Annotated in this window: 52 protein-coding genes and 2 pseudogenes (1 of these 54 running past the window's edge); 25 read left to right on the top strand and 29 right to left on the bottom strand. The window is 46.0% G+C overall.

What is annotated here, in order from left to right; all coding sequences use genetic code 11:
• The first annotated feature begins 533 nt into the window (after positions 1–533).
• Positions 534–911, top strand: coding sequence for a DUF2237 family protein (locus ACLGGO_RS07945; RefSeq protein WP_446418894.1), 378 nt, complete (start codon positions 534–536; stop codon positions 909–911).
• 128 nt (positions 912–1,039) lie between these two features.
• Here ACLGGO_RS07945 and ACLGGO_RS07950 read toward each other — a convergent pair whose 3' ends face one another.
• From ACLGGO_RS07950 to ACLGGO_RS07980, 7 genes and pseudogenes are all read right to left on the bottom strand, one after another.
• Positions 1,040–1,618: a hypothetical protein gene (locus tag ACLGGO_RS07950; protein ID WP_446336347.1), complete on the bottom strand. Its 579-nt coding sequence runs from the start codon at positions 1,616–1,618 to the stop codon at positions 1,040–1,042.
• Between the two features lie 49 nt (positions 1,619–1,667).
• Positions 1,668–2,402: an NUDIX hydrolase gene (locus tag ACLGGO_RS07955; protein ID WP_446336346.1), complete on the bottom strand. Its 735-nt coding sequence runs from the start codon at positions 2,400–2,402 to the stop codon at positions 1,668–1,670.
• A gap of 93 nt (positions 2,403–2,495) precedes the next feature.
• Entirely contained in the window at positions 2,496–3,062 is a 567-nt protein-coding gene (locus ACLGGO_RS07960; protein ID WP_446418895.1) for a nicotinate-nucleotide adenylyltransferase, read from the bottom strand.
• Between the two features lie 124 nt (positions 3,063–3,186).
• Positions 3,187–3,468, bottom strand: a pseudogene (locus tag ACLGGO_RS07965) (type II toxin-antitoxin system RelE family toxin).
• Positions 3,455–3,724 carry a type II toxin-antitoxin system Phd/YefM family antitoxin gene (locus ACLGGO_RS07970; protein ID WP_446336343.1) on the bottom strand — a complete coding sequence of 90 codons (270 nt, stop codon included), beginning with the start codon at positions 3,722–3,724 and terminating at the stop codon, positions 3,455–3,457. Before ACLGGO_RS07970 ends, ACLGGO_RS07965 begins: the two are co-directional and overlap by 14 nt.
• Positions 3,725–3,833: 109 nt before the next feature.
• Positions 3,834–5,210 carry a nicotinate phosphoribosyltransferase gene (locus tag ACLGGO_RS07975; RefSeq protein ID WP_446418896.1) on the bottom strand — a complete coding sequence of 459 codons (1,377 nt, stop codon included), beginning with the start codon at positions 5,208–5,210 and terminating at the stop codon, positions 3,834–3,836.
• 25 nt (positions 5,211–5,235) lie between these two features.
• Entirely contained in the window at positions 5,236–6,498 is a 1,263-nt protein-coding gene (locus ACLGGO_RS07980; protein ID WP_446418897.1) for an RNA-guided endonuclease InsQ/TnpB family protein, read from the bottom strand.
• 521 nt (positions 6,499–7,019) lie between these two features.
• On the opposite strand from ACLGGO_RS07980, the gene ACLGGO_RS07985 reads away from it, so the two are divergent.
• Complete coding sequence (locus ACLGGO_RS07985) at positions 7,020–7,172, top strand: hypothetical protein (protein ID WP_446336340.1); 153 nt, start codon at positions 7,020–7,022, stop codon at positions 7,170–7,172.
• A 1,331-nt stretch (positions 7,173–8,503) separates the two neighbouring features.
• Here ACLGGO_RS07985 and ACLGGO_RS07990 read toward each other — a convergent pair.
• Both ACLGGO_RS07990 and ACLGGO_RS07995 read right to left on the bottom strand, forming a co-directional pair.
• On the bottom strand, positions 8,504–9,196 hold the full coding sequence (locus ACLGGO_RS07990; protein ID WP_446418898.1) for a hypothetical protein: 693 nt from the start codon (positions 9,194–9,196) through the stop codon (positions 8,504–8,506).
• Between the two features lie 111 nt (positions 9,197–9,307).
• On the bottom strand, positions 9,308–10,015 hold the full coding sequence (locus tag ACLGGO_RS07995; RefSeq protein WP_446418899.1) for a diacylglycerol/polyprenol kinase family protein: 708 nt from the start codon (positions 10,013–10,015) through the stop codon (positions 9,308–9,310).
• Positions 10,016–10,146: 131 nt separating this feature from the next.
• Here ACLGGO_RS07995 and yidD point away from each other — a divergent pair, with 131 nt between their 5' ends.
• From yidD to ACLGGO_RS08020, 5 genes are all read left to right on the top strand, one after another.
• The gene (yidD, locus tag ACLGGO_RS08000; RefSeq protein ID WP_446336353.1) at positions 10,147–10,401 is read left to right on the top strand and encodes a membrane protein insertion efficiency factor YidD; all 255 of its coding nucleotides are present in this window, start codon (positions 10,147–10,149) and stop codon (positions 10,399–10,401) included.
• Positions 10,402–11,033: 632 nt separating this feature from the next.
• Entirely contained in the window at positions 11,034–11,771 is a 738-nt protein-coding gene (locus ACLGGO_RS08005; RefSeq protein ID WP_446336352.1) for a M15 family metallopeptidase, read from the top strand.
• A 123-nt stretch (positions 11,772–11,894) separates the two neighbouring features.
• Complete coding sequence (locus tag ACLGGO_RS08010; protein WP_446336337.1) at positions 11,895–12,269, top strand: DUF3110 domain-containing protein; 375 nt, start codon at positions 11,895–11,897, stop codon at positions 12,267–12,269.
• Positions 12,270–12,289: 20 nt separating this feature from the next.
• Positions 12,290–13,213, top strand: coding sequence for an N-acetylmuramic acid 6-phosphate etherase (gene murQ, locus ACLGGO_RS08015; protein ID WP_446336335.1), 924 nt, complete (start codon positions 12,290–12,292; stop codon positions 13,211–13,213).
• 138 nt (positions 13,214–13,351) lie between these two features.
• Entirely contained in the window at positions 13,352–14,890 is a 1,539-nt protein-coding gene (locus tag ACLGGO_RS08020; protein WP_446418900.1) for a site-2 protease family protein, read from the top strand.
• A 39-nt stretch (positions 14,891–14,929) separates the two neighbouring features.
• Here the strand turns inward: ACLGGO_RS08020 and ACLGGO_RS08025 are convergent, their stop codons facing one another.
• Together ACLGGO_RS08025 and ACLGGO_RS08030 are read right to left on the bottom strand one after the other, a co-directional pair.
• Positions 14,930–15,226 carry a DUF2442 domain-containing protein gene (locus tag ACLGGO_RS08025; protein WP_446418901.1) on the bottom strand — a complete coding sequence of 99 codons (297 nt, stop codon included), beginning with the start codon at positions 15,224–15,226 and terminating at the stop codon, positions 14,930–14,932.
• Positions 15,227–15,238: 12 nt separating this feature from the next.
• Positions 15,239–15,487: a DUF4160 domain-containing protein gene (locus ACLGGO_RS08030; protein WP_446418902.1), complete on the bottom strand. Its 249-nt coding sequence runs from the start codon at positions 15,485–15,487 to the stop codon at positions 15,239–15,241.
• A 67-nt stretch (positions 15,488–15,554) separates the two neighbouring features.
• On the opposite strand from ACLGGO_RS08030, the gene ACLGGO_RS08035 reads away from it, so the two are divergent.
• Positions 15,555–16,022, top strand: coding sequence for a CYTH domain-containing protein (locus ACLGGO_RS08035; protein WP_446418903.1), 468 nt, complete (start codon positions 15,555–15,557; stop codon positions 16,020–16,022).
• A gap of 128 nt (positions 16,023–16,150) precedes the next feature.
• Here ACLGGO_RS08035 and ACLGGO_RS08040 read toward each other — a convergent pair whose 3' ends face one another.
• A complete protein-coding gene (locus tag ACLGGO_RS08040) occupies positions 16,151–16,279 on the bottom strand; it encodes a hypothetical protein (protein WP_446418904.1) in 129 nt (42 codons plus the stop codon).
• A 252-nt stretch (positions 16,280–16,531) separates the two neighbouring features.
• Positions 16,532–17,407, bottom strand: a complete 876-nt coding sequence (locus tag ACLGGO_RS08045; RefSeq protein WP_446418905.1) for an alpha/beta fold hydrolase — start codon at positions 17,405–17,407, stop codon at positions 16,532–16,534.
• A gap of 261 nt (positions 17,408–17,668) precedes the next feature.
• Between ACLGGO_RS08045 and ACLGGO_RS08050 the strand changes: the two genes are divergently transcribed.
• The 9 genes from ACLGGO_RS08050 to ACLGGO_RS08090 all read left to right on the top strand — a co-directional run bounded on the left by ACLGGO_RS08050 (position 17,669) and on the right by ACLGGO_RS08090 (position 34,109).
• A complete protein-coding gene (locus ACLGGO_RS08050; RefSeq protein WP_446418947.1) occupies positions 17,669–18,910 on the top strand; it encodes an SUMF1/EgtB/PvdO family nonheme iron enzyme in 1,242 nt (413 codons plus the stop codon).
• A 234-nt stretch (positions 18,911–19,144) separates the two neighbouring features.
• Positions 19,145–19,780 (top strand): hypothetical protein, encoded by a 636-nt coding sequence (locus ACLGGO_RS08055; protein ID WP_446418906.1) that lies wholly within the window; start codon positions 19,145–19,147, stop codon positions 19,778–19,780.
• A gap of 370 nt (positions 19,781–20,150) precedes the next feature.
• The gene (locus ACLGGO_RS08060) at positions 20,151–23,003 is read left to right on the top strand and encodes an NACHT domain-containing protein (protein WP_446418907.1); all 2,853 of its coding nucleotides are present in this window, start codon (positions 20,151–20,153) and stop codon (positions 23,001–23,003) included.
• Positions 23,004–23,210: 207 nt separating this feature from the next.
• The gene (locus tag ACLGGO_RS08065; protein WP_446338815.1) at positions 23,211–23,831 is read left to right on the top strand and encodes a restriction endonuclease subunit R; all 621 of its coding nucleotides are present in this window, start codon (positions 23,211–23,213) and stop codon (positions 23,829–23,831) included.
• A gap of 385 nt (positions 23,832–24,216) precedes the next feature.
• Positions 24,217–24,438, top strand: coding sequence for a hypothetical protein (locus ACLGGO_RS08070; protein WP_446418908.1), 222 nt, complete (start codon positions 24,217–24,219; stop codon positions 24,436–24,438).
• A 740-nt stretch (positions 24,439–25,178) separates the two neighbouring features.
• Positions 25,179–28,709 (top strand): COR domain-containing protein, encoded by a 3,531-nt coding sequence (locus ACLGGO_RS08075; protein ID WP_446418909.1) that lies wholly within the window; start codon positions 25,179–25,181, stop codon positions 28,707–28,709.
• 359 nt (positions 28,710–29,068) lie between these two features.
• Positions 29,069–30,148 carry a glycosyltransferase family 4 protein gene (locus ACLGGO_RS08080; protein ID WP_446418948.1) on the top strand — a complete coding sequence of 360 codons (1,080 nt, stop codon included), beginning with the start codon at positions 29,069–29,071 and terminating at the stop codon, positions 30,146–30,148.
• Positions 30,149–30,249: 101 nt separating this feature from the next.
• A complete protein-coding gene (locus tag ACLGGO_RS08085; RefSeq protein WP_446418910.1) occupies positions 30,250–31,536 on the top strand; it encodes a glycosyltransferase in 1,287 nt (428 codons plus the stop codon).
• 287 nt (positions 31,537–31,823) lie between these two features.
• A complete protein-coding gene (locus ACLGGO_RS08090) occupies positions 31,824–34,109 on the top strand; it encodes an amylo-alpha-1,6-glucosidase (protein WP_446418911.1) in 2,286 nt (761 codons plus the stop codon).
• A gap of 267 nt (positions 34,110–34,376) precedes the next feature.
• Here ACLGGO_RS08090 and recD2 read toward each other — a convergent pair whose 3' ends face one another.
• From recD2 to ACLGGO_RS08110, 4 genes are all read right to left on the bottom strand, one after another.
• Entirely contained in the window at positions 34,377–36,710 is a 2,334-nt protein-coding gene (recD2, locus tag ACLGGO_RS08095) for an SF1B family DNA helicase RecD2 (protein WP_446418912.1), read from the bottom strand.
• Between the two features lie 347 nt (positions 36,711–37,057).
• Positions 37,058–38,050, bottom strand: a complete 993-nt coding sequence (locus ACLGGO_RS08100; protein WP_446418913.1) for a hypothetical protein — start codon at positions 38,048–38,050, stop codon at positions 37,058–37,060.
• Positions 38,051–38,329: 279 nt separating this feature from the next.
• A complete protein-coding gene (locus ACLGGO_RS08105) occupies positions 38,330–38,500 on the bottom strand; it encodes a hypothetical protein (protein ID WP_446418914.1) in 171 nt (56 codons plus the stop codon).
• Positions 38,491–40,527 (bottom strand): FAD-dependent oxidoreductase, encoded by a 2,037-nt coding sequence (locus ACLGGO_RS08110; RefSeq protein ID WP_446418915.1) that lies wholly within the window; start codon positions 40,525–40,527, stop codon positions 38,491–38,493. The genes ACLGGO_RS08105 and ACLGGO_RS08110 overlap by 10 nt, the downstream gene beginning before the upstream one ends.
• Before the next feature lie 143 nt (positions 40,528–40,670).
• Here ACLGGO_RS08110 and ACLGGO_RS08115 point away from each other — a divergent pair, with 143 nt between their 5' ends.
• Entirely contained in the window at positions 40,671–41,852 is a 1,182-nt protein-coding gene (locus ACLGGO_RS08115) for an RtcB family protein (protein ID WP_446418916.1), read from the top strand.
• A gap of 170 nt (positions 41,853–42,022) precedes the next feature.
• Positions 42,023–43,099 carry a DNA-methyltransferase gene (locus ACLGGO_RS08120; RefSeq protein WP_446418917.1) on the top strand — a complete coding sequence of 359 codons (1,077 nt, stop codon included), beginning with the start codon at positions 42,023–42,025 and terminating at the stop codon, positions 43,097–43,099.
• A gap of 15 nt (positions 43,100–43,114) precedes the next feature.
• Here ACLGGO_RS08120 and ACLGGO_RS08125 read toward each other — a convergent pair whose 3' ends face one another.
• From ACLGGO_RS08125 to ACLGGO_RS08140, 4 genes are all read right to left on the bottom strand, one after another.
• Positions 43,115–44,041 (bottom strand): BstXI family restriction endonuclease, encoded by a 927-nt coding sequence (locus ACLGGO_RS08125; RefSeq protein WP_446418918.1) that lies wholly within the window; start codon positions 44,039–44,041, stop codon positions 43,115–43,117.
• A 53-nt stretch (positions 44,042–44,094) separates the two neighbouring features.
• A complete protein-coding gene (locus ACLGGO_RS08130) occupies positions 44,095–44,340 on the bottom strand; it encodes a helix-turn-helix domain-containing protein (RefSeq protein ID WP_446360532.1) in 246 nt (81 codons plus the stop codon).
• A gap of 105 nt (positions 44,341–44,445) precedes the next feature.
• Positions 44,446–44,685, bottom strand: a complete 240-nt coding sequence (locus ACLGGO_RS08135) for a helix-turn-helix domain-containing protein (RefSeq protein ID WP_446377654.1) — start codon at positions 44,683–44,685, stop codon at positions 44,446–44,448.
• 49 nt (positions 44,686–44,734) lie between these two features.
• Entirely contained in the window at positions 44,735–44,977 is a 243-nt protein-coding gene (locus ACLGGO_RS08140; protein WP_446342568.1) for a helix-turn-helix domain-containing protein, read from the bottom strand.
• Between the two features lie 116 nt (positions 44,978–45,093).
• Between ACLGGO_RS08140 and ACLGGO_RS08145 the strand changes: the two genes are divergently transcribed.
• Positions 45,094–45,345 carry a hypothetical protein gene (locus ACLGGO_RS08145; RefSeq protein WP_446418919.1) on the top strand — a complete coding sequence of 84 codons (252 nt, stop codon included), beginning with the start codon at positions 45,094–45,096 and terminating at the stop codon, positions 45,343–45,345.
• 79 nt (positions 45,346–45,424) lie between these two features.
• The gene (locus ACLGGO_RS08150; protein ID WP_446418920.1) at positions 45,425–45,772 is read left to right on the top strand and encodes a hypothetical protein; all 348 of its coding nucleotides are present in this window, start codon (positions 45,425–45,427) and stop codon (positions 45,770–45,772) included.
• A 170-nt stretch (positions 45,773–45,942) separates the two neighbouring features.
• On the opposite strand, the gene ACLGGO_RS08155 is transcribed toward ACLGGO_RS08150, so the two are convergent.
• The 5 genes and pseudogenes from ACLGGO_RS08155 to ACLGGO_RS08175 form a co-directional block, all read right to left on the bottom strand.
• Positions 45,943–46,473: a WD40 repeat domain-containing protein gene (locus ACLGGO_RS08155; RefSeq protein WP_446418949.1), complete on the bottom strand. Its 531-nt coding sequence runs from the start codon at positions 46,471–46,473 to the stop codon at positions 45,943–45,945.
• Positions 46,447–47,178, bottom strand: a pseudogene (locus ACLGGO_RS08160) (WD40 repeat domain-containing protein); the annotation flags it as partial. The pseudogene ACLGGO_RS08160 and the gene ACLGGO_RS08155, both read right to left, overlap by 27 nt.
• A gap of 276 nt (positions 47,179–47,454) precedes the next feature.
• Complete coding sequence (locus tag ACLGGO_RS08165) at positions 47,455–48,996, bottom strand: toll/interleukin-1 receptor domain-containing protein (RefSeq protein WP_446418921.1); 1,542 nt, start codon at positions 48,994–48,996, stop codon at positions 47,455–47,457.
• A gap of 73 nt (positions 48,997–49,069) precedes the next feature.
• Positions 49,070–51,427, bottom strand: coding sequence for a WD40 domain-containing protein (locus ACLGGO_RS08170; RefSeq protein WP_446418922.1), 2,358 nt, complete (start codon positions 51,425–51,427; stop codon positions 49,070–49,072).
• 54 nt (positions 51,428–51,481) lie between these two features.
• Positions 51,482–52,015 (bottom strand): DUF928 domain-containing protein, encoded by a 534-nt coding sequence (locus tag ACLGGO_RS08175; protein ID WP_446418923.1) that lies wholly within the window; start codon positions 52,013–52,015, stop codon positions 51,482–51,484.
• Positions 52,016–52,276: 261 nt separating this feature from the next.
• Here ACLGGO_RS08175 and ACLGGO_RS08180 point away from each other — a divergent pair, with 261 nt between their 5' ends.
• Positions 52,277–52,900 (top strand): hypothetical protein, encoded by a 624-nt coding sequence (locus ACLGGO_RS08180; RefSeq protein ID WP_446418924.1) that lies wholly within the window; start codon positions 52,277–52,279, stop codon positions 52,898–52,900.
• 77 nt (positions 52,901–52,977) lie between these two features.
• Here the strand turns inward: ACLGGO_RS08180 and ACLGGO_RS08185 are convergent, their stop codons facing one another.
• Complete coding sequence (locus ACLGGO_RS08185; protein ID WP_446418925.1) at positions 52,978–54,021, bottom strand: pentapeptide repeat-containing protein; 1,044 nt, start codon at positions 54,019–54,021, stop codon at positions 52,978–52,980.
• A gap of 166 nt (positions 54,022–54,187) precedes the next feature.
• A complete protein-coding gene (locus ACLGGO_RS08190) occupies positions 54,188–55,309 on the bottom strand; it encodes a site-2 protease family protein (protein ID WP_446338793.1) in 1,122 nt (373 codons plus the stop codon).
• Between the two features lie 270 nt (positions 55,310–55,579).
• Here ACLGGO_RS08190 and ACLGGO_RS08195 point away from each other — a divergent pair, with 270 nt between their 5' ends.
• From ACLGGO_RS08195 to ACLGGO_RS08205, 3 genes are all read left to right on the top strand, one after another.
• The gene (locus ACLGGO_RS08195; protein ID WP_446338792.1) at positions 55,580–56,083 is read left to right on the top strand and encodes a 2TM domain-containing protein; all 504 of its coding nucleotides are present in this window, start codon (positions 55,580–55,582) and stop codon (positions 56,081–56,083) included.
• A gap of 250 nt (positions 56,084–56,333) precedes the next feature.
• Positions 56,334–56,567, top strand: coding sequence for a hypothetical protein (locus ACLGGO_RS08200; protein ID WP_446418926.1), 234 nt, complete (start codon positions 56,334–56,336; stop codon positions 56,565–56,567).
• Positions 56,568–56,828: 261 nt separating this feature from the next.
• The gene (locus tag ACLGGO_RS08205) at positions 56,829–57,113 is read left to right on the top strand and encodes a YggT family protein (protein WP_446418927.1); all 285 of its coding nucleotides are present in this window, start codon (positions 56,829–56,831) and stop codon (positions 57,111–57,113) included.
• 12 nt (positions 57,114–57,125) lie between these two features.
• On the opposite strand, the gene accC is transcribed toward ACLGGO_RS08205, so the two are convergent.
• Positions 57,126–57,671: the final stretch of an acetyl-CoA carboxylase biotin carboxylase subunit gene (accC, locus tag ACLGGO_RS08210; protein ID WP_446335558.1), read on the bottom strand. 810 nt of this gene lie beyond the right edge of the window; the window shows 546 of its 1,356 coding nt (coding positions 811–1,356); its start codon lies off the right edge, out of view — the gene reads right to left on this strand; its stop codon occupies positions 57,126–57,128.

The raw sequence follows: 57,671 nt of genomic DNA on the forward strand, positions 1-57,671 counted from the left end.
GTCGCTTTGCTGAACGCAACGCGAAAGTTTCATCCTCTGGTTAAAACGCAGAGGTTTTCACCATCGCTACCCTATAACATTTTTGGGTTGATTACTCATAACACCCCTTCTGATTAAGTATTTCTTGGCTACCCGACTGAGTAGACGGCTGTCTTTATCTTACATGCCAAGTGGGTGATCAAGATGAGGGATGAGGCAATACTATTCCCAAGCGTGTATTGAACATTGGGAGATCCCCCTGCTCCCTCTGCTCCCTCTGCTCCCCCTGCTCCCTCTGCTCCCTCTGCTTCCCCTGCTCCCTCTGCTTCCCCTGCTTCCCCTGCTCCCTCTGCTCCCTCTGCTCCCCCTGCTTCCCCTGCTTTTAGCGCTTAAGTTGACACCAATGGTTTGACGGTTCACATTTGTTTCCCGCCCTGATGTGACTAAACCCGCCCCGATTCAGTACAAGGATTCTTTGACCAATAACCAATGACGAATGACGAATGACCAAGTATCCTATCTGATGGAAAGGTTTATCAATAAAAGGTGCTGTTATGGCTAGCGCGAGAAACGTCCTGGGTACAGAACTAGAAACCTGTTGCACATCTCCCATGACCGGATTTTACCGGGATGGCAAATGCAGTACTGGAGGCGGTGACTTTGGCGCTCATGTTGTTTGCGCTCAAGTTACCGAAGAGTTTCTGGAGTTTACTAAACAGCGTGGGAATGACTTGAGTACACCCGTTCCCGGATTTAACTTTCCCGGTTTAAAACCAGGCGATCGCTGGTGTCTATGTGCGTCTCGTTGGCAAGAAGCCCTCGAAGCGGGTGCTGCACCTCCTGTGGTTTTGTCTGCAACTCATGCATCGGCTCTAGAATATGTTTCCTTAAGTGAACTCCAGCAACATGCTCTTGATGCAAAAGGTGCATAAGGGCGGGTTTTGTTGCTCCATTATTGGTGAGCCTTTTGCTATATTAGGGCACGATACTATCGTGTCCCTACTCCATCAATTATCCCTTGTGGTAGGGGTACGGCAATGCCGTACCCTATGCCCTAATATCACTGTCCGTACTTATCAGTTTTAGAGTTTTGCACAGATGAAAGAACCGGATTAGAAGCAGTATCAACATTGTCTAAAGCGGGTTTTAGAATCTGCCAAGCTTGTTGCGCTTCGGGTAAAAATTGATCCCGTGCGGCTTTAGCTTCAGCAAACTTGATTAACGTTTTGGCAAAACTCTTATCTGTCGCCTGCTGCATTTGTTCGGGAGTCAGGGGTTCGGGGCTAAAGAGTGCCTCAATTACCGGACGTAACTCCAACGCCTGCTGCTGTACCTCTTCTAAGCTAACTCGTAAACTGGCTAAATTCGCGATCGCCTTCACCGCTTGAATGATTTCCGGTTCATCTTCTGGCGATTCCACCGCTGATGGGGGTCCAACGACAATTAAATCTTCACTGCTTAACCCATCAGCAAAACTATTCGCATCTAAGCTGGTATCCTCTGGGTCATCCATCCGGCGTTCAATTTCTTCCAGCGCCTTTTTGCGACTGCGTTCACTGTCCGTTCTGCCGCTAACTTCAATAAATAAACCTAGTTCTTTTAAATGTTTGGTTGTGTACTGAATCGTCGATTTAGTCATAATCCTTTCGATGAACAATAATTATAAAATACGACAAATTGCTGTATCTTTAAAGAAAAACCAATGGCTTATCCTTAAACGGCGCAAACGCCTCAGCATCAAAGCGGTATAAAGACGCTGGACGACCGGCTCCCCGTGAGGCTTTTAGACCTGTATCGGCTAAAAAACCCAACTTCAATAAACGAGTGCGGAAATTAGAATAATCCGAGAAGTTTTCGCCTAAAACAGTGGTATAGAGTTGATAGAGATCACTGAGCGTAAAAACATCAGGTAAGACATCAAACGCTACGGGGCTATACTCCAACTTATTCCGCAAACGCTGATATCCATACTCGATAATTTTGCCATGATCGAAGGCTAGGGGAGGTATCTGCTTAACTGGATACCAAGCAATACCACTAACCCCCTCAGCAATAAACTGTGCTTCTTCAAACCGAACTAAGGCAAAGTAGCTAACCGATAGGTAACGAACACCAAAGCTTTTTGGGGATTCTCTGGGGTCGCGATTCGGACCGCCAAAGGTGTAGAGTTGTTCCAAGTAGAGATTATTGACCCGAATTTTCTCAACTAGAACCCGATGGGCGGCATCTTCTAGGGATTCTCCCCGACGTACCAGAGTTCCTGGCAAACTCCACTGACTGGAAAAAGGTTCATCCTGGCGCATGATTAATAGCACCAAGACGCGGTTTTGTTGAGTATCGACAGAGAAAATAACATTGTCAACACCGACTTTGAAGTCAGCTAATGCTGATTGGTTTATCGGTTTGATGCCGCGTTCTGACATGGTTATCCAAAACTGTGACGTTTTGAACTTAAAAATGTGATAGTCTCCATAAAAGTATAGCCAAGAACGCCCCTATACCTGAATAATTTGTGTTCATCTGTACAATTGTTCTCGATTAATGTAGTTTTCCACGGGAGGTGTGACCACTTCTGGGTCTTTTTTTTCACGATAGGCTGTGGAGGAAACTCCAGGTACATCGAGATCCGCGATCGCAACGTGAGTGTTAAGCTGCCTCAATCTCTCTAAACCTGCCTTGTCTATTTCATAACCGGGACGCGGTACAATCAGTAACTGTACCTGGCGGAGTAATTCTTCGATCCGATACCAACGGGGTATCTGATTGACTAAATCCGAACCCACCACTAGAGTATAGTCCACCCCATCCCCCCAAGTTTCCTTAGCTTTGGCTAACGTTTCTACAGTTCGGCTACAACTAAACTCCTCATGTACACCAATATTATTACGCGGTGTTTCAATTTCTGAAATTAACACCTCTAACATCCGCTTACGGTGTTCCAGGGAAGTTTGGTGAGACTTAAATGGATTATCTGACGCCCAGACAGCGACTTGGTCGTAGTGGTTTGACAACCATCTGAGAATGGTTTTATGAGCTGCAGTGGGTGGATCAGCACTCGTTCCGAATAAGGCAATAGTGGTCATGTCAAGTCCGGTAGCATCATCATTATATAGTGATACGGGGGGATACAGATAAAGGCTGGGTGTAATTGCTTCATCCTGATAATGGCAGCTATTAACCTGGCATTCCCTAAACGTTTAAGTCGCACTATTTCAAGAGGCGTTTTAGTCGTTTATATACATCATCATCGTTACGCTTACCAACCAAGATTACTTCAACCAAATCCTGATTCGGATTGAACCGATATACGATTCGGTACTCACCGCTATCAACCCGATAATAATCTGGATAACCGGATAGCTATTTGCTATCAGTAGGCAGGGGGTCAACATTCAGTGCCAAGACTTTCTTAGCAATTTGAGCCGCAATTTTGGGTTGTAACCCCTTGAGAAAATCCAGAACAGTTTCTAGTCCATCAAGCTTCGCCATTTGCCAAACCCTGGAGAGTTGATGTGAATGTTTCTGTTCCCACCATCTGAGAGTTCTTCAGTGCGGCTACTGCTGTTTGACCTAAAAGCATATCTTCTAATTCTTCGAGGCGCTTGAGTAGTCGCTGGTAGGTCTGTGCGGACATAATCACATGGCTAGGTTGAGATTGCTGCGTCACCACAACAGGCTCAATAGCGGCTTGCTCAAACACTTCACTGTGGCGATCGCGGGCATCTATGAGAGTATAACTATGCATAGCTAGATTTAAGGTTCACGACTATTGGCATTCTGTCTTAATTGTAGATGACTATCGTCACCGTTCTATTCGGCTCAAGGAAGCAGACAGCTAGGAAGGATGTCAAGAATTAGACATCAGCGGCTTCTTGCTCTAATCGTTTTTCCGTTTGTTGAGTAAGCTGTTTTAATTCATCAGAAATTTCTACTTGTAGAGGCTGGGGATCGTCAAGTTGACGGATTGAATCAGGAATCATTGCCACAGTCGCCGCTGTGCGTTTTTTGATGTCCGCTAACGGTTCCGGTGGATTTAAGCGTTTACCCTCTTTAACCATCAGTTGCAGCACAGAATGTTCATGTTCTTGAGGGGATTCGGATGCAGTTGCTAGCCGATCTTTGATAATTTTTCCTTCAACGCAATGGCGAAAAACTTGTTTGCGCCCAGGATAGGTTTCCTTACTACTCGACTGCTTCATTGTGGGAATGCCATCCATTTCCACAAGTTTGTACACCCCATTAACCGGCTTACCTGTGACCAGTCGCGTACCGACACCATAGCCGTCAATAATACCACCCGCCTGTTTAATCTTGGCAATCTCCCATTCATCCATGTCACCACTGGCAAAGATTTTCGCCTCCGGTAGCAGCGAGTTCACTTGTTTAGACAGATCAGCAATATCTCCAGAATCTAAGCGCACACCTGCAACCTTCGTCTGATTCGCTTTGACCTGTTTTGCCAGACGTTGAGCCGCCGCAACTGTATCATAAGTATCAATTAATAGAGGCGCACTGGGAAAATAGCGTTGAAATGCACTAAATGCCTCATCCTCACTCCCAGATACAGCAGCAATTGCCATAACCAGCGAATGTGCCATTGTGCCACTCGGTTTTTGGTTCAACCTCAGTGCCGCGACCACATTTGAGGTAGAATCAAATCCTGCGGCTAATGCTGCCCGTGCTGCCCAGATTGAAGCCTGAGGACTAAACGCACGGCGGGCACCAAATTCCAACAGCTTGGCATCCTCTCCAGCAACATCTCGCATCCGTGCAGCCCGAGTCGCAATTAGGGTTTGGTAGTTAATTGTATTCAGAATATAAGTTTCTACCAGTTGAGCTTGCCACAGGGGGGCTTCCACCCGCAGCAAGGGTTCATTGGCAAATACGGCGGTTCCTTCGGGTACAGCCCAAACATCCCCAGAGAATCGTCCTGACTTGAGTACTGACCAAAAGCGTTCTGGGACTTGCTCAAACAGCCCTGTTGCCTGCAATGCCTCTATTTGAGATTCATCGAATTGAAGCTTCTCTAGATAATCTAACGCCTGTGCTAAGCCCATGGCAATTAAATAGCCAAAGCCGTTAGGTAAACGTCGCACGAATAACTCAAAGCTAGCGCGTCGATTCTCTAAACCTTCACCAACATAGCAAGCTACCATGGTCAGTTCATACAGATCAGTCAATAGACTGTAATCGGCTGGAGTCAGAGTGAGTTGTTGGTCTTCCTGTAGCATAGGTTTGCTGAAGATTATTAATGAACTACAGCGACTTCAACGAAGTAAGTCGCTGTTTCTGGCGCTTCCTTGCTCCTAGTTGCCGCATACTTCCGCATTTGGTAGCGCTAGGCAGCTCGGCGTCTTGAGAGGCTCGTTCCAAACCCCTTGCCCAAATCTCATTAACTTGGGCAGCATTAACGTCTCTATCCTCAACATGATTACACTCACGATTAGAGCAAATATGAACTCTATCAGCCAAGGTCTTAGGTGTTACTTCCCAACATTTAGCGCATCTTTGAGTCGGTTTGAGTTTCTGAGTCGGGGACTCAACATAGAATCCGCCAGCCTCAGCCGCTTTGTAATCCAACAATTGACCTATAATTCCAAATCCAACATCAAGGATAGAGCGATTTAAACCCGCTTTTTGCTTTTTACGCTTACCTTTTTTGGCTCGGCGAGTCATCCCTTTAACGTTTAACTGCTCATTAGCGATTAGGCTATTACCGCTGACTATATCGCTAGTTGTTTTATGGAGCCAATCTTCTCTTTGACACCCTACTTTGCTTTGGAGTTTAGAAACCCTCTTGCGTTCCTTTTTCCATCGGCTTGAACCTTTTATCTTTTTCTTCCTGTTGGGCGCTCTCTTACGTCTTAAACGCTTTGATGCCGCCTTGACCTTTCTGTGTCCCTCCTTAATAAAGTCAGGTTTAGCAATCTTTTCGCCTGTCGATAGCGTTATTGCGTCTTTACAGCCTAGGTCAATACCGATAGAGCCTGTACTTGTCTTGCGGACTGGCTCACACTGGAGTGTAATAGATGCGTACGATTTGCCATTTCTCAAGCAAATCGTACATGTTGTTGCTCTCCCCCAAGTTCTAGCTCGACCTCTCATCTGAATCTTCAAGCCCAAGTCTCGCAGCTCTAAGTGACCGTTTTTGCCATTAGAAGAAACTTTCCAGCTTGCTTTATCTGGATAAGTCCAACCTGCATATCTACCCTTGGCTTTGAACTTGGGATATTTCCCTAAACCTTTAAAAAACCTCTGATAGGCGAAATCAACACGCTTTAACGTAGCTTGTAACGTGTGAGAACCTAATTCAGCGTACTCAATCCAAACTTTCTTGAACTCAGGTAAACAATTCTGTTGCTCAAAATAATCTACAGAATGACCAAAGTGTTTGTATTGCGTCCGGCGATTTGCGATAGCCGCATTATAGAGTTCGCCATGCATTTTTCTAGCCCAATGTAACTTGTCACACTGAGATTTGTTGGGATATAATCTGTAGGTTACTCGACGTGTTTTCATGCTACTATTCTATCAAAAGTCTAGCAATTTGACAGGCTTCGGGATGTTGAATCCCTCGCCTGTCCGCTATCCTTCTCCGGCTTACTTCGTTGAAGCCGGAGATTGCCGCGAGCCGCGTTCACAAAGGGAAAGCAGGGAAGCCATGCTGTACTATAAGGAATTAGTACTCTGACCGCGACCTGGTACAGGAATCAGTTCAGTTGCCCCAATTATAGTAGAAATCACCAAAAATAGTTATCTAACAGGTACTGGACTTGGGACAAACTTCGTAGGGGATGTCGGGCTTTTCCGGAAAGGGTGCAACAAATTATTACAGAATGTCAAGGATGTCAAAGAAAATTTATACAAATAGCGAATAATCGGGCGTTTGACTGAACCTTAGGAAAAGTATTGCAAACATAATCAAATAAATGTTGCAAAATACTGTTTTTATGTGGCGCATCCCTCATAATTAACAAGTGAATTGCATACGAATACATCAATTTAAATCTGACTGAGCTTTACTCTATTAGGAGGATGTTATGAATATTTCCAAGCTGTTTGCAGACATGACCCAATATATATCGGAAGCGGTTGTCAGAATTTTTGGTCCCAGCGACGATGCTTATCCGTCTACAGGCGTACAACCCTTCAGTGGTGAACCCTTCCACAAACCCAGAGGAGCGGATTGGTAACCTAGAAAAGAAAATCGGTAAAAAGTTGGTTTGGTAACTATTCATGGGTTCATTTAAAAAAGTTAAGTTGGTGAAGATACGTTCAGTTTCTTCACCAACTTTTATTTAGGTATTTATTAAAAGGAAATTTATTTGAGAAGCTGACCACTAGGTTTCTACTACCTTCGACCGCTCTGATGGAGAGTTTAGTCTCCCGTTGGTAGTAACAAAGTGAAGGAAGCGACAAAAACTTCACACCACCTTTGTTCAGCAATTTGGTTGCACCGTTTGCACATCTGACGTCGCTCTCCTTCGATGTACAACAAATGGATCACTGCGGCAAAACTTCCAATCCGGTGCAATTCCTTTGTTATTTCCTATAGTAGCGGCTAAACCCTTTCAGGTTATCGATCGTTAGGTATAAAAGACAACAATTTGCTATCCATCTAAAAGAATAGAAGTTTTGGGTTTACAAGGAGAGTTGACGCAATTGATGTTGCTGTTGATTGATACCAAGTTGCAGTCTAAGGTAGAATCTGTCATGCTGAGCAAAACCCTTCACGACCTTCGAGGGCAGGCTCCGTGAAACGGAGTGACGCGAAGCATCTGCCCAGATTCTGACGCTCGTTCCGACGCTCGTTCCGACGCTCGTTCCTCGCTACCGCAACGCTTTCGCTACCGCAACGCTTTCGCTATCGCGCAAGCGTCACGCTTCGCTCTTCCTAGACATGATAGAACGCAACTTGGTATGAACTGTCGTTGTTCTAAGCTGTCATGCATTTAAATTGGGAATGGGTAGCGAGCTTGCTGGCTCGCACTACAAGGATTTCGCCATTATTGACATGAAGGTTTAAATGGCGAACAGGTTAGGGTTAACAACTTGTACTTAATGGGCGGATTGGTAATCTAGAAAAGAAAATCGGTAAAAAATTGGTTTGGTAACTATTCATGGGTTCATTTAAAAAAGTTAAGTTGGTGAAGAATGTTAAGTTTCTTCACCAACTTTTATTTAGGTATTTATTAAAAGGAAATTTATTTGAGAAGCTGACCACTAGGTTTCTACTACCTTCGACCGCTCTGATGGAGAGTTTAGTCTCCCGTTGGTAGTAACAAAGTGAAGGAAGCGACAAAAACTTCACACCACCTTTGTTCAGCAATTTGGTTGCACCGTTTGCACATCTGACGTCGCTCTCCTTCGATGTACAACAAATGGATCACTGCGGCAAAACTTCCAATCCGGTGCAATTCCTTTGTTATTTCCTATAGTAGCGGCTAAACCCTTTCAGGTTATCGCTCGTCAGGTATAAAGGACAACAATTTGCTATCCATCTAAAAGAGTAGAATTCTTGGGTTTATAAGGAGAGTTGACGCAATTGATGTTGTTTTTGATTGAACTGTCGTTGTTCTAGGGATAACAACTTGTACTCAATGGGAGGACGCATATCCCACTGAGTTTCGGCAAACATCAGTAGAGAGGCGGTCATTACGATACCCGTGGTGAGAAACTGCCATCCACCTACATAGTTTAAAAGAGCAATACCCAGTAAATGAATGATACCTGCTAGAGTAAAAGCACGCGATCGCATCCCTATTCCTGTCCCTAGGTAACCCACGGCGCACAATCCCAACCATAGAGGACAAAGGCGAATCAACAGATGTCCCCAACCCAGGAAGATGCTCAAATCGGTGAGAATGACACCACCAACCATAAGGAGTCCCCAAAAATAAAGTAACCAGTTGAGGCGTTCGACTTTTACCCAAAAGTTAGTGAGTACCACCATCGCTGCGATGCCCATTAGGGTGAGTCCTGACCAAAGTCCCGCTTGGAGTTTCCAGCTAATCGGCAAAAATTGGGCGGTGATGAAAATCATGGCACAAATTAGACCCCAGAACAGGAATACCTGGTCGATACGGGTATAAAAGGCAGATAGCAGTGTCTTGTGTCCGAGTTGCCAATGCAGGCGTAACAATCCTTGACGGTCTTGGTAGTCGAGTTCGTGCTGTTTGATACGAATAATTGGCTCTGTGGGATTGAAGAAGTTCATGCTATATCTACGTTTGGCAAGAAAGTGTTGTAAAACGTGATCTGTCTAGAGGATGATTTTTTAACTATATTAACAATATATTACAAAATGTGTAGATTATGATCATCAAACTCAAACTAGAGGAAACAGTTGATGAAGGTAAAACGCCAAAGCCGCACTGGCTACAGGTACGGTAAGATTATCCAAGCCCCACTTCGAGAACATTTCCAAAGCGGTAGCCCCTAACGCGACAACTATAGGCACTAACCAGGTTTGCCAAACATTACCCTGGACGCCAAATAGAATTAAACAACTGACCCCATAGCTGATGAGAGTCATCGTCACAGAACCTTCCCAGCTTTTTGTCATCCCCCAGATTTGGTACTTATGCTGCCCAAATCGCTGACCAATCAATCCCGCTAGTCCATCTCCCCAGGTCATGACTAAAATTCCAATGGCAGCATAGGGGAATTGATTGGGCGACCAAAACCAGGCGATGAGGATACCAATACTCACAGCATAGAAGAACGTGCCAAAACTTCTACGTCCTACACTGTTGATACCGGGCAGAAATGGCACATAATACGACAACAGTGCGATCGCGCTAGCGATGATGGATGCGGCTATACCAACCCAGGCGGGAATTTGTAACCACCAAGCCACTAAAATAACATTGCCTGTACCGATGTGAACCACTTTGCGTGCTAATTCTGAACTGGTCGAAGTGTGACGATGGAGTGTCTCAGCGGATAGCACAATCACACCTAGCCCCAGTGCCACAATACTAATCTGGAGCCATAACGCCGGAATTGATTCAAACCAAGGTATTGAGTCAAGCAAGAGTTAACACGAATAACACAGGAGTGCCTTATCTGAGCGATCCGCCAGAAGACCCTCCCTTGAGCGCGACGGGATGAATGGCGAGTTGTGAAGATTTAGGCAATACATTATCATAGTATCAAGTTGTAATGATGAAAATTTTATTAATTTGGCTAATTCGAGGCTATAAAACCTTTATTTCCCCTATCTTTGGGCCAACCTGTCGATTTCACCCAACCTGTTCAACCTATGCCCTACAAGCCATTGAACGCTTTGGAGTGTGGCGTGGGAGTATCCTCGCACTGCGGCGCATCTTACGCTGTCATCCATTTCATCCGGGGGGTTACGATCCGATTCCGGAAGCGACTTGCAACAATAAGAGGGGAGACGGGAAGCGGGGTAAGTAGCTGTGCAGATAGAGAAGTAGCAGAGGGAACAGCCGATCTGTAGGGGCGGGTTTTACAGATAACGTTTTGGCACTGTCGGTGAAACTTAACTAAACCCGCCCTGACTAAGTGTGAGAGTTTTGACGCTTCTTGCCGAGAGAGATAAATCCGCTAAATCGCGTATTAAGAATCATAACTATTGCGGAGGAAATTACCTAAGTAGAAATACACAATAGTAGTTAAGCACATACGACTTATTAAGGGCTTACGCCATTGAGTTATCTAAGCAGTATCTCCGTGTCTCAGCGTAAGTCCTTTTTCTTTATGCTTTCTCAAACTTGATCTTAGTTAACCATAGCTGAGCTGATCGTACTCTGACAGTCCGCATTCTTTAATAAATCTAACATTTCTTTACAAAGAGACACAAACTTCTCCGTGATTCTACGGTGATACAAAGGAACTAGCTGCCAAATTTCCGGAAATATACTGATTATTTTGCTCTTTGATTTGGATATGTTCTAAAAGGAAACACTGTATTCTTTAGCCCCTGAACGCTTGTTCTGACGGTCAGGGGATTTTTTGTACCTGTCTTGAGTTATTAGTCTGATGGCGGTGCTAGAAAATAAAGGACTAATGACCAAAGACAAATCATGATGAAACCCTATTACCAGATTCTGATTCGAGACTGTGGAGAACCCCTCGTTCCCATACCCTTGGAGCAGTTCGCGGTGGAATCCCCTCATCCTTATGAAAAACTGGGCGCTCCTTATGGGAAAACGTCTCCCTATCATTTGCGCCAGACGGTGTTAGAGGCATTAATTGCAGCTCAAAATGACCTGCAACAGCGATGTCCGGGTTGGCGTATCCTAATTTTTGATGCCTATCGTCCTGTAGCGGTTCAGCAATTTATGGTCAACCATACTTTCGCTGAAGTTGTGCGATCGCACAACCTAAACCCAGCGACTCTATCGGAAACACAACGCCAGATGATCTGGCAGCAAGTTTATCAGATTTGGGCATTACCGAGTCCTGACCCCTTAACCCCACCGCCTCATAGTACCGGTGCAGCCGTGGATATTACTCTAGTTAATCACCAGGGTGAGACGATTGACATGGGTTCGGAGATTGACGAACTCTCACCCCGATCTCATCCAGATTACTACGCCCAGGAGTGGCAACTCCCCTATCATGCCCATCGGCAACTGTTACGGGATATCATGCAAAAGGCAGGATTTCAGCGCCATCCGGGGGAGTGGTGGCACTTCTGCTGCGGCGATCAGATGTGGGCGTGGTTGTGCCATCAACAGAACCCAAGCCAGAGATTTATCGCTCGTTATGGTCGAGTGGCTGGTGTTCCTCCCTGCTCTGAAGAGCCAGGGCTTCCCCCATAGGAAAAGGCTCCAAGGCAGAAGGTTTAAAGATAAAGGGGACAATAAAAGCAGATTGGGTATTAAACCGATATTCTGGGTAAAGACGATTTTTTTGTCTGTCGATCACTCCCATCTGAACAGGTTATGATTGCACCAAAACAAGTCTATGTTCTCTTATTCAATGCTCGTACAGAAAACGAGGGGATTCACACCCTGCAAATCGGCGATCGCAATGTGGTGTTAATGTTTGAGTCAGAGGACGACGCGATCCGTTTTGGCGGGATGCTAGAAGCCCAGGATTTCCCTAGCTCCTCTGTGGAAGCGCTGGAGGTTGAGGAAATTGAAGAATTCTGCCAAAGTGCCGGTTATGATTGCCAGCTAGTTGAAAGCGGGATGTTGGCATTACCGCCGGAAAAAAATGTGGAAAAAACGGACTGGCAAGCCGATGCTGCGCCAACTCAAGAACCAGAGATCTCGGATCTGGATCGAATTCGCCGTCAGCTAGAGGGATTGTTGTAAGCGCAATTATAGTGAAATAAATGAAAAAGTTGGAGGAGCGGGGTTATCTGCTAACGGAACAGGTGAACCCTCAGAGTCAGAATCTAGACCAACTCACCTCGCTAGAGTTAGTGGATTTGTTTAATCGCGAGGATGAAAAAACAATTCGTGCGATCGCCGCCGTTCGGACTCAACTGGCACAAGCGATTGATCGCACGGCGCAAGCTCTGAAACAAGGGGGGCGTCTGTTTTATGTTGGTGCAGGTACGAGCGGACGCTTAGGGGTATTGGATGCGGCTGAATGTCCTCCCACCTTTTGTACCCCACCCGAACTGGTGCAAGGGATTATCGCCGGTGGTGCAGGGGCGTTAATCCGGAGTTCGGAAAACTTGGAAGATCAAGAAGAAGACGGCAGCGAAGCGATCGCGCATCGTCAGGTGACGGAACTGGATGTCGTAGTTGGCATTACCGCAGGTGGGACAACACCCTATGTGCGCGGGGCGCTGCAAGCCTCACGACAGCGAGGCGCCACGACAATTTTGCTCGCCTGTGTCCCCGCCGAACAAGTTAGTTATGAGGTGGATTTAGATATTCGCTTACTCGTCGGGCCAGAAATTCTCGCCGGTTCAACGCGCTTAAAAGCCGGAACTGTGACCAAAATGGTATTGAATATCCTGTCTACGGGTGTGATGGTGCAACTGGGCAAAGTCTACGGCAATCGCATGGTCGATGTCGCGGTCACCAATAAAAAACTCCATGACCGTGCTTTAAGAATGCTACAAGACCTGACTGATCTTAGCCGAGACGAAGCCGGGTTTTTGCTCGAGAGCAGTGGGCGGCGGGTTAAACTGGCACTACTGATGCACTGGACAGGAGAGGATGCCACAGTCTGCGATCGCCTGTTGAGTCAACAGCAAGGCAATCTTAGACAAGCATTACTCACGTATCAGAACAGTGGTGAGTAACCTTCCGCACACTAAATCAAAGATTAGACCGTGAGCCTCCTTGCGGCAATAGGTGATTCATCAAGGGCGACTTCCCGCAGCTTCCCTACTCAGCTACAGTAGAACTATTGCCTCTAGCTGCTACAAGTTTCATTAAACATGTTCAACGGATCAGAGACGACTGCAACAGTTTTACTTCTCCTTGTCGCACTTGGTGTCATCGTTTGGGGATATAGGCGTGCCCTATCTTACGGCAGACTCGGCATCCTCGCCTGGTTGCAGTCCCTCGTGTTGACGGTTCCTTGGCTGATATTTTTTGTCCTATTGGCTGCCGGAATTTATCTGAATATTGTTGGTATCTTATTTTTATTGGTGGTTTCAACCGGGATCTATATTTTCCTAGGCAAACGTTTGCGGGAGGAAGGTGAAGATGCCATCTTGCACAAGCGTGCCAACCAGTTACTCCATGAGAAATCAGATACCAGCGACAGCCAAAATTTGCCGTCGCCAGGAGACAGTGCCGCAACAACCTCTCCATCACCCGACAGTAGTGGTGCCGCAGGGACTGATGTTATACCCATTTCGCCAGAAGATCTCAAAACTATCCAGGGGATTTTTGGTATCGATACATTCTTTGCCACAGAAACCATTCCCTATCAGGAAGGGGTGATATTTAAGGGAAATCTGCGCGGCGGTGAGCCTGAGGCGGTGCATTCCCGTTTATCTGCCAGTTTAGAACAACGGTTGGATGATCGCTACCGACTCTTTTTAGTCGAAGATCCTGAAGGGAAGCCGGTGGTGATTGTTTTACCCAGTAGCAACGATCCCCAACCGCTAACGATTCCACAGAAAATTTTGGCAGGGGTGTTGCTGGTGTCTACCCTCGCCACTAGCTTAGAAGCCGCTGGATTTTTGCTCAATTTTGATTTGTTTACCACGCCTGAACGGTTTAAGGAAACCTTACCTCTGGGTTTGGGGATTTGCATAGTTTTGGCAGTTCATGAATTGGGTCATTGGTGGGCAGCACGGCGTCATCAGGTTCGCCTAAGTTTCCCCTTTTTTATTCCCAGTTTACAAATCGGTTCCTTTGGGGCGATTACCCGCTTTGAATCCTTGGTGCCTAACCGTAAAGCTTTGTTTGACATTTCTTTAGCTGGACCTGCGGCGGGTGGTATTGCGTCTGTGTTACTGCTGCTGCTGGGCTTGGTTTTGTCTCATCAGGGCAGTACCTTTCAGGTTCCGGCTCAATTTTTCCAAGGTTCGGTTTTAGTTGGTGGGTTAGCCCGGATCATTTTGGGTTCGTCTATGCAAGCACCGATTGTTGATGTTCACCCCTTAACGATTACGGGTTGGTTGGGGTTAGTGATTAGCGCGTTGAATTTAATGCCCGCCGGACAGTTAGATGGGGGGCGGGTTGTTCAAGCTATCTACGGACGCAAAACGGCTCGAGGCACGACGATTGCTACGTTGATCATCTTGGGAATTGTGGCACTAGCGAATCCAGCTAATCCATTGATTTTGTATTGGGCAATTATCATTTTGTTTTTGCAACGTTCTTTGGAGCGTCCTAGTCTCAATGAAATTACGGAACCCGATGATACGAGAGCAATTTTAGGTTTGGTGGCGCTGTTTTTAATGGTGGCAACATTGATTCCCTTCACGCCCGCGTTGGCGGTGCGTTTGGGTATTGGTAGCTAAGAGGTGTACAGGTGCAGGGGAGCAGGAGAATTGTTTGATTTATTGACAGGAGTGCAATGGCGAAACACCCATGCTCTGGAGTTCGCCTTCTGCTACCGTCATGCCATTTTTCCAAAGCTCATACTCACTCAGATCGATATCTTCATTCCACACAATCCCGTAGCCCCCTTGCTCAACCTTAAAGTTCTTGAAAAATGCCGATTGACGAAGTGGAGCAAACTGGGGATTTTCTAAAAGATGAATAATATCGTATTTCTTAAATTCTTGATTGGTGAATTCAATCAGCAAGGTGTGATCGTTAATGGCTTTTGCTTGGCAAATTTTTGGGTACTTCATACTAGTTTTAGTTTACTTTAGAGGAGGTAGTTTACGAAACTCTTGAGTCTTCCACATCTTTAAAAGATCTTGCTGGTATAAATTTGCCCACTCTAGAACTAATTTCTGAGCGCGACTTGGTAAATCTCCTTCAATGATTTCCAATGATTCAATGCTCACTAAGGCATTGTACTCACCATAGATTGCATGAAAATGAGGCGGAGGGTGATCCCCAAAAAACACCTTAATCACAATTCCGTAGAACCGGGCAATCTCTGGCATAATTTATTCAATCACGACTATTGACTTACCCTAATTTTATCAAAGCCTGCGAGGTAACATTGCAGCCATGGCAATCGAAATTGAACGAAAATTTTTAGTTAAAGGCGATCAATGGCGCACCCTTGGTCAAGGAATGCTCTATCGTCAAGGTTATATTGCTACCCAAAACCTGACGACGGTTCGCGTGCGTTTAGTGGGAGATCAGGGCTATCTGACGATTAAAGGTAAAACTGAGAGTTTTTCTAGAGTCGAGTATGAGTATCCTATCCCCGGATCAGATGCTCAACAGATGCTAGAGACATTGTGCGATCGCCCCTTGATTGAAAAAACGCGCTATAGGATAGAGTTTAAGGGTTTGGTCTGGGAAGTGGATGAGTTTATCGGTGAAAATGAAGGATTGATTTTTGCAGAAGTCGAACTGAGTGATGAAAATCAAGAGTTAGACTTACCGGATTGGATTGGTCAAGACGTGACTGAAGATCCTAAATATTATAATGCTAATTTGGTTCGGCATCCCTTTAGTCAGTGGTCATAACTAATAATTGACATACTCCCGCACTCTAACATAGATTAGAGTGCGGGAGTCTCAATATAACTATTGATTCTCAATTCCCCGATTTGGATTAACCACTGGCTAGTCACGTTGAAATTGGATTTGATGGGTTAGGTTGGGATGATCGCACAGATGTCCCGCTCTAATCTGTTGGTGGAGAGCAAGCTAATGTACTCAACTGGAAACGCGGCAATTTGCATAGCAATATTTTTGACTAGTTCGGCAGTAATTCTTTCCATGAGGGTTTCCTCTACCTCACCTAACTACTATTTGCTTCCAATATACTACATATATACTACATTGACAACCCTAAAGTGAGGGCGAGGGATTGAGTCACGCCCCAAACAATGAATATGGGAAGGATGAATCACACCCAAAATCCCGCGATCGCTACCTCAATGCCATTGACATTGAAACCCCCTTGTGTACTGGAGCTTTCTGCCTTATCCCAACCTATGACTTATGACTTATTGCTTCTCATTGCCAGTAAATTACCGTATATATTCTGCCGTTATTTCCGGCTTTTCTAGGTGCGGGACATGACCACAGTCATCAATCCAGATTAGTTGAGAATTAGGAATGGCGGCTTCAAACTTGTGGGCATATTTTGTTCCCAAAATCCGGTCATCTTTTCCCCATAAAATCAACGTCGGCTGCTGAATTTGGCTAAGTTTTTGACCAAAGGGTGGATATCCCCCACTTTTGGTAAATGAAATTAATGCCCGATGCCATCCCGGCATTTCTAGATGCAGCGCTGCACACAGTAAGGCATCGGCAGAAACAAATGTCGGATCAAAATAGGCGTTTTTACTAATAGTTTCTCGCACCTTGGGACGCCGCAGAAACTCAACCGCCCAATTATCAAAGGGTGGAAACAGGAACTTGCCGATGGGTGGGGGACTGGTGAAACCTGCACTATCCAGCAATACCAGCTTTTTCACCGCTTGGGGATAGGTTAGGGTGAAATCAATCGCCGCCGCCCCTCCCATCGACGCCCCAACCAGAATGACGGGGACTTGGATTAGGGTTTTCCAGAAATAATAGAGATGAGTCGCGATCGCGCTGGCGCTAAACTTAATCCCAGATACCCGATCGGTAAAGCCAAATCCTAATAAATCGACCGCCCATGTTTCCTGGTGTTCCGCTAATAGGGGAAACAGGCGGCGAAATTCTAAGAGGGAACTATCAAAGCCATGCAATAACAGGATGGGTGTTCCCCCCTGTCCCTGCTGGATGTATGTTGTCGCAATGGGTTGGGGGGTAAGGGGTGTGAGAAGATCGTGGCGTGCGATCGCACGGGCGAGGGCAATTGATGTAGATTCCGTAAGCTGCTGGGTTGTGGCGGGAAGGAAATTGTCATTGGTCATTTGCTCTATGTCATTTGTTATTTGCTCTATGTCGTTGCGCTTACCATAATATTCTTACTTGAAAAGACACGATAGTGAAAGCCTTTGACTGAACACACGCCAGATGGTGAGAAATTTCCGCCGGGATGGACGAAATATCTTGCTTGTGAACCCAATTCGCCAGAAACTGGAAAAGTTGTGCCAAAACTAGTCTAGTTGGAGTGGGAGACTATTGTGACGTTTACATCAATTCATGCTTGCAAAAAAAGCATCTATCAAAAGATGGAAAAATGCCGCATGGGTACCTTAGTTATCATTGAAGGCATTGATGAGACCAGATTTTACCGACAAGCTCATCCGGAATTTAGTCCCGTGGGTTGGCATTTGGGTCACATTGCTTTTACGGAAGCCTATTGGATTCTAGAACGCTATGCTGGCAACAAACCCCTGTTTCCAGAGTATCATCGGCTCTTTGCGGCGGATGGTTTACCCAAGTGCGATCGCCAAAAATTACCGTCTCTGGCAGAAATTCAGGACTATCTGGATATTGTGAGAACTCAAGTCTTTGACTATCTAGAAATTGCGCCCCTGGATCACCAAGAACGTTTATGGCGGTGGTTACTTCAACATGAGAGTCAACATGCTGAAACTATTGCCTTTGTATTGCAATTACACCGCTTATCTGCTAATGATAATACCCTTTGCCAAACTGGGCGCACGCCTAGGTCATTAGTCCTGAATAATCCCTTTGAGCCTAAAGGTGATAAGACCCCAGATAAAGGACAGATGATAGAAATTCCGGCGGGTGAGTTTGAAATGGGAAGCGATGGGATTGATGCGATGGATAATGAAAGTCCGTGCGATCGCGTCTTTTTAAACACCTACTGGATTGATCGCTACCCGGTTACCTGTCAACAGTATCGCGCCTTTATTGAAGCTGGGGGATATCAAAATCATAATTGGTGGTCTGTGGAAGGATGGAAGTGGTTACAAGATAATCCTGTCGCCTATCCCCTCTATTGGTCTGATGAACCTTTTTGGGATAATCATCCGGTCTATGGTGTGAGTTGGTATGAAGCCGAGGCTTATGCTAATTTTGTTGGCAAGCGATTACCCAGTGAAGCTGAATGGGAAAAAGCAGCGAGTTGGGATTCACAAAAGGCTTGTCGGAGCATCTATCCCTGGGGTGATACGGAACCCACATCTTATGCTTGTAACTACGATAATAGGGTAGGACACACCACTCCCGTTAATGCCTATCCCCAAGGGCAAAGTCCATCAGGTTGCTATGACATGCTGGGGAATGTTTGGGAATGGACAGCGAGTTGGTTTGATGGATACAAAGGATTTGTCAGTTATCCCTATCGCGGCTATTCTCAAGCCTATTTTGATGGCAAACATCGGGTTTTGCGCGGCGGTAGTTGGACAACTCGTCCGTGGGCGATGCGGTGTAGTTTCCGTAATTGGTATTATCCCAGTGTGCGTCAAATTTTGGCTGGGTTTCGCTGTGCGGTGGATGGATAATTAGAAGAGATTTACCCTTGAAATATTGCATTATCCGTTATAGCAACCGCCATAGCAGTTAGGACACATCTTATGGTAGAGACGTTCCGGCGGAACGTCTCTACAACAGTTTGCTTGTCCTAATCGATGTGCCTACTGCTATACCAGATGAGTTGCCGTTTTTTTAAACACTATTGTTTCTATTTCTAAACCTTTGCCTATTAACGACTTTGCTGCTGAAGGGAGGGCATAAAAATGGATGAAGTTGTCAAAAAAATTGCGGCGTTGGGATTACCTGGGGTGATTCTGGTGGTGACGATGGCGGCGACAGGATTGTCGGGGGCGGCGGCTATCACGGCGGCTTTAGCCTTTCTGGGGGGTCCGGCGGGAATGTTAGGCGGAATTGCGGTTTTGGGATTGACGGGATTGATTACGGATGCGTTAGCTGAGGTGGGGCTTGAGGATTTACTCACGGCGATTTACTGTCAGCGACGCCAGAGTGAACCTCATGGGAAGTTGATTGAGGAGATTGAGGCGCTTTCCCTGTTTAATGGGGATATTAAGGATAGGTTAAAAGCGACAGTAACGGATGGGTGTGGTTGTGACACTGTAGTGAATGCTTATTTAACAGATGTGACTCAAGACGCGATCGCAATTTTAGAACGGGTTCCGGGTATGACTCCTGCACATCACCGAGATTTTAAGCAGTCTAATCCGATTATTCGACTCAGGGATGGTGCAGCTGTGAGAACCTGGAAAAATCCCTTAGGCGTTGACCATGTTTTTGTGGCGGATAGTCAGGATCGAATGGTTTATGGGGGTTATGTGGGCTGGATTCACAGTGAAGGGTTGAATTGTGCGATCGCACAAATTAGACGCGATTTGACTTAACCTTTATTTTTATCATCTTTTATCTCAAGTGAATTGCACAGATTCTTCATTCCGCTTCAGTTCCTTCGCTTCGCTTCACTCTCCAATGACAGTATTCGACTCCACTCAGACTGACAGAATTGGATTCAAGGATGAAAACCTAGAATCATAACGGATATAATTATAGGATCATAGTATAGCGATCCGCTTTGAGTCATTAATTAAGACCATCCAGAATAAACGCGATCGCAACTCCCACAAGGATACATAGTCCTGACTGCACCCAGGTTCGTTCGTTTGTAGTAGGCACGAAGCGTGGCATCCATAAGTCAGTCAGCTCTATAGCTTTTCAGATTGATACAAAACCGCTTTAATCAACAGGGGTAAGATTATGATTAGTTCTCATGATACCCACACCGAGGACACTCGCCCACTGAACCGTGATCCGAAAATCGAGTCGGTTTGCCGATTCCTGGAGGATATCGAATCCCATTTTAAATATAAAACCCTTTTACATACCCAACACCCGATTCCCCGTAAATCCCTCTATATCCCAATTCAAGTTACTCGCGAACGCAATTATCGCCATGAGGTGGAAACCTTCTGGGGATACGCCGAATCAGAGGCTGAACTTAAACGCGCTTATGCGATTAAAAGTCGCGACGTGGAAGCCAAACGTTATCGCGTTCCCTGGGAACAGGCGAAGAAAAACTATCAGCGCCTGATGGTTTTGGCTGATCCAGGAATGGGTAAAAGTGCGCTACTGCGCCGGGAAGCGGCATTGAAAGCAGCAGGTGAACGGCAAAAATTGGTGGATGCCAAAATTACCGTTGAGGATGTTGTTTTTCCCCTATTTATCCGCTTAGTGGATTTGGATGAAACCGCTGATGATATTACGGTCGCGATCGCATCCCTAGTTCAACGCGATTATCCCACAACCTGGGTAGATATTCAACCCTGGTTAGAGGCGAAATTGCGTCAGGGGAAATGTCTGTTGTTGTTCAATGCCTTAGATGAAGTTCCCAAACGCGATCGCAATGCTTTAGCCGCTAAACTCAACCAATTCCTGGAAACCCATCCCTGTCCGATTATTTGTACCTCGCGGATAGTCGGGTATGGCGGCGCGTTTATTAATGGGGCAAAGGAAGTCGAAATCATTCCCTTGAGTCAACCCCAGATTGAACGGTTTATTCATACCTGGTTTAAACATGGCACGGATTCAGAAAAGGACGGGATTTCTGCGGCTAGCTTAATTGAACAACTGCGACAAAATCCCCAACTGCGCGGCTTGGCACAAAATCCCCGATTACTTTATTTACTGTGCAGCTTATATTATGAGCAAGTCCTGACATTACCCGCCCGTCGTGGTCAAATTTATCAGAAAACCGTCGAGTATCTCCTGAGTCAATGGACGCACCATCGGGCGCAAGAGAGTGGGATGAAAATCCGCTTATTGGAAGACTTGGCTTATCAGTTGACCTGTAAAGGGCAAGATGTGTTTGATTCCCAGGAATTGAAACAGGAAATCGCCAACGCCCTCGCCCAGGATCAGGGGTTAGAACCCTTAAGCCAACAAACCCCCGCCCAACTTCTAGTACAATTATCTGGAGAACAGGGGATTCTGCATCGATTGACCCAACAAGGCGATCGTTATGTGTTTATTCACCGGATTACTCAGGATTATTTAACCGCCTGTTATTTACGACGGCAGATTCAAGAGAATCCCAGTCAGGGGATGGCGTTGGTGAAAGCCCATTTGTGGGAGTATGACTGGCATCAAAGTATCACGTTACTGGCGGGATTGATGGATGATCCGATTCCCTTACTCGAGTGCATTGTTCAGGAAAAAGATGATATCTTCTCCACCCTATTACTGTTAACTGGACGTGCGATCGCCGAATGTGAGCAATTGTCTCATCCCTTAATCACCGAAGTGATTGACCACATTTATGAGTTGTGGCATCATTACCCCTTCGTTGGCTTCATTGCTTCCACCGTTGTCGCCTTGGGGCAAACCAATTCCCAGATGGCACAAAAGTTACAGCAAGAACTGGATGAGAAACACTATTATACCCGCAAGGATTTCGTCGCCGCATTAATTGCCGCCTTGGGTCAAATTGGCACTCCCCCAGCCGTCGCCACGTTAATTAAAGCCCTGAATAACGGACCTTGGTATGTGCGCGGGGAAGCCGCTACCGCCTTGGGCTATATTGGCGATGCCGAAACCGTGAAAGCTTTAATCCCCGCCCTGCGGGATGAGGATACCGTGGTTCGGGGTGAAGCCGCTGCGGCGATGGGGCGGATTGGCACATCGGCGGCGATACAGGCGTTAATTGTTGCCCTCCATGATCATGATAGTTATGTGCGGGGGGAAGCGGCGATGGCATTGGCGCAGATTGGTACACCAGAAGCCCTGCAGGAATTGGTTAAGGTGCTCAATCACCCGGATAGCTTTGTCCGTTGGCAAGCCAGTGGCGCGATTCATCTGGAAAATCCGACAGTAGTGCAGGCGTTAATCCAGGCTTTGAATCATCCCCAGAATCAGATTCGCCAAGAAGCGGCGATGGTATTGGGGAAAATTGCGACAAGGGAAACTTTAGAGGCGTTAATTCCGGCGCTGCAAGATGCTGATCCAGTGGTACGGGAAGAAGCGGCTGAGGCTTTGGCGCGATCGGGAAATCCCCAGACGTTGGAGGTGTTAATTCCGGCGTTAGAAGATACTGATCCGGTGGTGCGTCAGGAAGCAGCGGCGGCGTTAGGGCGGATGGGGACAACCCCCGGGTTAACGGCGTTAATCCCTGTGTTGGAAGATCAGGATAAACGGGTGCGAAAACAGGGGATTGAGTCATTGGGCAGAATTGGGACTCCGGCGGCGCTACAGGCGTTAATTCCCTTATTAAAGGATAGCGATGGCGATATCCGAGGTGCAACGGCGACAGCCTTGGGACGTATAGGTACTGCACCCGCCCTGCAGTCATTAATGCCCTTGCTCAAGGATCAGGATTGGTTTGTCCGGGAGCAAGGGGCAATGGCATTAAGTCGGATTGGTACACCGCAGACATTGGAGGCGTTATTGCAATTGCCGATCGCGGAGATTGAACGCCCGGAAATCTTGACCTTGATTCGCACGTTGGCGGTGCGGTTTAGTCGGGAGAAGTCCCCATTGGTGCCGGTGTATCCGGAGTTGGTAGGAGCTATGGGGGGATTGCGTCGGTTAGGGCGGAAGTTGAGTGGGACGCGATGAAGCAGAGGGGCACAGGTGCACAAGGGTGGAGGGGAGAAAATTTAGAACTTGGTCGGGGCGGGTTTAGTTGCTTATGGGTGAGGTCAAAAACGCTAATCGTCAAACCCGCCCCTACATAAAACGTTTTCAATCGCCCCGTCTCAAACCAATTCGCGATCGCAGGATACCAATGGATAAGATTAGGCTACTAAGTAGGGGGAAAGACAGATGGTTCAAACGATTCAATCCAGAGATGTTACCCTGCGAGAACTAAGGACTAATTTTGGTCTGCAACTTACCCATGATCCGCAATTTTTTCCAGAGTGGCAAGGGAATCTGCCAGAAATTACTGATTTACAAAAGCAACAACTGGATCAGGTGAAAGCGGGATATTTTAACTTGCTCAATTATCCCCCCATGCTCGAAGGTGTGGTGAGAATGGCAATTCTTGACCCCTTGCTGTTTATTGGTGGATTTTACTTAGCCCCTTTTCATGTCAAAGCGGAAAAGTCGGTGAAGATTACCACAGAAGATGAACAGACAATGGTTACCGGAACCCTGGATGTTTTGGTATTAAAAGATACCTTTTGGGTGATGGTGATTGAATCCAAACAAGTGGAGTTTTCGATTGAAGCTGGATTAGCACAAATCCTGTCTTATATGTTGGCAAATCCTGATCGGGAACAGCCGAGTTTTGGCATGATTACTACAGGCGGAAGTTTTATTTTTATCAAATTGGTTCCTGGGGAGTCGCCCCAGTACGGGTTATCTCGGTTATTTTCATTGCTGAATCCGGGTAATGATTTATATACGGTGCTGAGGATTTTCCAGCAGTTGGCTCGATTTTAAGTGGGGTTGTTGGGGTCATGAACCTGCGATCGCACTTCCTCTCACAGGTGGATCATTGTATCCCGATTTCCCCTGTTGTCTGTTTTGAAGTAGAAAACAGATGCATAAATTGGCTTTTTTGTCAAATCTACCCCGGAATGCGTCTAGGAAATTAGGTTATGCAATATAGTTGTAGTATTTAAGCTTTTCTGACGCTAGGGAGAAATAAATAACGCCGGATCAAGGCATCTAAGGGTTTTAAGTAAAAAATTGGCTATAAAAAGAACACAATACAGCATTTAAAATTATGATACTACATCCTCAAACCCAGAGCAAGTCAGGATTTGCCTGTGACATTTTCTGCCCCTCCTAAATCGGATTCGCTTTAGAATATTAAAACGTAAGCGTGAAGTCTAAAAGTTTTCTTTATCTGAGTCGGGTGATGGAAACAAACATAGCTAACGTGAGAGTGATGGTTTCCGTTCTACAACACTTGGACAAAGCTAGACAACATTGGATCTTGTTAGACATTATCCGGATTGCTTCCTGCTTCACCCTGGCGGTGTCGGCACTCAACCAGTCCACAGGCTTAAAATCGGACGAAACTCGCCCTACTCAAAGTCAGTAATTGTAGTAATTTGAGAAGCTTTGCTGCTTTAATCCGTTATTTTCAGCGCCATTAAGGTATGCTGGATTTCTCAACCGCCTGCCTTACAGGTGCGCTACTCTTAAAAGCTTTGTTACGGGGTCTCAAGCCCTAAGATTTTTAGCTTGGTTTTCGCTTGCGTTCATTATAACACAACAACACCTGGACAAAATATCCAACAATGTCCAGAGGTGTCCAAGTTTTTGGTTACAGTTACTTCCCCTTCTCCCCACCAGGGGGGATGGAGTTGGGGTTAGGGGATGAGGGGGAAAAGTAAGATGCGATCGCTCTCTCCTTGGCACATTCCTAAGACCCAAGGCAAAACCTATCATCTTTTGGGGCGACCCGCTTGGCTTATACCAAGTTGCAGTCTAAGGTAGAATCTGTCATGCTGAGCAAAACGCAGTGAAACGGAGTGACGCGAAGCATCTGCCCAGATTCTGACGCTCGTTCCGACGCTCGTTCCGACGCTCGTTCCTCGCTACCGCAACGCTTTCGCTACCGCAACGCTTTCGCTATCGCGCAAGCGTCACGCTTCGCTCTTCCTAGACATGATAGAACGCAACTTGGTATTAATTAACAACACCACTCCATTTAATTTATGCGATCGCGTCGCCCTGTCCATGGGCGAGTAGCGGCTTTGATCTGTTGCCTGTTGCCTGTTACCTTTTCCCCATCTCCCCCATCGGCTACAGTAAGACAAGAGGATTCAAGACTGGCTGATGACAGAGGACGAACTACTCCAACTCATTGAACAGGCGGCGCGGGAGGAATGGACAGAACTTGACCTCTCTGGCAACGATTTAACCGTGCTACCGCCGGACATTGGCAAGCTGACTCACCTAAAAAAACTGATTCTGGGTAAATATCGGTATCACGATAAGGGTTATTTCGGGATGATCGGAAACAAGTTAAGCGCCTTACCTAGGGAAATTGGACAGCTTTATCAGCTTGAAGAACTTCAGGTTGCTTACAATGAAATCCAAAAACTACCGCCTCAAATCGGTCAACTTACTTCCTTGCAATCCCTTAACCTCAGCGGCAACAATATCCAAAAACTACCGCCTCAAATCGGTCAACTTACTTCCCTGCAATCCCTTGACCTCAGCGGCAATAATATCCAAGAACTGCCCGCCGAAATCCTTCAACTCACCTTCCTGCAATCCCTTGACCTTGACAGCAATAATATCCAAAAACTGCCCGCCGAAATCGGTCAACTCACCTCCCTACAATCCCTTAACCTCTGGAACAATAAAATCCAAGAACTGCCGCCACAAATCGTTCAACTCACCTCCCTGCAATCCCTTGACCTCAGCAGAAATAATATCCAAGAACTGCCGCCGGAAATCGGTCAACTCACCTCCCTGCAATCCCTTTACCTCAGCAGCAATAATATCCAAGAACTGCCCCCAGAAATTGCTCAACTCACCTCCCTGCAAACCCTTTCCCTCAGCAGCAATAATATCCAAGAACTGCCGCCGGAAATCAGGCAACTGCGAAACCTGAAAACACTAGATTTACGCAGCAATCCCCTCCCTATCCCCCCAGAGATTTTAGGGTTAAAAGGATTGTTCAAACCTCCCGGCGATGTCCAAGAAATCCTCGACTTCTACTTCCGCATCCAAGACCCCAACGAAACCGCCCCCCTCTATGAAGCCAAATTCATCATCGTCGGTGAAGGCGCAGCCGGAAAAACCACCTTAGCCAAGAAAATCGAAAGCGAAACCTACCAACTCCAACCCGATGAAAAATCCACCCAAGGAATTGATGTCATCCAATGGCACTTTTTCCTCGCCAACGGAGAAGACTTTCGCGTCAATATCTGGGACTTTGGCGGACAGGAAATCTATCACCAAACTCACCAATTCTTCCTCACAAAACGTTCCCTTTATGCCTTAGTCGCCGATGACCGCAAAGAAAACACCGATTTTTACTGGTGGCTAAAAGTCGTTGAACTACTCAGCGACAATAGCCCCGTTTTAATTATCAAGAATGAAAAACAAGACCGTCAATGTCCGGTTAACGAACGCCAACTTCGGGGAGAATTCACGAATCTCAAAGAGGTTATCCCCGCCAACTTTGCCAGCAATCGCGGACTGACTGAAATAAAAGATGCCATTGAACAATACATCACCCGCCTCCCCCATGTAGGCACACCTTTACCGACACTCTGGGTGCGGGTTCGTGCAGTATTAGAAAACGATTCCCGTAACTATATCACCCAACCAGACTACTACCAAATTTGCCGCCGCAATCAATTAACTGACCGCAAAGATATGCAGCGCCTCAGTCGCTATTTACATGACCTCGGCGTTTGCCTACATTTCCAAGATGACCCCACCCTAAAACACTATATTATTCTCAAACCGGAATGGGGAACTACCGCCGTCTATAACGTTTTAGATAATCCCACCGTCCAGAAAAATCTCGGCTGTTTTACCCAAGACACCCTCGCTGATATTTGGCAAGACGATAAGTATAACCAAATGCAGGATGAACTGCTGCAATTAATGATCCGGTTCAAACTCTGCTACCCCATCCCCAATCAGACGAATACCTACATCGCCCCCCAACTTTTAGATATCAATCAACCCGACTACGATTGGGATGAGCAAAATAATCTAATTTTGCGCTATGACTACGACTTTATGCCCAAAGGAATCCTCACCCGCTTCATTGTCGAAACCCATCCCTGGATAGAAAACCAAACCCGCGTCTGGCGCAGTGGCGTTATCCTCAACAAATACCAAACCCGCGCTGAAATTATTGAGTATTACTATCAACGCCAGATTAAAATCCGGGTATCGGGAAACCGGAAGAAAGAACTCCTGGCGGTGATTACCCATGAACTGGAAAAAATCCACGCCTCTTATGAACGATTGCAGTATAATACCCTAGTTCCCTGTAACTGTGACGAATGCTTAAGCAGTCCTAATCCCTATTCCTATCCCCTGGATAACCTCCGCAAACGCTTAAACGCAGGTTACTATCAGGTTCAGTGTGAAGAGAGTTATCAAATGGTGGATGTACGCCGTTTAATTGATGAGGTAAACCTCTCCCCCTACCCGCAAGAGAAATTATGGATAGACTCACCATTTGATAGCGCCAAATCTTCCCGATTACAACAAGAACTCGACCAAGACAGAAACCAATCCTTAAACCGTTCCCAATCCCCACGCCCCCAGGCAAACACCATGAATCATAACTACAGAGATTTTGAACTTGTCGTCACCGCCAACCGCCAAATTCGCGCTTCCTCAGAACAGGGGGAGGAGTGGGGAGAATTCCGATTTGACTCCAATGAAATTGAACTAGCGCTGGGACTAATTGAATCGCGACAAACCAATCAGAAATTACTTAAAACCCTAGGAAATAAACTCTATCAAGCCCTCTTCCCCGCCAAAATTCACGGTCAATTTCGAGCCACCTTCGCTGGCGCCAAAGCGAACAATCATAACCTGCGTTTACGCTTACGCTTTGAATTACCAGAACTCGCCGCCCTCCCCTGGGAATTTCTCTACGACGAAAGCACAAATACCTTCCTCGCCAATAACACTGAAACCGCCCTATCCCGATATATTGATATTCCCTTACAAAAGCGTGACCTAATATCTGCCAGTCTTCCCCTGAATGTCTTACTGGTAATTTCCAGCCCAACTAATCTCCCCCCCTTAGATATCGCCGGAGAAGAACGTCTAATTCGTGACGCCCTCGCCAAACACATTGCAGTGGGTAAAATTGAGTTAGATGTCATATCAGACGCCACCATCCGCAACATTAACCAGAAATTACGGGAGAAACCCTATCAAGTCTTCCATTTTATTGGTCACGGCGTCTTTGAGAATAATCAGGGATATATTGCCCTCGTTGATCAAGATAATAATTCCAAACTTGTCAATGATGAAACCTTTGCTAACTTTTTTTTAGGTAACCGTAATCTAGGGTTAGCCGTGCTAAATTCCTGTCAAGGTGCAGCCGTATCTTCCCACCAGGTTTTTGCCGGAATTGCCCCCAATTTAGTGCAACGTGGTATCCCTGGAGTTATCGCCATGCAATATTCGATTCTCGACACCACAGCCAAACTATTTGCCGATGAATTTTATCGTACCCTCGCCCTCGGTTGGACACTAGATGGGGCGATTCAGACTACCCGTAATGCTATTTCCATGGAAGTCGGATTAGATAAGCCTGATTTTGCCACACCTGTGCTTTATATGCGAGCGAAGGATGGTAGAATTATGAGTGGGTTGTAATGGCAATCAACCTATTGTCGGGGCGGGGAATGGGACTCAGTTAATCGGGACAGTGAACAACACCTAATCCCGTAGTGGGAGTGGGTTTAGGCGTCAAAGCTTTAGCTGTTCTATCGACAATGTAACGGTTACTGATACGGTTTTCCCTACCTGTCAGGGGTAGAGTTCACGAATTGGCAAAACTAGCTCCCCCTGAGTAAAATTTGGTATAATTTGCTCTATACACCTGTAACAAACAAGGTCGCGAATCCGAAGATAACCCTTGTTGAAGTGACCAGCGCCACGTTAATTAACCCCAAATTACTAACGTTTCTTCATTCCATCTCACTTTAAATGGGAATTTAATGGAAATTTTCAAAATGCGGATTGCTCAAATTGCACCGTTGTGGGAACGTGTACCTCCCCCAGCTTATGGTGGTACAGAATTAGTGGTGAGTTTACTCACTGATGAACTCCTCCGTCGGGGTCATGAGGTAACATTGTTTGCATCCGGTGATTCAGAGACACTGGCAAGGTTGGAACCAGGATGTAAAAAAGCCTTGCGTTCTCTCGACGTAACGCATCAAGAATACGCCATTTATGAGCAGATGCAGTTGAGCAAAGTTTTTGAACGAGCTAATGAATTTGATGTGATTCATTCTCATGTAGATTACCCGGCGCTTCCATACACGAACTTGACAAAAACGCCAGTTGTGCATACGATTCATGGTACATTTTCGCCATTAGTTGAGCAGTTTTTTACCAAGCATCGTCAACAACATTTTGTCAGCATCTCCAATTCCCAGCAGCGCCCTGAGTTGGGACTGAATTATGTGGCAACGGTTTATAACGCGATCGCACCCGAACGGTTTACGTTTTACTCTCAGCCCAAACAGCCGCCCTATCTGGCGTTTGTTGGGCGCATATCCCCGGAAAAAGGACCCAAGTTAGCGATTGAAATTGCCAAGCGTTCCGGATGGCATTTGAAAATAGCGGGTAAGGTTGATCCCCAAGATCGAGCCTTTTTTGAGGCGGAAGTGGAACCTTTAATTGATGGTAAACAAATTGAGTTTTTGGGTGAAGCCAATCACGAAAAGAAAAATGAATTGATGGGAGGTGCGGTAGCGACGCTATTCCCGATTACCTGGCGCGAACCCTTTGGACTGGTGATGATTGAATCTATGGCATCTGGCACTCCGGTGATTGCCATGGCATTAGGTTCAGCCCCAGAAATTATCGTTCACGGAAAGACAGGGTTCCTCTGCGATACAGTCGATGAATGCGTGGATGCGATCGCGAAAATACCTCAACTGAATCGACACGCCTGTCGGGAACATGTTGAAACCAACTTCGCAGTGAAACACATGGTTGATGGATACGAAGCCGTCTACAACCAAATTCTAGCAGAACGGTTTGCTCACAATGGTCATCTGCACGTCCCCACGCTTCTAGCTAGCTAAGTTTATAGATGGCAGATGGCAGAAGGCAGAAGGTTTCAAGACATAGGTTAAACCTTCTGCACCCGACAGAAGAGATAAGATAAAATAGAATGAGGTGAATCATGAACAAAACCGTTCATAGACAACCCCTGGCTTTGCTTTCCATGGGTCAGGATGTTGTCCATCAACCGTGTCAAGATGGACAAAATAAACGCCTAACTCCTTTTCATCAGCTTAGCCAAGCACTGACAAAACTCGGCTGGCAAATCGATTGGTTTACTCCGCAAACTCATCCTGAGCAACCGAAGATTGAATGGAGTGCACCTCACTGTCGCATCATCCGCTTGACAGTGAATGGGGAAAAGCCGCTAAGTCGCGATCAATTCCCTGAATACTTGCCTGAATTTGTAAAAGCATTTCAAGCGTTTCAAGCCAAAGAAGGAACCCACTATCCTCTGATTCATACCCAGGATTGGCTATCGGCTCAAGTGGGGTTAAAATTAAAAGAATCGACAGCAATTCAATTAATCCACACTAATTGGTTAACGGATAAGCCGCAAGGCAGTAAGATCCGTTCAGTGGATCAAAATCATGGGATTAGCAAGAATCGGATCACACCAGAAGTCGATCAAGTGATTCTCATGTCCCCAGATTGCTGCTTTAGCGCCCAACCATCCCCCAGGATGTCCAAGTCAGAGGCGAAAGCGAAATTGGGGCTTTGTGCCAATGAACAGGTGTTGCTGTATGTGGGTACGCTTGATTCGAGTAAAGGGATTGATACACTGATAACCGCGCTGAAATTATACCGCGATCGCACATCAGCAGAGACGATAAATTCACTGCGTTGCTTGATTGTTAGTCCTGATCAGAATCCCCAGGCTAGAGAGCGAGTTGAGCAATGGATTCACCAATTTGAGCTAGAGCAACAGGTTATTCTGATTGAATCTGTTCCCTCAGATCAACACTGGCTCTACTACACCGCCGCCGATGTCTGCATTATTCCCAGTCGATATGAGCCGTTTGGATTAGCTGCGATCGCGGCACTGGCGTATAAGATACCCATTGTCGCCTCGGATGTGGACGGATTACGCTTTACCATTGTGCCAGGGGAAATGGGTTTGTTAGTCCCTGCAGGGGATGCAGCGGCATTCGCTGAAGCTATCCATCGAGTTTTAGTAGATGAGTTGTTGGCGCAACGATTAAAACGACAGACAACGGATGTGACAGCCTCTGCATTGAGTTGGAATCGGGTGGCGGCGCATTTGAGTGATATCTACCGTCGCCGATTAGCGGGTTCTCTGAGTACAATTGTGCCAGATGTGCAAAATCCTTGCATCTTGTACGTTCCTTCAGAGGGATTGAGTCAATCGACTGTTGATGTCGAGGAGGAATTGATGCAAGTTTCTTAAGGTAGAAGTCGCAGAAGGAAACAATCTGTAGGGGCGGGTTTTACAGATAAATGTTTGGCACTTTTCCGAAATTTGACTAAACCCGCCCCTCACCTAATCAGCCCACACCAAAATCTATGATTTAGCGTCATATTTGCCCGTTGACTGGGCGAAGCCTTCGCGATGATAATTAAACGGTACAACCGAAAAATTTGGGCGCGAATGCGAGAGCCCCTACGAACCCCTAAAAATACGAAGACGGATGGGTGATGTTTAACATTTGATATTTGATATTGAGGTTTTCAATTATGTCTGATACAGATACCCGGAACGACAAAACAGCAACAGCTTTAACTATCCTGGAACTCAACGGTAGAACCTTTGCGCCGGCTGAACAAGTGCCGATTCCAGAGTTGCAATGCAGGACGACAAAACGACTCCAATCGACACTTACGATGAAAGATGACGACCTATTCTTGATTACTGATCCCCTAGGCAATATTGCCGGATGTCTTGATGACGAATCGGACAAAAGCTTGGGGTTATTTTGTCAAGATAGTCGGTTTCTCAGTCACCTAGATTTACAGATTGAGGGACTCTCTCCCATTTTACTCAGCAGTACAGCCGGACGGGGTTTTGCCCTTTCGGTTCTCTGTGCGAATCCTTATGTTGAGGGACGTATTCCGGCGGAAACGATTGGCATTCAACGCGATATTGTACTACAGGGTGGACTGTTTGAAGACCTGAAGATTACCAACTACAGCACCAAAGCCGTTAGCTTTGAGCTCAGTTTAAGTTTTGATGCCGATTTTGCCGATCTATTCCAAATTCGCGGTTATCTCCGTCAGCAGATAGGGACTTTAATGCGACAGGTTATCCCTCAAGAGGATAATGCTTTGGACTGCGATATAAAATCCTTGGTTGAGGAAACGGGCGAACTTACCTTAGCCTATCAGGGATTGGATCAGGTGTTGATGGAGTCTCGAATTCAGTTTTATCACCGTCAGCCTGATGAATTTAGGGGATATACGGCAATTTGGCGGTTGGAATTGAATTCTCACGAAACCCATAAATTTGGGTATCGCTTACAGCCCTTTGTTGACAATCGTCCAGCTTCTGTGGTGAACGCGCCGACAACCCTAAAACAAGCGATCGCGGCGGAGGCGATGGAGGAGCGGGATTGGCGAGAAGGGGTGACTCGGATTCGCACGGATAATCGAGTCTTAAACCAGATTATTGAACGCGCTGAACAGGATATCTATCTTTTAGGTCAAACCTTTGGTAAAGGTAAGATTCTCTGTGCTGGAATTCCCTGGTTTTCCACGTTATTTGGACGGGATTCCCTGATTGCTGCAACCCAAACGCTGATCCTCGATCCGGGGATTGCGCGTCAAACGCTGATTACCCTGGCGGAGTATCAGGGTAAAGTTGAGGACGAGTGGCGGGAAGAAGAACCAGGTAAGATACTCCATGAGTTGCGTCTGGGTGAAATGGCTCGTTGTGGCGAACTCCCCCACACGCCTTATTATGGTACAGTCGATGCCACGCCCCTGTGGTTGATGCTCTATGCTGATTACTATGCCTGGACCTATGATCAGGAACTGTTAGATCAGTTATGGGATAATGCTTTAGCGGCGATGGATTGGATTGATCGCCGTTGTCAGCAGACGGGCTATATTAGCTATGAATGCAAGTCTAAAGGTGGGCTTCGGAATCAGGGATGGAAAGACTCAGGAGACTGTATTGTTGATGCCAAAGGGAAGTTAGCCGAGGGGGCGATTACTCTGGCGGAAGTGCAAGGATATGTTTATGCGGCGAAGATGCGCTTAAGTCAGCTTGCTCGTAGCAAAAAGCGGTTCGATTTGGCAGAACGTTGGCATGAGGAAGCCCAAGACCTGAAAACCCGCTTTAATCGGGACTTTTGGCTTCCCTATCGCGGCTACTGTGCTTTGGCATTGGATGGTGAGGGAAAACCTGTAGATAGTATCACATCCAATCCGGGGCATTGTCTAGGATTAGATATTTTATCAAAAGACAAGGCACACAATGTCGCCGAACGATTGCAAGAGCCGGATATGTTTAGTGGCTGGGGAATTCGCACCTTAAGTAGCTTCTCTCCCGCGTATAATCCCATGGGCTATCACCTCGGATCAGTATGGCATCACGATAATGGAATGATTATTGCCGGATTGCGATCGCTAGGACTGGTGGATCAGGCATTGGAAGTGGCTCAAGGGATTATCGACATGACCATCCAACAACCCTATTATCGTCCACCCGAACTCTTCTGTGGCTATGAACGCACCCCCGATAGCACCCCCGTGCGATATCCTGTGGCTTGTTCACCCCAAGCTTGGGCAACGGGGACGATTTTCCAACTCCTCCAGGTGATGGTGAACTTGATACCCGATACGCCCAGGAATTGCCTCCGAATTGTTCATCCCACGCTTCCTGAATCCGTCCAGTATCTATCACTACAAAACCTAAAAATTGGGCAGACGGTATTAGATTTAGAATTTGAGCGCTCTAGTGGAGCAACTGCCTGTCGAGTTGTGCGAAAACGCGGCAATTTACGAGTTGTCATTGAAGCGTAATCTACATTTTCGCTGATAGCGGTGCAAGGGTATGATAAAAAATCCGGGTTAGCTATCCCCGTTATAACCCAGTCCGCGCAGGCGGACTTTGTTTGTGTAGCAGCGATTTCAATCGCCGTGGCAAAAGGGGGTAATAAAGGCAGATTTGGGATGAAAGGGTTTTATCCTATTTCCTTGAAGATGATCCAATGTCTATGCCACTCAAAGCCTTGATAGATAAGGGTTTTGGCTTTGTGCAGCAAGCTCTAATTAAATCTCTAGCCCAGGTTAATCGCGATCGCGTTTCATAATAGTTTTAATCGCCCGATCTAGCAGTTCGATGGCTTCGGTTTCATAGTGATAGGTTTTAAACTTTTGTCCAGGTTCTATCACTTCTAGACGCTTTGATGGGCGGCGACCATACTGGGATTGATAAAGCTGGAGCGCCAATGATCCAATCGAAGTCTTTTCCCCTTTAGTCGCATCAATATTGAGTTCACGGAGTCGCATGGCAACGCTAACACACCGTTGATTTTGCGATGCTGGAGATTGGGTAGTTCTCACTTGATTAAGTGTATCCATTAAACTTTGATAAGACTCAGATAGTAACAAAGGCAACTGGGTATATCGGCGCAGTGGTTTATCGACATTAACAGCAAACCTTAACATATCGGGTCTACCAACGGCGATAAATCCTCCATAGCTAGCACGAGTCATCGTGGTGTAGAGAAGTTGCCGAGAAAGCATCCGCTGGTTTGAATAGGACAGAGGCATGATTACATACTGGAATTCACTCCCCTGAGCCTTATGACAAGTTAGGCAAAAAGAATGCATAATCTGCTCAAAAATGCCAGGGAAATAATTAACGACAGCGCCACCTTCAAATGCAACCTTAACCCATTCTGGCTTAGATTTGGTTTGAACCTCAATCACCCAACCCCCCTCGCCATTCATCACCGCCGGCTTTGTATCATATCTATTCTTCAATTGAATCACGCGATCGCCAACTCGATACACCACGTCCCCAGTTTGGACTTCTGGCTGTTCTGGTTGTTTCGGGTTAAACAGAGGCTGCAATCGTTGATTTAAAGCGTGAACTCCAACCACACCGTTCTTCTGTGGCGCAAGAACCATCACCTGATTTTTTAAATCAACCTGATCACGCTGCATCTGTGCCACTAGCTCAACAATGGTATCGGCAATTTCTTCAGGGGTGTGGCGACAGAGTATGGCACAATCAGAAACCTGTTGCCATTGTTGAGGCGAGTAAAACCGTTGCAAATTAGGAACCACGCCACTAATCACATCTTCTGCCGCATAGATAATTGGACTTTCTTGCCGTTGGCGGTAAATCTTTTTCAGGCGAGAACAGGGTACAACCTCAGATATCAGTAAGTCGCGCAGCACCATTCCCGCGCCCACACTAGGAAGCTGATTGTGATCCCCAACCAACACTATTCTCGTATGGGGTTCTAAGGCTTTTAAGAGAGAATTAAACAGGAAAATATCGACCATACTAAATTCGTCGATAATTAACCAATCAATCTGCAAAGGGTTTTCCTGATTAAACTCAAACCTTTGACCGTGCCCTCGCCACTGAAGTAGACGATGAATCGTTTGGGCATCTAACTTGGTGGCGTTCTTCATGCGGGTTGCTGCCTTTCCCGTAGGTGCCGCTAAAGCCACCTTGAATCTACACTTAGTCAGCCAATCGATCAAATACTTCAAAATATGGGTTTTCCCTCGCCCTGCACCCCCCGTAATAATGCTAATGGGTTGGGCATAAGACCTTAACAGTGCCTGTCGCTGTTCTATATCAAGCACCCCAGATGAGCGCCATGCTTCTGCTTCTCGTTGTTGTAACCACTCCTCTAACGGCTCAATAGACAGTTGTCGGCGAGAGGCAAAATAAAGAATCAATCGGGCGACATTAACCTCAGCCCGATAAATTGGTTTTAAATACAGAGACTCGGATAACCGTCCCTCAACTACAACTTTTTGGGCGAGCGCATTCTCTAATACCTGATTAAGTAACCGGGAATTCGGTGTATGATCCGGACAACTCAATAACCCCAGTGCTGCTTCGATAAGTTCGGAGCTGGGGAGGAAACAATGTCCCTGATTTCTGGCATCTTGTAAGGTTTGAAGAATGCCTTGCTCATAGCGCCGGGGACTATCAGGAGGCATCCCCAACTTTAGCGCTAAACTATCAGCTATCTTAAATCCAATGCCGTCAAGATCATCAATAATCTGATAAGGGTTGGTTTTGAGGACAGAGGCTGTATTCTGCTCATAGTAGTCCGTCAGTTTTAGGGTTAACCCCAAAGATATCCCCATCCCCAGCAACCAAGCTTGAGTGCCTCGAACAGGATTACTCTTGCTTTTCTCCCAAGCTGAGAGGATGACATTAATCCGAGATGGGTATAAGCCAGGAATTAGTTTGAGTCTCTGGGGTGAGAACTCCAGAACCTCCAGGGTATCAGAGCCAAAATATGCCGCCAGCAAAGCGGCTGTCTTCTTACCAATGCCATGAAATATGCCACTGGCAAGATACTGTTCAATTTCTGCTTGCTCTAGCCTCGGTAATTGATCGTTATTGTCTGTCGGGAAAGCCATTGACATGATTGATTGCCCCCTGAACAGGTGAACAAGAAATTTTAAATTATACCTAATTTCAAGTCCGGTAGTATCTTCATTCTACAGTGGAACGCGATCGCACTGCCTCAATCGTCCTCCCGGTAATTGCGGCAAGACCTATCAATTAGTCAAAATGTCTAATGTTGATGTCTTGGATTTCTTTCCATTCTTGACTGATTTTAATTCGATTACGCATTACTTTTTCAGGAGTCCTATCTCTAGTTACTGCTTTGACCATTATCGTACTTTCCTTTAATAAGGATTAGCCATTGAGGAAGATTGCTCGATAAAAAAATGAGCTTGACATCAATTACCTATTCGTGAACATTTTATCAAAGTAAATTTTGATTCCTTTCTAATGCTTTATTTAGGTATTCAATAGCCTTTTTTAAGTTTTCAATGTCTTTTTGGTTTTTCTCTTTATTTAAAACTAACTCATCTATTTTATCTTCCAAAGATCGTATGGCTTGTCGTTGCTCCTTAATTATTTCTTGCGCCAAGCGTATATCCTTTTGGATAAAAATAATCTCCTTCATTACAACTTCTAACTTCGCGGATTGGTTTAACGCAATATCAGGAGATTGAGCAAATAAAGTACCAACGGTTGCACCGGCACTACCGCCAAGGATAGCTCCACCAGCTACAAGAACAGCAAAACCACCTGCCATTCCAAAACCACCGACGGCAATAGCTCCACCACCAAGAAAGGCTAAAACTGCTGATACGGCTGCTGCTCCTGAAAGACCTGGTGCCAGTATAGGCGCGAGAAATATGGCGATAGCCGGTGTGAAAAAAGCCGCTGCTACTGCTAAAATGGCTGTACCGATAAAACCACCCATGAGTGTCTTTACAAAACGCCCACTGATTCCATTAATGGCTTTCTGGTAATTTTCTGTAAAGCGTTTAACGCAGTCTGTCGATAAACCCAGTTTACTCGCGAAAAATTCTAGTTTTTTAGTTGTTTTTTCTCTGTCTGCTATTTTTAATTCTTTAAATTTGTTATCGTTATTTATTCCTAATTTTTGGTAGGGGTGAAATAAACTTATTTCTAATAAAATATTTTTCTTGTCAAAGCTACTACCTGGTTCGCTATTGAGTTTGTCTATCTCTTTTTCTAAATCTGGGAAAAATGTAATTAAACAGAAGGAGCTTGGAGTCTGATTTTTATGAAGGGATTCTATTGAATTTTTCCAGTTCAATAACCACTCTCTTTTTAAGGACTTTTTTTTAGGGTTACTTTCATTGTCTATATCATCGAGTACTAAATGGTACTCTAGACTATACATGACTTTCGTTTGTTCTAACGTTAAGCTAAAATTTTCCATTTTTACTGCTGTTAGATGAAAAATATAAGATATAAAATCGGCGTAGGGATTCTCGGAGTGGCGATGCTGAATATAATAACAACTTTAACTTAAGCTGTCACGCATTTAAATTGGGTATGAGTAGCGAGAAGCTTAGTCGCACTGCAAGGATTACGCCATTATTTAAATTAAGGTTTAAATATAAAACAGCTTATCTCGCGGAATTCCCCACACGCACAAGAACTCTTACAGTTAATTGATTGATTGCCAATAATATGGGAAACGGGTGTAATCCCGCCGCTAGATAATCCGTTGCTGACTGACGCGATCGCACACTATCTGTCTACCCTGCTTGAAGTTTGAGCAATAGGGGTTTACAGGCTGTTGGCTCAAGGCACAAACAGCCACTAAAGTGGCTACTACAAACAGGCTACTACAAACAGCGCGATCGCACGTTTCCTTTAACGCCAATCCTCCCAATCTTGATTAAAAATCGACGTATCTGGAAACGCCGTCGGATTATTATTCCGTTCTAACCGCCGCCGCAACACCTGCAACTGCGGATCATGGGGTGGAAGTCCATCCACCAATTCAAACGGCGCAATCCCCTTCTCCAACGCAAACGCCGCCGTTGTTCCCGCCCCTGCACCCGATGACCATTCAAAGGAATGCACCCGATACGCCGCCGCTGCAATATGACTCGTGGCAATACTTTTTCCCGCCACCAACATATTGTCAATCTTTTGCGGAATCATCGCCCGCAGGGGAATTTGAAACGGATAGGCTTGACCCGCCCCTTGACGTTCCCCCTCCCGTTCCGTATTTCCCGGCGCTTCTGGGGGAGAGAAACTCATGCAGGGATGAAAATCAATTGCATAATGTCCAATTCCCAGGGAATCGGGATAGATTGTCGAACGAGTGCGTCGATTCACCTCATCCGGCGATACCTCACCCTGAATCACCGAAATCGCTTCTCGTCCCGCCAAAGCCGTCCACAACTGGCGATACATTTTGGGGGATAAGGTTTGACGGTAATAATCTTCCCGGTAATTGCGGCGAGACATATCAATTTCCCATATCGTAAACCCCTCCGGATACCCAAACGCAGGGCGTCCAATAATCCGCCGTCCTTCCCGCATATAAGGATACTTAGATAACCCATGCACTGTTCCCATGGGAGACGTCTTACCCGATAAATAGCGGTAACTAGGATAGGGTTTCTTCACTCCATCACCGAGTTGGGAGTCCGTATTTCCCGCCACTAACCAATAGAAATACCCTCGCGAGAGTTCCTCCGCCTTGCGTAAACTTTCGGTTCGCAAGCCACCCAGCCAGCCGCCCGGTGCTAACTGTCCCGTCTGTTGCAATTGTTCAGGAGTATAAACCAGGTTATCAGCTTCGGTACCGGGACGGTAGTCATTCCCCCACGTCCAGTTTTGCATGGAGATATCCCCGACGGTGGGTGCAGTAAAGGCAATTCCGCCAAATTTCTGCGGTTCACCTTTTTTAGGACTCCAGATGCGCCGATAGGTAAACACTAAGCCAAAGTCGGCTAATCGCGGTAATTCATAACTATAATAAGGTTCGTATTGAGGGTAAAAGGGTGGCATTTCATGGGTTTGCGGTTCCTGCGTGGCTTCCATGGCAAAGGTATAGGTAAACCCCTGAGTGCAATAGGGATTCCCGGTGACGCTGGAAGAGGAGGGTTCGAGATGGGAACGGGGGTCAATTCCTAAACGGTAGGGGACATTCGTTAACCCAATCAATTCCCCGGTTTCTGTAGCGTCCACAACATACCAGTCTGGGGCGTTTCCAGATGATGGGTTTTGGGGAGTGAAGCGGATAATGGTTTTGTCAAAGCGGGGGGAATCTTGGTACTGATACCAATCTTCAATCGTTTGCGATAAGGGAAATGTGTTCAGGGGGGGTGCATCAGCAGCAGGTTCATGCTGAATGGCAATGGCGCTTTTAATCAAGTTCCCGGTAGGGTTATAGTCGAGTTCCTTAATCACCGTGGAGGGAAACCACTTCAGTGTCCCTTTCCCCCGTTTGGCTGCATCCCGCAACATATCCAAGAGGATAGCATGGGCGTCACTGGGAATAAAACAGGATTCACTTACCCAACAATCCCCCGGATTCAGTTCCCCATATTTGCGTCTGATCCGTTCCCGCAATTCCAAATAACCGCGAGAATAGAAAAGACGCGATCGCTGAGTAGGGCGTTCATCCAGTGCAGAGGTTCCCTGGGCAGAAATCTGTCCCCCTACCCAGTCGGTAATCTCGGTCAAACAAACCGTTCGCCCCGCGAGTAACCCTTCATAGGCTGTCGCCGCACCTGCTAATCCACCCCCAACCACCAAGATTTCACAGGTGACGGTTTGATCAGGAGTGCGATCGGAAACGCTACGGGATACTGGGACAAAGGATAGTAGCGAAATCACACTAAACGAGAAGCAAACAAGAGATTTTCCGGCAGATACACGTCGAGAAGGCTTCATAAGAGTTAAAATGCAGTGCGTATCAGATGTTACGACAGATGCCTTGACGTTGCCATCACCCGATAAGTTCATCCCCGCGATTGAGTATTTTTGTATTATACTTGTAGTATATTGATGTTATTTAGGTCTACAGGCGCAGGTTTATGCCTTACGAACAACTGAAACTGTCCACAGATAAGCCCGTTTTATCCTGGGCGAATCATGATTTAAGTCATGAGGAAACCAAGATGGCAAAAAACGTGGCATCCTTACCTTTTGTGTTTAAACATGTGGCGTTGATGCCAGATGTTCACCTAGGCAAAGGGGCATTAGTGGGGTCTGTTCTTGCCACCAAAGACGCCGTAATTCCGGCGGCGGTAGGAGTTGATATTGGCTGTGGAATGGCAGCGATTAAAACGCCATTTGTGGCAGAACAACTTGAGGGGAAACTCAAGAAAATTCGCTTAGATATTGAAGCCGCCATTCCTCTGGGATTTAACCAAAATAAAGAGGTAGAAAAAGATGCCAGCAATTGGCAAGGCTGGACTCATTTCAAAGACTTGCATCGCGGTGTGCAGGATGTGCAAGGAAAAGCGATGAAGCAGTTGGGTTCTCTGGGTGGCGGAAATCATTTTATTGAGGTGTGCATCGATACGGAGGATTCAGTGTGGTTAATGCTACATTCTGGTTCTCGTAATATTGGCAATCGCTTAGCGCAGTGTCACATTAGCACCGCGAAGGAATTAGCGAAACTGGCAGGAAACCGCTTACCTGATCCGGATTTAGCGTACTTTATCGCCGGAACCCCAGAATTTGCCGCTTACTGGCGAGATTTACAATGGGCGCAAGATTATGCCCGTTACAATCGCGATGTAATGATGGCGCGTTTTAAGACAATTGTAGAAAAACATTTGACGGGAGGTAAGCCAATCAAGCCATTGTTAGAGGTGAATTGCCATCACAATTATGCCGAGAAAGAAGTCCATTTTGGGGAAGATGTGTACGTCACGCGCAAGGGTGCAGTACGGGCGCGTGAGGAAGATTACGGGATTATACCCGGTTCGATGGGGGCAAAGTCGTTTATTGTCAAGGGGAAAGGGAATCATGAAAGTTATTGCAGTTGCTCCCATGGCGCAGGGCGTTTAATGTCTCGGAAAAAGGCAAAGAAACAGTTTTCCCTGGATGATTTGGTGACACAAACTCAAGGAGTTGAATGTCGCAAGGATGGCGGGGTTTTGGATGAGATTCCCGGCGCTTATAAACCCATTGATGAGGTGATGAATAATCAAGCGGATTTGGTGGAGGTGGTGGCGACGCTAAAGCAGGTGGTTTGCGTGAAAGGTTGATTTGTAGGGTGGGCAATGCCCACCTTATTTGTTGATACTAAATTTGCTTTTCTATTTTTATGAGCTTCCCTCATGCTAGACAAACAGAAGTTGTGGTTAACACAGACTCAATGCTCAAGATTTGAGTTAAAATCGGATGAGTGTAGACATGACAAACGTTTCCTTTGATAATGAAAATTTACCTAAAATCTCCTCAAGTCACTCTCTATCACGGAGATTGTTTAGATACACTGCGCTTGCTACCTGATGATTCAGTTAATCTCATTCTTACTGATCCACCTTATCATTCCACAAAAAAAGCCAACATTACGGGTGACAAAGACTTTAAACATGACCAAGATTACCTTACCTGGTTAGACACTATAGCAGAGCAATGGCAACGGGTGTTAGCTCCCAACGGTTCCCTGTACTGTTGTGCCTCTCTCAAGATGGCAGCCAGAATTGAGGTGATGTTAGCTGAACGATTTAATGTACTCGCTTCAATCACCTGGACAAAGCCGAATGCTCCAGGGTATGACGGATGGAAGCAGAAAACAAACAAGGAAAGTCTACGCAGTTGGTATTTACATTCTGAGCGGATTATTTTTGCTGAGTCAGCATCTCCAGAAGAGGCTAAACAGACTACTCGAAGATGCTCATCTCGCTCTGATGCTACCACTTCATTATCCGCATTTGGCAGCTTACTTAGAAAAACTCGCTTGGCCGCAGGACTATCTACAATTCAACTAACAGAAGCTATTGGTGAGTATGGTAGTGTAAATCACGGTGGTGCGGTATCAAATTGGGAAACTGGCAGAAATATCCCAAGTCCTGAGCAATATCAAAAACTAAAATCAGTATTTGCTAAACTCAGTTCCCAAGTTCCCGAACTGCCTGATTACGAGAAAATAATCAGACCTTTCTGTGTAACAGCTAATATCCCCTACACGGATGTTTGGGATTTCCCTACAGTCAAACCTTATCCGGGTAAACATCCAGCGGAAAAGCCCCTAGATCTAATTACACATATTATCAAAGCCAGTTCTTATCCGGGTGACGTCGTTCTGGATTGCTTTGCTGGCTCAGGTGTTGTGGGACAAGCCGCTAAAATGTTAGGGCGTAAAGCCATTCTCGTTGAAATTGAGGAGCGTTGGTGTCACAAAATCGCTCTACGGTGTTCCGAGCCATCTGAGTTATTACCAGAAGTTAAGAAATCAGTCTTTGATTGGCAGAAAGAACCCTTATTTCAGCTATTGAACGATGGATAATATAGGCAAGTAGAACTATGTGATACGTTGATTGTTTCGGAGGACTTTTTCCATCCATTCTAGCGTATGTTCAACTCCCCAATCTCTTGCGGCTGCATTACAGTGGTGATGTCCCCATCCCAGGTTATAACGTCGATGGTTATATACTCCTGCTCTTAATTCCTTAACATGAAAAAGATTGGCTGTAGTTACTGTTAAATCTGGGACATTCCTGCCCTCAGCTTGTTCAACACGAGAAGCAAGTTCTTTAGCCGAAATTCGCTCTAGACAAAGAGGGCAAACTGTACATCCCTGACCATCCAGCAGCCTATTTTCCTGAAGTTTTTCCAGATTAGCCAGATCCATTTCCTGACATTTATTCTCGATCCTCTGCTGGCATTCTTCAAGATTCGATATCCCTTCTTGACGAGCCATACCCATAATCCCCTCTGTTCGCCAAGCCAAAAAAGATAGTTGATACTTAGTTGCTTCTATCTCTTGAGAAGAAGCATACTCATAGACGCGGATTCCTGCCCCTTGACCTCCCGTCTTTTTATCTGTATATCCATGTCTTATCTGAGAGTCATCAGAACGGGTAGTGTCGGGTACACGAGCAATGTATTGTCCGGCAAGTGGTGGAGTTCGGGAAGTTGCTGGAGACCAACCGTACTGACTCGGAGGGTAATTATTCCAGTGATATCTTGTTTCATAAAGAACTAATAAATTTCTGCCAAGCTCTAGGTCGTTGGGTAAATCGGGATGAGGCTCTGGAGGATTATCAGAAAAGTAATATTCTGGAGAAGCAAGAACGATATAACCCTTCTCGAATCCACCTTCTGGTTGAATAAAGTTACTTTTCCAAGAACTGATTGGGATTAGGACGGTATTACATCTCTTTACACGATTTTGGTATACAGTATCTTTTTCAGCCCCCCTTGTTTGACTTGTCTTGTAGATTTTCATCGCTATGGCTTCTGGCAGTCCAAGTTTGTAGCTTAGCTTAGTTTTTTTAGCCTTCACTCTTCTACCTCAATGCCGTAATTAGTAAAGAGAGCAGAGACAGATATATTTAGTGCTTTAGCTAGCTTTTCAATATTTTCTAATGATGGATTGCGACTCCCCCTTTCAATACTTGAGATGTAAGTGCGGTGAAGGTCAGCTTTTTCAGCAAGTTCCTCTTGAGAAAAATCTAATTCTCGCCGACGTCGTCTTATCGCTTTGCCAAAGCGCTGTTTAATATCTGATTTGCTATCTTGACTCACAGCATAATTTTTAGGGAGCGCAGACAATAAGTCTACATACAATAAATAACTTTTTGAATACTATAAGTAACAAAATGGACATAGGCGATCGCTTAATCCCCAAAACTACTCCTCATCCTCATCTGACTCATCTAAATACAGCCGAATAAACTCTTGCGCCGCCGCCGGATCAATCTTCCGCAGAGCCTTCCTGATTTCCAGAACTGTCTCAGCGGAAGGATCTTGAGTGTTTTGATACCAGTAGTGAACCGTTGATCGACCAATCCCCATTGTCACCGCCAATTTATTTTGGCTGATTTTGTACGTCTGCAATACCTGCCTTAGCGCTTCACCCGCTTTTCCCATAGTTTTTATGGTGATCGAATACCTTTGATCACCTCTAACCCTCCAATGACTATTCCTCACCATCCACCGAACTATCACCCAAATACAGTCGGATAAACTCCGTCGCCGCCGCCGAGTTGATCTTCCGCAGCACTTGCACAATATCTTTCACAGTTTCAGCCGTTGGATCTCTCACCTCATTTACCCAACGGTATACATTAGAGCGTCCAATCCCTAATTCTGCCGCTAATCGATATTGACTAATTTCATACGTTTCCAGCACCTTTTTCAAGGCTTTGCCTGCTTGTCCCATGACTCTGATTGTGGCAAACGCTCACAACCGAGTAAACGGCTCCTTAATGGACTACGCTATGATAAGCTATTAGTAGACCATTAAGGCTACTATTGCAGCAATAAAGGTAAACTCCAATGACTGAAGACTTTATCCGCGATGCCTCTCCAACTCCCAATCCTGAAACCTCTCTACCATCTACGCCCCCGCCAGACAACCGACACCCTCTGAAAGTGATCATCATCAGTTCACCCCAAGGCGTCAGTAGCACCATTCACACCTTCTATCGCCTCGGCTACGCCCACGTCAGCGAGTGGAGTAAGCCCCAACCCACCCAGAATCCTGGCGAAGTGATGAGTGTTCTCTACCGCCGCCTTCGTATTGATTAATGAACAGACTTAACCCCTAACCTCCTTCTCAACCCGGGAAGGGGGGAAATCAAACTTTATTGAAAACCCAAAAATAGCCATGATGCGAATCCGACACCGTATTAATCCCCAAACCTTTGTCATCACCCTCAACCAAATCGCCAAATACTTGAACATTGATCCCCAGCGCATCCTCAACTGGGAAAAATGGCACAATGTTCTTTGGGTACATATCCAAGGACGGGGCGGTTATTTTGTGAGTTATCGCAATCTCGAACAATGGATTGCGGCTTGCCGTACCCTGATCCGCTTCTGTCCAACTATAAAAGCCCTAAACCTTCTCTGGTCATTGATTCAGCAAGAAGCCCAACGGTATACAAAACAGGTCTGGGATCGGCTTCAAGCTATATACCAGCAACGCTACACCGAGTTATCTTGTCTACTATAACTAGAAGTGACTAAAATTTTGATAAATTCTTTTTGATAGTCTGTTTCTATGGAAATACCGTCTTTTACACAAGTTTCTGAAAGCACAAGCCAAGCAAGTCAGCCCTTCAGGGGGGCGGGTTTAGTCCCATTTGGATAATAGTGAAACCCGCCTCTAAGTAGGAATTAAAACTATTTGCCACAAAGGGCGCGATCGCGTTCTGTTACATTGGGGTTAGTCTTCAGATAATCCCCTACCCAATCACAACTGCGAACCAGGAGATTATCCAGAACGGTTTGATTAAAGTCCTCTAAATTCCACAAAAGGATAGTATTATCCAAACTGGCAGAGGCTAACATTTGATTATCTGGGTGGAAACTCAGACCTGTGATTTCATCCTGATGCCCTTTAAGAGTAACCATTAACGTGCCATCACTTTGCCACAGTTTAATCTCTCCGTCTAAACTTCCTGAAGCAATGGTTTGACCGTCAGCAGAGAAGGCTACCGCATAAACTGGATTATCATGACCTGCGAGGGTTTTTAGCAAAACGCCGTCTTTATTCCACAGTTTCACCGTTTTATCCTCACTGGCGGTGGCAATCGTCTCCCCATCAGGAGAAAAACTCACGGCTTCGATCGCTTGATCATGAGCCTGCCATGATGAGAGTACTGTACCAGTTTTATCCCAAATCACAGCTTTGTCATCACTAACTGAAGCCATCATCTCACCGTCGGGGGAGAAACTGATGTCATTGACGCCACTACTATGTTCATCGAGGGTTTTCAGTAGCACTCCATTGGGATTCCACAACTTAATTGTCCCATCATCACTCGCCGTGGCAATGGTTTCACCATCTGGAGAAAAACTGACCCGATTTATGCGATCGCGATGTCCATCCTCTAGATTTTCTTCCCCTGGCAAAGTCTTCAGGAGTTTCCCCTCTTGGTTCCACAAGCGTACCAGTTTGTCATCACCCACCGTGGCAATCGTCTCGCCGTCTGGGCTAAAGTTCACATCATAGACGCGATCGCGATTCTCTTGCAGTATCGCTAACTCTTTACCCTCACTCGAAGAGAGTTTCACCGTCTTGTCTGAACTCGCTGATACCAAACGATTCCCCTGGGGACTAAACCGGACACTATTGACAGCATCCTGATGTCCCTTGAGGGTATGAACAAGCTGACGTTCACCCAGTTGCCACAATTTCACCGTCTTATCTAAACTCGCCGAAGCCAAAGTCTGCCCATCTGGACTAAAACTCATCCCATAAACCGCACCTTGATGTCCAGTCAGCGTCTGTTGTAGAGACGTTGCATGCAACGTCTCTACATCTAAACTCCAGAGTTTCACGGTTTGGTCATCACTACTGGAGACAAGAGTTTGCCCATCTGGACTCCAAACCACGCCATTGATCAGGTTTTCATGTCCCTTGACGCTCTCCCTCCTAGAAGAAGGGAGATTCTATGGAAATTTCGTTCCATATATCCCGGTAAACGGGTTCCCAGGCACACGATATTCGCCATCTAGGGCATCGTGTTATCTCCTAACACCCTGTCGATTCAGGGCTGGGCGTTTCAAACCTTTGCGGTTTGGGTTCCGCCGAGTCCCGGCGTACCTGATAAGTTGACTTCGACTTTGCAGCCGCAAGCCAACTGCATTGTATCATACTATCCTGGGATGTTTATCCGGATAAAAGCCGTCCTAGAAGGACGGGGCTTCAGACCCTTTATTTCCGGTGAGAGTAGTGATCAGGCTACCCTCTTGACTCCAGAGTTTGATCGTATTGTCTGCACTACTTGAAGCAATAATTTGCCCATCTGGACTAAAACTCACCCCGGTAACGCCAGCGTCATGACCCGTGAGGGTTAACAGTTCTTCACCCTCTAGCGTCCAAAGCTTTACCGTACCATCCCAACTCGCTGTCGCCAAGGTTTGACCATCAGGGCTGAAACTGACGCCATAAACCTGACCCTGATGTCCTTCCAGAGTACCCACCAACGTGCCATCTGGCTGCCAAAGTTTCACGGTTTGGTCATCACTGGCGGTGGCGAGGAGTTCACCATCGGGGCTAAACCTGAGGCTATAGACAGCATTATCATGGGCGGCGATGGTTTTAATCACGGTTCCCTCTCGATTCCACAGATTCACCGTCCCATCTAAACTACCACTGGCAAGAGTTTGCCCATCTGGAGAGAAACTCACGCCCCGGACTGGCTGAGTGTGTCCGGTGAGGGTACGAACTAATGTACCATCTGGACGCCAAAGTTTTACGGTTTGGTCATTACTCGCAGTCGCAATCCATTCACCATCGGGACTATAACTGACCTCCCATACCCGGTCTGTATGATCCTCTAGTTGGTTCTGTTCTCTACCCCAAGACACCGTTTGTTGCAGGGCGGTGATTACATTAGCGTTTAACTGAGTATCCTTTTGACTCCAGTTAGCATTTTGCAGTTTACGTCCCGCTTTCAGGGCTTCTAATCGGGCTTCAAAGCCTTGACCGGAAGCAAACAACGCTTCTGCCGTTTTACTGTGGCTAATAATCTGCCCGGTATAGGCTTGCATTCTCAGTCGTTCTGCTTTTAAATATTGAACGAAAGCGACTCCCCCTAAAATAACCGAAGCGCCCAACGCCACACTAACGCCAGCTAGGAGTCGTCTTTGACCACGGGTTCTGGCTTTGCGTCCCCCATCAATATACTCTCGCTGAAGTTGGGTGGGTTTGGGTTCGATTTCAGCGTTAGTTGTCAACCATTGTTCTGCGGCTTCTAGTTCGCTTCCCCTGAGTAAAAGGTGGTTATTGCGTTGTTTCTTATCCCACTCGGTCGCTAGTTGTTGCAAGCGGGTATGTTTCTTAATATGGTCTAAATCAGTATCTAGGGTTTTGAGTAGGGACTCAAATGCGCCGTTAAAATCATCAGTTTCGCGAAAGAAGACCCAGTTCAGTCTGGCTAACTCTGGATGCACTCCTTTGAGTTGATCATCCCGTAGCACAATCGGGATGATGCGTTTGCAGCGTTGAACGGCATACTCCAGTTCTTGAGTACAGCGTTCAGATTGAATGGCATGGGGACTAATAAAAAAGATACAGGTGTGGGCTGCCTCAATTGCTGTTTCTGTCTGGGTTAGAGGTTTTTCTTCCCAGTTCACCCAAATATCCCGCTTCTCCCGGTTGAGGGCGTCATAGATTCTCTGAATCGCGTCTTTATCGGGGGCGGAGTAGGAAATAAAAATTTCAGCCATGTTTTGTTATTGGTCAGGGAACAGGAAACAGGAAACAGGGAACAGGGAACACAATATTTCACAACTGAGTCACTTATGACTTCTTACAAAGGGAATTTGAATTGGTTTGCAGATAGTCTCCTGCCCAATTACAACCCGATGCGATGAGATGGTCGAGTAATTGGTCATCCAAATACTCTAAATTCCAGAGAATCATGGTGTAGTTTTCATCCGTAGATGCCAGGGTTTTGCCATCGGTACTGAAACTGAGATGGTTAACGCCAGCTTGATGTCCGTTCAAGGTAACGACTTCTGTACCATCTAGCGTCCAAATTTTCACCGTACCGTCTAAACTGGCTGTAGCCAGGAACTGACCATCGGGTCGAAAGGTGACGCGATAGACGCGATCGCGATGTCCGTTGAGTGTGTGAAGTAACTTACCCTCACTCGTCCACAGTTTCACGGTTTGGTCATCACTGGCGGTGGCAATGATTTGACCATCGGGGGAGAAGCTGACACTACCAACGGCGGCGTCATGTCCCTCAATCGTCCGTTGTAGAGACGTTGCATGCAGCGTCTCTACGTCTAGACGCCACAGTTTCACGGTGCCATCGGTACTGGCAGAGGCGAGGGTTTGACCATCGGGGCTGAAGCTGACATTTAAGACCATACCCTGATGACCTTTAAGGGTTTGCACCATTTCACCGTTAGGCGTCCAGAGTTTCACGGTTCTATCATCACTCGCTGATGCTAGGGTTTGCCCATCTGGAGAGAAATCCACACCAAATACCTGACTGCTATGTCCGGTGAGGGTATTGAGTAGAGTGCCGTCGCGATTCCAGAGTTTGATGGTTCTGTCTTTACTACTGGTGGCAAGGCGTTGACTATCTGGGCTAAATGTCACCTGCCAAATGCCATCCTTGTGACCCATTAGCGTCTGAAGTTCTTCTCCCTCAATCGTCCAGAGTTTCGCAGTTTTATCCTGACTGGCGGTGGCGATGAGTTGACCATCCCCGGAAAAACTCACACTTGTGACCTCTCCTTGGTGTCCTTTCAGGGTTTGTAATTCTTCACCCTCAATTGTCCAGAGTTTCACCGTCTGATCAGCGCTAGCCGATGCCAAACGCTGACCGTCTGGAGAGAAGCTGACACCGATAACCGGGGCATTATGTCCGCTTAAGGTATTTAGGAATTTACCCTCTCGACTCCACAGTTTTACTGTCCCATCCCGGCTGGCTGAGGCAATAATTTGGCTATCGGGGGAAAAACTGACGTGGTAAATATCATTATCATGGGCATTAATACTATGTAGATTCGCCCCATCTTTTGTCCACAGGTTTACTGTCCCATCCCGGCTAGCGGAGGCAATCATTTCACCATCAGGGCTGAAACTGACCTCTCGGACGCGATCGCGATGTCCTTGTAGGGTTTTGAGTAAACTGCCGTCTCGCTGCCAGAGTTTAATGGTATGGTCACTACTAGCGGAGGCGATGAGTTCACCGTCTGGGCTAAAACTAACGCTGCGAACTTTATTCGTATGTCCGTCTAATTGATTCGATTGATTCACCCAATAGACGGACTGAAGTAAAGCCGTGGAAATCGTTGAATGCAGTTGAGGGTTTTGGCTAACCCAGTTTGCATTTTGCAGAGTTTTAGCTGCATCTAGGGATTCTAAGAGGGCAGGAAATTTTTGCTGGGAAACAAATAAAGCGTCGGAGGTGGTACTTTGGACAATAAGCTGTTCTTGCTGGGCTTGGACATAAAGTTTTTGCGATCGCTGATATTGCCAGAACGCCACGAGTCCTAAAAGAGTAGACACTCCCAGTGCTACACTCACCCCAACAATAGACCGTTTTGCCTGACGAGTGACCCATTGACGACTGACTCCCACATACTCTCGATGCAAGGGTGTGGGAAAGGGTTTTTGTTCGGAACTCCACACCAGCCACGATTCGGCGGTTGTGAGTTCACTTCCGTGTAATAACAGGCTAGTATTGCGTCCTTTTTTCTCCCATTCCATCGCTTGGACTAACAAGCGTGTATGTTCTTGGGTATCCAGTTTATTATGATCAATGGCTTGCAGCAGTTCTTGAAACGCCTGCTCAAAATTTGTCCCCTCACGAAAATCAATCTGGGGGAGTTCTCTCATCTCTGGATGCATCGCGTCTGGGTCAACATCCAGATATAGTATCGGCAGAATTCGCTTATGGTGTTTTAGGGAACAGTCTACCTCTACACCGCACTCTTTGGATGCCACGGAATCCGGGCTAATCACAAAGACGATATTATTCGATTCTTCGATTCCTTTGTAGATTTCTTGTCGCCAATCAGCGGTTAGGGGAATGCCTTCCCAATCCACCCAAACCTCACGATTGGCGTTTTTAAATGCCTCCCGGAGTTTGAGGACAAATTCCTTATTACGCCGGGAGTAAGAAATAAAGGCTTCTTTCATAAGTTCCACACCCACAAATGTCCAGGTTCTATGAATCGGTGTCGGTGATCATCGTTATTCTTGGGAGGTGGAAGCCTCTGGGGAGGTGAACTGTAGTGCCCCTTGGATGGCATTATCTTTTGTGCGATCGTTGGCATCACAGATTAATGCCATCTGCCAGTAATAATCTGTTTCCGTTTCTAGAGATAGGGTGTTGGGGAGAGTGATTTCAATCTCACCGCCTTCTTTGGGAATCTCAATCATCGTTTGATGCACTGCATTCCAACTCTGATCAACCAGGAGAAATTCGGCGGAGGTGACTGTGGTTTCTGGTATTTGCCATGAGAGTGTCAGTGGTGAGTTAAGCGCCACTAAATAAACTCCCGGTTCCTTTGTTGACATCAATGGGGTAATTGTTGCTTCACCACATCCAGCACCACGTAACCCAGCGCCGCGATCGCGCGATGGTGAAAGCTGGGCGGTCAAAACGTTTACATCTTCATTCGACTGGGCTTGTAGCGGGGGTTGCCAGCCGATCCCCATGACCCAGATTGTCGTGAATACCCCGGTTACCAGACTCAAAGACTTAAAAGACTTTAATCTATCCATTGGTAGATGTGTGAAACCTAATTGAGACTTATAAGCCCATAATAATCGAAAACTTCCAGTTTTATCTGGAAAAATAAATTTAAGCTGATCTTCATCAAAACTTTAAAAAACCCAAAGTTTTTTAAAGTAAATCTTCATAATTATTCTTTAGTGTCGTCTTCTGATGGGCAATGGAGGCGGTAATACCTAGTAATATATATATTACAGATCTAAGGCGACTCCTTAGGTATTGTTGCGCTGTTCTGAATTGTTGTCATTGGTGTGCCAGTAACCATTAACTATCAATCCCCGATCAAACCCATCGAGACTAGCTGTAGCTTCTGGTTGCAGTGGCTATTGGTGACGCTATTGGGTTTTGTGGCAAGTCTATTTTGGATCGAGATTGGAGAAAGACCGGATATCGGTATAATTGAGGGCATCATTGGTGGGACGATAATCGGATTAGCCCAATGGTTAGTTTTGAGACGACACCTATCTTCAGCCTGGTGGTGGATTATTGCCAGTCTCCTCGGTTGGGGAGTCATGGGGTTGAGTTCCTTTGGAGTCATCGGTTGGTTTGCTCCCCGAACAATGGGTATTTTCCCTCGGTTGGTTTATGGCGTCATTGATGGAGCAACCCTAGGGCTGATCCTGGGAATGGCGCAATGGTGGGTTCTCAGACAGTACGTTACCAAAGCTTGGGGGTGGATTTTTGCCAATATTCTAAACTGGTCGATCAGTTTAGCGGTGGGTTGGATTGTCGGCGGAATTTTGCGCCGCTTCACTCATCTGTTTCTTAGCGAAGTTCTGGGTTTAGGGGTGACGTGGATGTTAGTTGCAGGATTCACTGGAATGACTTTGATTCGATTGCTGCGAGAAGTCCCAATTCCCAAAAGTCGTGGTTGATAACGGACGCGATGTGATGCCCCGCAGCGTCTTTATGTGATGCTTCCCCAACTCCCATTTATTTAAATATACCCTTTTTAAACCCTTTTTTTAGCCTCTCGATTATAGAAAATATTCTCGTTTTTTTTTAGGTGAGTGGGTGAGAAATGGGCGTCATCAAGATAAGCGTTGCTAAGATCAACTTGACTCAGATTAGCGTCACTCAAATTAGCCCCACTCAGATCAGCATCACTCAAATCAGCCCCGCTCAAATCAGCCCCGCTTAAGTTAGCCCCACTTAAATTAGCATCGGTGAAATCTGTATTCTTCAGATTAGCCCCACTCAGATCTGCATCACTTAAATCTGCATTATTGAAGTCAGCATGACTCAGATTAGCCCCACTCAGATCAGCGCCACTTAAGATGGTATCCATAAAATCGGCTTGACTCAGATCTGTTCTACTCAAGTTAGCCTTACTCAAATCGGCTCGACTCAAATCTGCGCCACTTAAATTAGCACCAATAAGATTAGCCTTTCTCAGGTTAGCATCAATCAGATCAGCACCTTTGAGGTTAACCTCACTCAGATCCGCTTCACTCAGATCCGTGGCAATCAAGCAAGCGCCAGAGAGTTTCGCGGCATTAAGTTTTGCTTTATTAAGTTTCGCTTTATCCAGGTGACTGTTACTCAGATCCGCCGTTATAAGATTAGCTTCTTCTAAATTAGCTTCATAGAGAAATGCTTTATGTAAATTAATGCGTTGTAAATCTGTCCCCGGAATATTGAGTCCTCTCAAGCTCACACCATCTTCATTCAAATCTTGCAGGGCTTGAAACCGGGCATAGCTGGTTTGTCGTCCATGGGCAGCGTCTATCATCCGCCAAGCTTGGTAATAGAATTGTTTTTTTCGATTCGGGGTTTCTTTTAAAAATAAAACAACAGCCGCAAAAATACTGATAGCTTCAACATTATTCAGTATTTTAGAGAGTTGAGAGTTCTCCTTCGTGATCAGGATCACTCCGATGACCAGAACCGTTGCCCCGACAACAACTGACCAAGTGGGTAACTTCCAGAAATAAACGACGAAATGAACCGAAAACTTTCGTAGCCAAAAGATTAAGCGCTTAAGTTTGTTCTTCACTGAACCACTATTTAACCTCCTAACACATCCTTTATATATATAGTACGAGGGTTTGAGTAGAGGGCGACCCGAAAAACTTAGTAGCTTTCTGCCTTTTACGATAAATCCCCCGAAGTTTATTCGAGGGATCAGGCTCAATTCTTTAATTTCAGTGATGCCAATATGCTTAAGCGGGATTGGTTTGAGTTCGCTTCTCTAGGAGAGAGACAATCGAGGCTTTTTCCAAAAGTCCAACCAGGACTCCGTTTTCGCGCACTACAGGCAATTGAGTAAATTGACCTTTCTCCAGGAGCATAATTACTTCTAACAGAGACTGATCAGATTTGACGATCGCATCCAAATCCACAGGCTGTATCAGTTCACTGACGGGAGTAATCGTCCAGTTTGAGGTGGGGACTTTCTTGAGATCATCAACCGCGATCGCGCCGATCAATTGTCCTTGTTCATCCGTCACCAAGAACTTGCGCCATTCTTTTTTGCCGATAATGTAGTTGTTGGCAAATTCCCGCAGCGACAGGTCGGTTGATATAATCGGACTCTCTGGAATCACCGCATCTTCCGCTTTCAGGTCTTGGAGTTTTTCTTGTAGGGTGGCTGATTGCGCCGACATACCTGCATTTTGCAGCAGGAATACCCCAATTAATAGCGTCCAAATACTGCCAAACTCACTCAACCCCAAGACAGAAAGGATTCCTATACTGATTCCTAACCATCCGACAACTTGACCAACCCGACTGGCAAAAACCACACCGCGATAGGGATTCCCGGTGATTTTCCAAACCACGGACTTGAGAATATTGCCACCATCTAAGGGTAAGCCGGGAATCAGGTTGAACAGGGCTAAAATTAGATTAATCGAAGCCAGTAGGCTAAGAATCGCTGCCAAAGAACCAGAGACGCCGGTGCTAACGCCTATACCCGTAAATAGGGCAAAAAGGGCTAAACTAACTAAAGGACCCGCGATCGCCACCCAGAAGGCTTCGGCTGGTGTCTGAGATTCCTTCTCTAAGCTGGCTAAACCCCCAAAAAGAAACAGGGTAATCGATTTCACCTCAATGCCTTGGCGAATAGCGACTAAACTATGTCCCAATTCATGGGCTAAAACCGAGGCAAATAGCAACAGGGCGCCCACAAAACCCAGTACCCAGGGTAAGATCCCTGTTAAACCCGGAAACCCACTCAGATACCCCCCAAAGTCAAAGGTGACCAAAGCCAGAACTAAAAACCAAGAGGGATTTATATAAAAGGGAATTCCCAATAAATTACCAACACGAATACTACCGTTCATAGAGATTACCTCAAATCTACTGTCCGTTGAAAACGTTTTTATACTGTCCTCCTTTACATCTGAATCTATCGTAACGAAATGTAAAACTTCTGTTCTACCATTCTTTTTCGTAAAATCCGACCCTAGGGGTTCGGTTGTGAACATCAGCAGGTCTGTACTGTCTGTCTAGATGTCGTTGATAATAATATAAGGAAGTACAACCTCAGTGCGCCACTATCTATAGTTTTAATTTTCAGCCCGCCCACTCATCCTCTTAATATAATATAAGTCATGTCTGTTTCTGAACACACCATTATCCAGTCTTATAACCAAGAAGACCTCCAGCAAATCCTGAATCTCGCGATCACCCGTCAAGCCAATGGCGATGAGTTTTCGCGGACGCAGCTTGTGGAAATTGCCGCTGAATTGGGGATCTCGCCGACTAACCTCCAGCTAGCGGAACAAGAATGGCGGCTCCAGCAAGAACAGCAGCAAAAGCGCCAGGAGTTTGAGCAATATCAGCGCAGCCAACTCAAGCAGCGGTTTGGCAAATATATTATCGTGAATAGTTTTTTAGTTGCCATCAACCTGCTGAGTGCAGGTCAACTTTCCTGGGCGTTGTATATCCTCTTGTTTTGGGGAACAGGGCTGGGTTTAAAGACGTGGAATATCTATCAACTTCACGGAGAAGCTTATGAGAAAGCCTTTCAAAAGTGGTATCGCCAGCAACAGTTTAATCAGTTAACTCAATCCATTTTCACCCGGCTGAATAATTGGATTAAGGCAATGGGGTGATTGGGCGTTTCTCGATTAGGCAAAAACCTAGGTAGTGGCAGTATTTTGCTCCTAATAAGTATTTTTACTCAATAGGCTTGTCTATCAAAATGAGTACATTCCGGAGCAGATTAGCCATTCAAAAGGATGATTTCTGAAGTAAAAATGAGTCATAGTGCTAAAATGTTAAAACAAGGTTAAGGACTGACGAGCTTAGCGCAAAAAGTTTGTCAGAATATTCCTTTTTGGCAAATTATCTGCGTTCAAATCTGTGAATATTCCACTTTCTCAATCTACCTTTCCTATTACCCATATCCATATTTTTACAGCTTATCGGGGTTACCTGCTCACGGTTTTCTTTAGTAAGCTTCACCGTTGGCAGTTTCGGGTAACGACCTTAACCGGAGACGTATTTGGGATGCAACTCCCTTATGATTCGGCTGATGTCGCTGAACGAGTGGGACGGAACTGGATTGACTTTAGCTCCCAGACTCCGGTGACATAAACTATTGGTTTCAACTTAAGCTGAAAGTAGGAGGTGCAGGAAGAGTTCTAGATACCTGGACATAAATTCTGGTAAGCTGTACTAAGAAATGTTAATTAGTGTCAAATCCTTACTATTAAGAGTTCCCTCCCCTCACCACAATGCTTATCCAGCAAGCCCTACTTAGGTGCAGGGAGATAAAGGTTGTAGTAGTTCATCCCAGTCTTGCGTTACACTGGCTAACTGATTTCCATACTTTTTTGTGAAATTAGGACTTATCTCATGAATACTCTGACACTGGCAACGTGGATTCTCAGCCCTTTACTGGGACTAGCTATCTTACTATTCATCTTCCGGATTATCCTTACCTGGTATCCTCAGATCGATCTCAACCACTTCCCCTTTAATCTGGTCGCTTTGCCCACCGAACCCTTTTTAGTCCCAACCCGCAAACTGGTGCCGCCCATTGGGGGTGTGGATATTAGCCCGATTATTTGGGTTGGGATTGTTAGCTTATTGCGGGAGATTCTTTTGGGTCAGCAAGGATTACTGACCATGATGCATTGACCGCCTACCGTTTTAAGATTTATCTGTTGCCATCATTTGCTCAACAAAATTCGTATAAACATCACCACTGAGAAACGCTGGGGTTTCTAAGATTTTTTGGTGGAAACTCAGCGTGGTAGCAACCCCAGTAATGGCACATTCACGCAGGGCGCGTTTCATGCGGCGAATTGCGGCATCTCGGTTAGGTGCCCAGACGATTAACTTGCCGATTAATGAGTCGTAATAGGGGGGGATTTCATAATCGGTGTATACATGGGAATCCATCCGCACGCCGGGTCCTCCGGGTGGCAGATAACCACTAATCCGCCCTGGTTGAGGACGGAAATTGCGTTCGGGATCTTCAGCATTAATCCGGCATTCAATCGCATGTCCCTTAAGCGTCACTTGGTCTTGAGTCAGTTTTAAGGGTTCGCCTTGGGCAATACGAATCTGTTCGGCAATTAAGTCCAATCCTGAGATCATCTCAGTGACGGGATGTTCGACTTGAATGCGGGTATTCATTTCCATAAAGTAAAAATTACCCATGGCATCCAGGAGAAACTCAATCGTACCCGCCCC

The organism is Coleofasciculus sp. (assembly GCF_046565525.1).
In the GTDB taxonomy this organism is placed as follows: domain Bacteria; phylum Cyanobacteriota; class Cyanobacteriia; order Cyanobacteriales; family Coleofasciculaceae; genus Coleofasciculus.

Bases quoted from the DNA above. Each gene is read 5' to 3' on its own strand.
- ACLGGO_RS08100 (WP_446418913.1), bottom strand. From the start codon at position 38,050: ATGGAAAATTTTAGCTTAACGTTAGAACAAACGAAAGTCATGTATAGT.
- yidD (WP_446336353.1), top strand. From the start codon at position 10,147: ATGAAAATTTTATTAATTTGGCTAATTCGAGGCTATAAAACCTTTATT.
- ACLGGO_RS08110 (WP_446418915.1), bottom strand. From the start codon at position 40,527: ATGAAGCCTTCTCGACGTGTATCTGCCGGAAAATCTCTTGTTTGCTTC.
- ACLGGO_RS08125 (WP_446418918.1), bottom strand. From the start codon at position 44,041: ATGAAAATCTACAAGACAAGTCAAACAAGGGGGGCTGAAAAAGATACT.
- ACLGGO_RS08025 (WP_446418901.1), bottom strand. From the start codon at position 15,226: ATGAAGTACCCAAAAATTTGCCAAGCAAAAGCCATTAACGATCACACC.
- ACLGGO_RS07975 (WP_446418896.1), bottom strand. From the start codon at position 5,210: ATGCTACAGGAAGACCAACAACTCACTCTGACTCCAGCCGATTACAGT.
- ACLGGO_RS08145 (WP_446418919.1), top strand. From the start codon at position 45,094: ATGACTGAAGACTTTATCCGCGATGCCTCTCCAACTCCCAATCCTGAA.
- ACLGGO_RS08165 (WP_446418921.1), bottom strand. From the start codon at position 48,996: ATGGCTGAAATTTTTATTTCCTACTCCGCCCCCGATAAAGACGCGATT.
- ACLGGO_RS07985 (WP_446336340.1), top strand. From the start codon at position 7,020: ATGAATATTTCCAAGCTGTTTGCAGACATGACCCAATATATATCGGAA.
- recD2 (WP_446418912.1), bottom strand. From the start codon at position 36,710: ATGTCAATGGCTTTCCCGACAGACAATAACGATCAATTACCGAGGCTA.
- ACLGGO_RS08195 (WP_446338792.1), top strand. From the start codon at position 55,580: ATGTCTGTTTCTGAACACACCATTATCCAGTCTTATAACCAAGAAGAC.
- ACLGGO_RS07970 (WP_446336343.1), bottom strand. From the start codon at position 3,724: ATGCATAGTTATACTCTCATAGATGCCCGCGATCGCCACAGTGAAGTG.
- ACLGGO_RS08175 (WP_446418923.1), bottom strand. From the start codon at position 52,015: ATGGATAGATTAAAGTCTTTTAAGTCTTTGAGTCTGGTAACCGGGGTA.
- ACLGGO_RS08090 (WP_446418911.1), top strand. From the start codon at position 31,824: ATGTCTGATACAGATACCCGGAACGACAAAACAGCAACAGCTTTAACT.
- ACLGGO_RS08065 (WP_446338815.1), top strand. From the start codon at position 23,211: ATGGTTCAAACGATTCAATCCAGAGATGTTACCCTGCGAGAACTAAGG.
- ACLGGO_RS08150 (WP_446418920.1), top strand. From the start codon at position 45,425: ATGATGCGAATCCGACACCGTATTAATCCCCAAACCTTTGTCATCACC.
- ACLGGO_RS08060 (WP_446418907.1), top strand. From the start codon at position 20,151: ATGATTAGTTCTCATGATACCCACACCGAGGACACTCGCCCACTGAAC.
- ACLGGO_RS08050 (WP_446418947.1), top strand. From the start codon at position 17,669: ATGGAAAAATGCCGCATGGGTACCTTAGTTATCATTGAAGGCATTGAT.
- ACLGGO_RS08085 (WP_446418910.1), top strand. From the start codon at position 30,250: ATGAACAAAACCGTTCATAGACAACCCCTGGCTTTGCTTTCCATGGGT.
- ACLGGO_RS07960 (WP_446418895.1), bottom strand. From the start codon at position 3,062: ATGACCACTATTGCCTTATTCGGAACGAGTGCTGATCCACCCACTGCA.
- ACLGGO_RS08120 (WP_446418917.1), top strand. From the start codon at position 42,023: ATGAAAATTTACCTAAAATCTCCTCAAGTCACTCTCTATCACGGAGAT.
- ACLGGO_RS07950 (WP_446336347.1), bottom strand. From the start codon at position 1,618: ATGACTAAATCGACGATTCAGTACACAACCAAACATTTAAAAGAACTA.
- ACLGGO_RS08055 (WP_446418906.1), top strand. From the start codon at position 19,145: ATGGATGAAGTTGTCAAAAAAATTGCGGCGTTGGGATTACCTGGGGTG.
- ACLGGO_RS08010 (WP_446336337.1), top strand. From the start codon at position 11,895: ATGATTGCACCAAAACAAGTCTATGTTCTCTTATTCAATGCTCGTACA.
- ACLGGO_RS08135 (WP_446377654.1), bottom strand. From the start codon at position 44,685: ATGGGAAAAGCGGGTGAAGCGCTAAGGCAGGTATTGCAGACGTACAAA.
- ACLGGO_RS07955 (WP_446336346.1), bottom strand. From the start codon at position 2,402: ATGTCAGAACGCGGCATCAAACCGATAAACCAATCAGCATTAGCTGAC.
- ACLGGO_RS08005 (WP_446336352.1), top strand. From the start codon at position 11,034: ATGAAACCCTATTACCAGATTCTGATTCGAGACTGTGGAGAACCCCTC.
- ACLGGO_RS08115 (WP_446418916.1), top strand. From the start codon at position 40,671: ATGCCTTACGAACAACTGAAACTGTCCACAGATAAGCCCGTTTTATCC.
- murQ (WP_446336335.1), top strand. From the start codon at position 12,290: ATGAAAAAGTTGGAGGAGCGGGGTTATCTGCTAACGGAACAGGTGAAC.
- ACLGGO_RS08190 (WP_446338793.1), bottom strand. From the start codon at position 55,309: ATGAACGGTAGTATTCGTGTTGGTAATTTATTGGGAATTCCCTTTTAT.
- ACLGGO_RS08155 (WP_446418949.1), bottom strand. From the start codon at position 46,473: ATGGCTTCAGTTAGTGATGACAAAGCTGTGATTTGGGATAAAACTGGT.
- ACLGGO_RS08030 (WP_446418902.1), bottom strand. From the start codon at position 15,487: ATGCCAGAGATTGCCCGGTTCTACGGAATTGTGATTAAGGTGTTTTTT.
- ACLGGO_RS08075 (WP_446418909.1), top strand. From the start codon at position 25,179: ATGACAGAGGACGAACTACTCCAACTCATTGAACAGGCGGCGCGGGAG.
- ACLGGO_RS08045 (WP_446418905.1), bottom strand. From the start codon at position 17,407: ATGACCAATGACAATTTCCTTCCCGCCACAACCCAGCAGCTTACGGAA.
- ACLGGO_RS08140 (WP_446342568.1), bottom strand. From the start codon at position 44,977: ATGGGACAAGCAGGCAAAGCCTTGAAAAAGGTGCTGGAAACGTATGAA.
- ACLGGO_RS08020 (WP_446418900.1), top strand. From the start codon at position 13,352: ATGTTCAACGGATCAGAGACGACTGCAACAGTTTTACTTCTCCTTGTC.
- ACLGGO_RS08035 (WP_446418903.1), top strand. From the start codon at position 15,555: ATGGCAATCGAAATTGAACGAAAATTTTTAGTTAAAGGCGATCAATGG.
- ACLGGO_RS07980 (WP_446418897.1), bottom strand. From the start codon at position 6,498: ATGAAAACACGTCGAGTAACCTACAGATTATATCCCAACAAATCTCAG.
- ACLGGO_RS08080 (WP_446418948.1), top strand. From the start codon at position 29,069: ATGCGGATTGCTCAAATTGCACCGTTGTGGGAACGTGTACCTCCCCCA.
- ACLGGO_RS07945 (WP_446418894.1), top strand. From the start codon at position 534: ATGGCTAGCGCGAGAAACGTCCTGGGTACAGAACTAGAAACCTGTTGC.
- ACLGGO_RS07990 (WP_446418898.1), bottom strand. From the start codon at position 9,196: ATGAACTTCTTCAATCCCACAGAGCCAATTATTCGTATCAAACAGCAC.
- ACLGGO_RS08040 (WP_446418904.1), bottom strand. From the start codon at position 16,279: ATGGAAAGAATTACTGCCGAACTAGTCAAAAATATTGCTATGCAAATT.
- ACLGGO_RS08205 (WP_446418927.1), top strand. From the start codon at position 56,829: ATGAATACTCTGACACTGGCAACGTGGATTCTCAGCCCTTTACTGGGA.
- ACLGGO_RS08170 (WP_446418922.1), bottom strand. From the start codon at position 51,427: ATGAAAGAAGCCTTTATTTCTTACTCCCGGCGTAATAAGGAATTTGTC.